At 65.0% G+C, this 44,544-nt stretch carries 48 protein-coding genes and 1 riboswitch; of the genes, 24 read left to right on the top strand and 24 right to left on the bottom strand.

The window, feature by feature from the left end:
• Positions 1–299: 299 nt before the first annotated feature.
• On the bottom strand, positions 300–521 hold the full coding sequence (locus AB4Z51_RS13765; protein ID WP_071917652.1) for a hypothetical protein: 222 nt from the start codon (positions 519–521) through the stop codon (positions 300–302).
• A 153-nt stretch (positions 522–674) separates the two neighbouring features.
• Positions 675–1,127: a hypothetical protein gene (locus tag AB4Z51_RS13760; RefSeq protein WP_085401302.1), complete on the bottom strand. Its 453-nt coding sequence runs from the start codon at positions 1,125–1,127 to the stop codon at positions 675–677.
• Positions 1,128–1,283: 156 nt separating this feature from the next.
• On the opposite strand from AB4Z51_RS13760, the gene AB4Z51_RS13755 reads away from it, so the two are divergent.
• On the top strand, positions 1,284–1,556 hold the full coding sequence (locus AB4Z51_RS13755) for a helix-turn-helix domain-containing protein (RefSeq protein WP_135216540.1): 273 nt from the start codon (positions 1,284–1,286) through the stop codon (positions 1,554–1,556).
• 8 nt (positions 1,557–1,564) lie between these two features.
• Here AB4Z51_RS13755 and AB4Z51_RS13750 read toward each other — a convergent pair whose 3' ends face one another.
• Together AB4Z51_RS13750 and AB4Z51_RS13745 are read right to left on the bottom strand one after the other, a co-directional pair.
• Positions 1,565–2,797, bottom strand: coding sequence for an aminotransferase-like domain-containing protein (locus tag AB4Z51_RS13750; RefSeq protein WP_028158083.1), 1,233 nt, complete (start codon positions 2,795–2,797; stop codon positions 1,565–1,567).
• An 88-nt stretch (positions 2,798–2,885) separates the two neighbouring features.
• The gene (locus AB4Z51_RS13745) at positions 2,886–3,413 is read right to left on the bottom strand and encodes a DUF3124 domain-containing protein (RefSeq protein WP_085401301.1); all 528 of its coding nucleotides are present in this window, start codon (positions 3,411–3,413) and stop codon (positions 2,886–2,888) included.
• Between the two features lie 67 nt (positions 3,414–3,480).
• Here AB4Z51_RS13745 and AB4Z51_RS13740 point away from each other — a divergent pair, with 67 nt between their 5' ends.
• The 4 genes from AB4Z51_RS13740 to AB4Z51_RS13725 all read left to right on the top strand — a co-directional run bounded on the left by AB4Z51_RS13740 (position 3,481) and on the right by AB4Z51_RS13725 (position 8,926).
• Positions 3,481–5,211 (top strand): cation:proton antiporter, encoded by a 1,731-nt coding sequence (locus AB4Z51_RS13740; RefSeq protein ID WP_085401300.1) that lies wholly within the window; start codon positions 3,481–3,483, stop codon positions 5,209–5,211.
• 190 nt (positions 5,212–5,401) lie between these two features.
• Entirely contained in the window at positions 5,402–6,478 is a 1,077-nt protein-coding gene (gene ribB / locus AB4Z51_RS13735; protein ID WP_028148219.1) for a 3,4-dihydroxy-2-butanone-4-phosphate synthase, read from the top strand.
• A gap of 138 nt (positions 6,479–6,616) precedes the next feature.
• Complete coding sequence (locus AB4Z51_RS13730; RefSeq protein ID WP_028148218.1) at positions 6,617–7,831, top strand: acyl-CoA dehydrogenase; 1,215 nt, start codon at positions 6,617–6,619, stop codon at positions 7,829–7,831.
• A gap of 171 nt (positions 7,832–8,002) precedes the next feature.
• On the top strand, positions 8,003–8,926 hold the full coding sequence (locus tag AB4Z51_RS13725) for an MBL fold metallo-hydrolase (protein ID WP_167768286.1): 924 nt from the start codon (positions 8,003–8,005) through the stop codon (positions 8,924–8,926).
• 53 nt (positions 8,927–8,979) lie between these two features.
• Here the strand turns inward: AB4Z51_RS13725 and AB4Z51_RS13720 are convergent, their stop codons facing one another.
• Together AB4Z51_RS13720 and AB4Z51_RS13715 are read right to left on the bottom strand one after the other, a co-directional pair.
• Positions 8,980–9,834, bottom strand: coding sequence for a DUF1499 domain-containing protein (locus AB4Z51_RS13720; protein ID WP_028148216.1), 855 nt, complete (start codon positions 9,832–9,834; stop codon positions 8,980–8,982).
• A 291-nt stretch (positions 9,835–10,125) separates the two neighbouring features.
• Positions 10,126–11,754, bottom strand: coding sequence for a fatty-acid--CoA ligase (locus AB4Z51_RS13715; RefSeq protein WP_063984935.1), 1,629 nt, complete (start codon positions 11,752–11,754; stop codon positions 10,126–10,128).
• Positions 11,755–11,818: 64 nt separating this feature from the next.
• On the opposite strand from AB4Z51_RS13715, the gene AB4Z51_RS13710 reads away from it, so the two are divergent.
• A complete protein-coding gene (locus AB4Z51_RS13710) occupies positions 11,819–12,916 on the top strand; it encodes an extensin family protein (RefSeq protein ID WP_085401297.1) in 1,098 nt (365 codons plus the stop codon).
• Positions 12,917–12,952: 36 nt separating this feature from the next.
• Here the strand turns inward: AB4Z51_RS13710 and AB4Z51_RS13705 are convergent, their stop codons facing one another.
• On the bottom strand, positions 12,953–13,639 hold the full coding sequence (locus AB4Z51_RS13705) for a L,D-transpeptidase (protein ID WP_063984933.1): 687 nt from the start codon (positions 13,637–13,639) through the stop codon (positions 12,953–12,955).
• A 337-nt stretch (positions 13,640–13,976) separates the two neighbouring features.
• Here AB4Z51_RS13705 and AB4Z51_RS13700 point away from each other — a divergent pair, with 337 nt between their 5' ends.
• Positions 13,977–14,954 (top strand): magnesium transporter CorA family protein, encoded by a 978-nt coding sequence (locus AB4Z51_RS13700; protein WP_085401296.1) that lies wholly within the window; start codon positions 13,977–13,979, stop codon positions 14,952–14,954.
• A gap of 186 nt (positions 14,955–15,140) precedes the next feature.
• Positions 15,141–15,359 carry a hypothetical protein gene (locus AB4Z51_RS13695; protein WP_085401295.1) on the top strand — a complete coding sequence of 73 codons (219 nt, stop codon included), beginning with the start codon at positions 15,141–15,143 and terminating at the stop codon, positions 15,357–15,359.
• A gap of 85 nt (positions 15,360–15,444) precedes the next feature.
• Here AB4Z51_RS13695 and AB4Z51_RS13690 read toward each other — a convergent pair whose 3' ends face one another.
• From AB4Z51_RS13690 to pdxH, 3 genes are read right to left on the bottom strand one after another with little or no spacing between them, the layout of a single operon-like run.
• Complete coding sequence (locus AB4Z51_RS13690) at positions 15,445–16,215, bottom strand: class I SAM-dependent methyltransferase (RefSeq protein WP_085401294.1); 771 nt, start codon at positions 16,213–16,215, stop codon at positions 15,445–15,447.
• A gap of 17 nt (positions 16,216–16,232) precedes the next feature.
• A complete protein-coding gene (locus tag AB4Z51_RS13685; RefSeq protein ID WP_063984930.1) occupies positions 16,233–16,985 on the bottom strand; it encodes an SDR family NAD(P)-dependent oxidoreductase in 753 nt (250 codons plus the stop codon).
• A 25-nt stretch (positions 16,986–17,010) separates the two neighbouring features.
• Positions 17,011–17,652: a pyridoxamine 5'-phosphate oxidase gene (gene pdxH, locus AB4Z51_RS13680; RefSeq protein ID WP_085401293.1), complete on the bottom strand. Its 642-nt coding sequence runs from the start codon at positions 17,650–17,652 to the stop codon at positions 17,011–17,013.
• A gap of 113 nt (positions 17,653–17,765) precedes the next feature.
• Here pdxH and AB4Z51_RS13675 point away from each other — a divergent pair, with 113 nt between their 5' ends.
• Positions 17,766–18,173: an RT0821/Lpp0805 family surface protein gene (locus AB4Z51_RS13675; RefSeq protein WP_028158074.1), complete on the top strand. Its 408-nt coding sequence runs from the start codon at positions 17,766–17,768 to the stop codon at positions 18,171–18,173.
• A 110-nt stretch (positions 18,174–18,283) separates the two neighbouring features.
• A complete protein-coding gene (locus AB4Z51_RS13670; protein ID WP_085401292.1) occupies positions 18,284–19,246 on the top strand; it encodes a DnaJ C-terminal domain-containing protein in 963 nt (320 codons plus the stop codon).
• 443 nt (positions 19,247–19,689) lie between these two features.
• On the opposite strand, the gene AB4Z51_RS13665 is transcribed toward AB4Z51_RS13670, so the two are convergent.
• Both AB4Z51_RS13665 and AB4Z51_RS13660 read right to left on the bottom strand, forming a co-directional pair.
• Positions 19,690–20,460: an anti-sigma factor family protein gene (locus AB4Z51_RS13665; RefSeq protein WP_085401291.1), complete on the bottom strand. Its 771-nt coding sequence runs from the start codon at positions 20,458–20,460 to the stop codon at positions 19,690–19,692.
• A 106-nt stretch (positions 20,461–20,566) separates the two neighbouring features.
• A complete protein-coding gene (locus tag AB4Z51_RS13660) occupies positions 20,567–21,055 on the bottom strand; it encodes a sigma-70 family RNA polymerase sigma factor (RefSeq protein ID WP_014497222.1) in 489 nt (162 codons plus the stop codon).
• Positions 21,056–21,226: 171 nt separating this feature from the next.
• Between AB4Z51_RS13660 and fabI the strand changes: the two genes are divergently transcribed.
• The 5 genes from fabI (at position 21,227) to AB4Z51_RS13635 (ending at position 25,546) form a co-directional block, all read left to right on the top strand.
• Positions 21,227–22,054 (top strand): enoyl-ACP reductase FabI, encoded by an 828-nt coding sequence (gene fabI / locus AB4Z51_RS13655; RefSeq protein WP_085401290.1) that lies wholly within the window; start codon positions 21,227–21,229, stop codon positions 22,052–22,054.
• A 14-nt stretch (positions 22,055–22,068) separates the two neighbouring features.
• A complete protein-coding gene (locus tag AB4Z51_RS13650) occupies positions 22,069–22,668 on the top strand; it encodes a histidine phosphatase family protein (protein ID WP_028148204.1) in 600 nt (199 codons plus the stop codon).
• A gap of 89 nt (positions 22,669–22,757) precedes the next feature.
• A complete protein-coding gene (gene aroC, locus AB4Z51_RS13645) occupies positions 22,758–23,846 on the top strand; it encodes a chorismate synthase (RefSeq protein ID WP_071916063.1) in 1,089 nt (362 codons plus the stop codon).
• A gap of 70 nt (positions 23,847–23,916) precedes the next feature.
• On the top strand, positions 23,917–25,107 hold the full coding sequence (locus tag AB4Z51_RS13640) for an adenylate/guanylate cyclase domain-containing protein (protein ID WP_085401289.1): 1,191 nt from the start codon (positions 23,917–23,919) through the stop codon (positions 25,105–25,107).
• Between the two features lie 40 nt (positions 25,108–25,147).
• Positions 25,148–25,546, top strand: coding sequence for a hypothetical protein (locus AB4Z51_RS13635; RefSeq protein WP_085401288.1), 399 nt, complete (start codon positions 25,148–25,150; stop codon positions 25,544–25,546).
• 54 nt (positions 25,547–25,600) lie between these two features.
• On the opposite strand, the gene clpS is transcribed toward AB4Z51_RS13635, so the two are convergent.
• From clpS to AB4Z51_RS13610, 5 genes are read right to left on the bottom strand one after another with little or no spacing between them, the layout of a single operon-like run.
• Positions 25,601–25,906, bottom strand: coding sequence for an ATP-dependent Clp protease adapter ClpS (gene clpS, locus AB4Z51_RS13630; protein ID WP_014497217.1), 306 nt, complete (start codon positions 25,904–25,906; stop codon positions 25,601–25,603).
• A gap of 41 nt (positions 25,907–25,947) precedes the next feature.
• Positions 25,948–26,289 carry a DUF190 domain-containing protein gene (locus AB4Z51_RS13625; RefSeq protein ID WP_085401287.1) on the bottom strand — a complete coding sequence of 114 codons (342 nt, stop codon included), beginning with the start codon at positions 26,287–26,289 and terminating at the stop codon, positions 25,948–25,950.
• Positions 26,290–26,291: 2 nt separating this feature from the next.
• On the bottom strand, positions 26,292–26,720 hold the full coding sequence (gene crcB / locus AB4Z51_RS13620; RefSeq protein ID WP_085401286.1) for a fluoride efflux transporter CrcB: 429 nt from the start codon (positions 26,718–26,720) through the stop codon (positions 26,292–26,294).
• A gap of 6 nt (positions 26,721–26,726) precedes the next feature.
• On the bottom strand, positions 26,727–27,161 hold the full coding sequence (gene crcB, locus AB4Z51_RS13615) for a fluoride efflux transporter CrcB (RefSeq protein ID WP_085401285.1): 435 nt from the start codon (positions 27,159–27,161) through the stop codon (positions 26,727–26,729).
• Positions 27,136–28,383 carry an MFS transporter gene (locus AB4Z51_RS13610; protein ID WP_244623381.1) on the bottom strand — a complete coding sequence of 416 codons (1,248 nt, stop codon included), beginning with the start codon at positions 28,381–28,383 and terminating at the stop codon, positions 27,136–27,138. Before AB4Z51_RS13610 ends, crcB (AB4Z51_RS13615) begins: the two co-directional genes overlap by 26 nt.
• Positions 28,384–28,436: 53 nt before the next feature.
• Positions 28,437–28,514: riboswitch (Fluoride riboswitch) on the bottom strand.
• 263 nt (positions 28,515–28,777) lie between these two features.
• On the opposite strand from AB4Z51_RS13610, the gene AB4Z51_RS13605 reads away from it, so the two are divergent.
• A complete protein-coding gene (locus tag AB4Z51_RS13605) occupies positions 28,778–29,641 on the top strand; it encodes a DUF1194 domain-containing protein (RefSeq protein ID WP_063984919.1) in 864 nt (287 codons plus the stop codon).
• 180 nt (positions 29,642–29,821) lie between these two features.
• A complete protein-coding gene (locus tag AB4Z51_RS13600) occupies positions 29,822–30,454 on the top strand; it encodes a hypothetical protein (protein ID WP_071916058.1) in 633 nt (210 codons plus the stop codon).
• Positions 30,455–30,486: 32 nt separating this feature from the next.
• On the opposite strand, the gene AB4Z51_RS13595 is transcribed toward AB4Z51_RS13600, so the two are convergent.
• On the bottom strand, positions 30,487–31,260 hold the full coding sequence (locus AB4Z51_RS13595) for an enoyl-CoA hydratase/isomerase family protein (protein WP_085401329.1): 774 nt from the start codon (positions 31,258–31,260) through the stop codon (positions 30,487–30,489).
• Positions 31,261–31,468: 208 nt separating this feature from the next.
• On the opposite strand from AB4Z51_RS13595, the gene AB4Z51_RS13590 reads away from it, so the two are divergent.
• The gene (locus AB4Z51_RS13590; RefSeq protein ID WP_085401283.1) at positions 31,469–31,852 is read left to right on the top strand and encodes a bleomycin resistance protein; all 384 of its coding nucleotides are present in this window, start codon (positions 31,469–31,471) and stop codon (positions 31,850–31,852) included.
• A gap of 30 nt (positions 31,853–31,882) precedes the next feature.
• Here AB4Z51_RS13590 and AB4Z51_RS13585 read toward each other — a convergent pair whose 3' ends face one another.
• Positions 31,883–32,941: a class I SAM-dependent methyltransferase gene (locus AB4Z51_RS13585; protein WP_085401328.1), complete on the bottom strand. Its 1,059-nt coding sequence runs from the start codon at positions 32,939–32,941 to the stop codon at positions 31,883–31,885.
• 255 nt (positions 32,942–33,196) lie between these two features.
• On the opposite strand from AB4Z51_RS13585, the gene AB4Z51_RS13580 reads away from it, so the two are divergent.
• Positions 33,197–33,799: a hypothetical protein gene (locus AB4Z51_RS13580; protein WP_085401282.1), complete on the top strand. Its 603-nt coding sequence runs from the start codon at positions 33,197–33,199 to the stop codon at positions 33,797–33,799.
• Between the two features lie 48 nt (positions 33,800–33,847).
• Here the strand turns inward: AB4Z51_RS13580 and AB4Z51_RS13575 are convergent, their stop codons facing one another.
• Entirely contained in the window at positions 33,848–34,678 is an 831-nt protein-coding gene (locus AB4Z51_RS13575; RefSeq protein ID WP_071917648.1) for a GntR family transcriptional regulator, read from the bottom strand.
• A gap of 169 nt (positions 34,679–34,847) precedes the next feature.
• Between AB4Z51_RS13575 and AB4Z51_RS13570 the strand changes: the two genes are divergently transcribed.
• The 5 genes from AB4Z51_RS13570 to AB4Z51_RS13550 are packed head-to-tail and all read left to right on the top strand — an operon-like array spanning position 34,848 to position 39,784.
• Positions 34,848–35,783: a hydroxymethylglutaryl-CoA lyase gene (locus AB4Z51_RS13570; protein WP_244623380.1), complete on the top strand. Its 936-nt coding sequence runs from the start codon at positions 34,848–34,850 to the stop codon at positions 35,781–35,783.
• Entirely contained in the window at positions 35,780–37,000 is a 1,221-nt protein-coding gene (locus AB4Z51_RS13565; protein WP_085401281.1) for a CaiB/BaiF CoA transferase family protein, read from the top strand. Before AB4Z51_RS13570 ends, AB4Z51_RS13565 begins: the two co-directional genes overlap by 4 nt.
• 38 nt (positions 37,001–37,038) lie before the next feature.
• Positions 37,039–38,085: an ABC transporter substrate-binding protein gene (locus AB4Z51_RS13560; RefSeq protein WP_085401280.1), complete on the top strand. Its 1,047-nt coding sequence runs from the start codon at positions 37,039–37,041 to the stop codon at positions 38,083–38,085.
• Positions 38,082–38,930 carry an ABC transporter ATP-binding protein gene (locus tag AB4Z51_RS13555; RefSeq protein WP_085401279.1) on the top strand — a complete coding sequence of 283 codons (849 nt, stop codon included), beginning with the start codon at positions 38,082–38,084 and terminating at the stop codon, positions 38,928–38,930. Before AB4Z51_RS13560 ends, AB4Z51_RS13555 begins: the two co-directional genes overlap by 4 nt.
• 2 nt (positions 38,931–38,932) lie before the next feature.
• The gene (locus AB4Z51_RS13550) at positions 38,933–39,784 is read left to right on the top strand and encodes an ABC transporter permease (protein ID WP_166353707.1); all 852 of its coding nucleotides are present in this window, start codon (positions 38,933–38,935) and stop codon (positions 39,782–39,784) included.
• Between the two features lie 40 nt (positions 39,785–39,824).
• On the opposite strand, the gene AB4Z51_RS13545 is transcribed toward AB4Z51_RS13550, so the two are convergent.
• From AB4Z51_RS13545 to dxs, 4 genes are read right to left on the bottom strand one after another with little or no spacing between them, the layout of a single operon-like run.
• Positions 39,825–41,072 (bottom strand): class I SAM-dependent RNA methyltransferase, encoded by a 1,248-nt coding sequence (locus AB4Z51_RS13545; protein WP_441497563.1) that lies wholly within the window; start codon positions 41,070–41,072, stop codon positions 39,825–39,827.
• The gene (locus AB4Z51_RS13540; protein ID WP_085401276.1) at positions 41,065–41,799 is read right to left on the bottom strand and encodes a TlyA family RNA methyltransferase; all 735 of its coding nucleotides are present in this window, start codon (positions 41,797–41,799) and stop codon (positions 41,065–41,067) included. The genes AB4Z51_RS13545 and AB4Z51_RS13540 overlap by 8 nt, the downstream gene beginning before the upstream one ends.
• Before the next feature lie 34 nt (positions 41,800–41,833).
• Entirely contained in the window at positions 41,834–42,388 is a 555-nt protein-coding gene (locus AB4Z51_RS13535; protein ID WP_085401275.1) for a nucleoside 2-deoxyribosyltransferase, read from the bottom strand.
• A 37-nt stretch (positions 42,389–42,425) separates the two neighbouring features.
• Positions 42,426–44,354 carry a 1-deoxy-D-xylulose-5-phosphate synthase gene (gene dxs / locus AB4Z51_RS13530; protein WP_028148183.1) on the bottom strand — a complete coding sequence of 643 codons (1,929 nt, stop codon included), beginning with the start codon at positions 44,352–44,354 and terminating at the stop codon, positions 42,426–42,428.
• Positions 44,355–44,544 lie beyond the last annotated feature (190 nt).

Raw genomic sequence — 44,544 nt, 5'->3', positions numbered from 1 at the left:
TTTGCGGCCCAGGCGACTGTTCGGGTTCAATGGACTAACGGACGGGGCACCTCTCTCACCCACGGCCTGCAACGACCTGGGGGTTTGCGGGCTCCCGTCCGTCACCGCAACGTCTACAATAGCAGACCTGCGGCGCTTCGACTTACAAGCGGTCTCCATCCGCGAGTCCAATTCTCATTGAATGCGCTGAAGCAACCCCTCATCCGGCGCTTCGCGCCACCTTCTCCCACAAGGGGAGAAGGAAGAAAGAGCGCAAAGAAATGGCCCCGCGAGGGGCCATTTCCATGATGTGTTACGCATCAATCCCAATGGTGACGGTGACCGCGCTTGACCACGACGACCCGGTCGTGATGGTGCCAGCCGCGATGCCAGCCGTGGTCGCGATGCTCGCGCATTTCGGCGCGGGCGCCGTAGCCATGATGGTAGCCGTTCTTGATCACCACCGTTTCGGCATTCGCCATCGTCGGTGCAACGATCGCGAGCGCGCCGAGAGCCGCAACCACATAACCAAGCTTCTTCAAGATGTCCTCCTCCAATGCAATGCACATGAGAACGGCGCATGTGTGCGAACGTTCCGGAGGAACTGGAAGAGAATTCTGAATGGATGTTCAGACAGAGCACGATTCGGAAAAGTGCGAAGCGGCTTTCCGAGCGATCATGCTCAAACGTGATGCTCAATCGCAGCGTTGCTGTGAAGGTGTCGGCGCGCCTGTCGCGACGTATTTGCCGTCCCTGATCGTGTACACACCGCGCTCGCTGCGATTGTAGATCGCGCGCAGGCTGCCATCCTTCGCCAGCAGCAGCCCGAATTCACGCGCCTGGTGCAGCGAGGGGAAGTAAACCATCACATTGAGCAGGCCCTCGGCTTCGACCGTGGCGGACACCACTTCGTTCTCGTCCCTGGCCTCGCCGAAATCGCGCCGGTACATCACCCGGCCGTCCTTCCTGATCTCGTAAGTCAACAGCGAGCCCTTGTCGCGGTCCGGCCGGGCCGCGCAATCGACTGCCCACGAGCCCAGCAGGCCCCATTGCTCGACCGTCGCCGCAAGCGTCTCGGCGCCGGCCGCTGGCGTGAACGCAATCCACAGCATCGCCGCCGCGATCCAGCAGCCCAGACAACGCGTCATGTCCTGAAAAACCCCGCCTCGAACAAGTCCAAGTGTAGCATCCCGCGCGCGATCGTCCACGCGAGCTGGCAATCGCGCGCGAATTTGATCCGCGTCAATGAGGCCGGTCGTATCAAGGGTAGGATGGCGCTCCCGAAGGCGAAGTTGGTGAGACCGATGCTGAATCAAGTCGTGGATTTCGCGGGCGAGGTACTGCCGGGGAGCTGTGCCGTGCCGCCTTATTCCGAGACCGCGTTCCTGGCCGAGCTGGGCGAGCGCTTGAGGTCCTCGCGCGCGCGGTGCGAGATGTCGCGCCGGGAGCTGGCCCGCCGCTCCGGGATTTCCGAGCGCTACATCGCCCAGATCGAGGCCGGCAAGGGCAACGTCTCGATCGTGCTGCTGCTGCGGCTGGCCTCCGCGATCCACGGCAGCCAGCCTCAGGTGGCCTAGAGCGAGCCTTAGGCGCGCTTCTCCACGTTGGCGCTGCGGGCCGGCACGCCGAACTCCTTGCGGCAGACCTCGGCCAGCACGGCGACGCCCTCACGGATCTGCTGATGCGAGGGGCTCGCAAAGCACAGCCTGAGCCGCGAGGAGGAATGGGGCTTGTTGGTCGACCATTCCGGCCCCGGATTGATCGAGACTCCGGCGGCGAGCGCGGCCTGATAGAGTTTCAGCGTATCGACCTGGTCGGGCAGCTTGACCCACAGGAAGATGCCGCCCTTGGGCTCCTCGAACTCGGCCGCCGTCCCGAACTGCTCGTTCAGCGCCTCCATCAGCGTATCGAGCTTGGTGCGCAGCGCCTTCGTCAGTGCCGGTACGTGGGTCGAAAAGTGCGGCTTGCAATAGGCGGCCAGCACCATCTGCTCCAGCGCGCCTGAGCCTGCATCCGTCTTCAGCGCCAGCATCCGCGACATCACATCCCAGGGCGCGACGATGAAGCCGACGCGCAGCGCCGGTGCGATCGATTTCGAGAACGAGCCGATATGGATCACGCCGCCGTTCGGGCTCATCGCGTGGATCGCCGGCGGTCGCTGTCCCGACCAGACGAGATCGGCGTAGCAATCGTCCTCGAAGATGGGCACGCCATATTCGGCCGCGAGCCGTACCAGTTCAGCGCGGCGGCTCTCCGGCATGATGCTGCCGGTGGGATTCTGCACGGTCGGGATGGTGTAAATGTACTTGGGCCGGATGCCGCGGCTCTTCAAATCGGCCAGCGTCGAGGCCAGCACATCCATACGCATGCCGTCCTTGTCGAGGGGGATGCCGACGACGTTGACCCCGAGCCGCGCCAGGCGGGTCAACGAGCCCTGATAGCTGTCCTGCTCGAAGATCACGGTATCGCCGCGTGTCAGCAGCGTTGCGTTGACGAGGTCGAGCGCCTGGAGCGAGCCGGAGACGATCAGGAGGTCGTCGACGGTGCAGTTGATGCCGGCGTCGCGCTTCAGTTTTGTCACCAGGAATTCGCGCAAGGGCAAATAGCCCTGCGGCCCGTGCGCCAGGCCGTAGGTCGCGAGCGAGCGGCCTTCCTTTTGCAAGGCGGAATTGGTCGCCTCGATCAGGCCGTCGAGCGGCAACTGCTCGGAGTCGTTGTTGCCACCGACAAAACTGTACTTGGCGAGGCCCGTCCAGCGCGCGGAAGGGGCCGGCAGCCCTGCGGGAAACAGGGGCGCGAAATCGAAGCTGGACGTCATGGGAGCGTTCCTCGTTTTGTTCTTGTTGAGCGACCGGCCTTGCGCCGGCGTGCCTTACTTCTTGCCGGCCGTCCTCGTCGGACGGCCTCTACTTCTTTGTGGCCGTCCGGGTCGGACGGCCCTGGCTGATGAAAGCGTAATGCGCATTGGCGACGCCGCCAACCATCAAGGCCTCGACCACGGGCTCGGCGATCTCGCCTGTTGCGGCCCAGTCGACAAGGAAATTGGCCCCGGTCCCCCCGCGCACATCGTCGGTCGGAATGAAGATCGAGACGGTGGCCAGAGGCTTCAGCGCCACCTGGCCCTTCAGGTAGGTCTCGACCTGCTTGCCTGCGGTGTCGAAATAGGCGATGCGTTTGACGATCAGCGGCTGGGTCTCGGAGGCGTTGTGAACGCTCAGCGTCACCGAGAAGTCGACACGTAGTTTGCCCTGGCTCATCGCAACGCTGGAATAGGCGGGCACATAGAACCCGCCGGAGACGGCGAGTTCCTCCTTCGGCAGTGTGGTGAGCGAATCGGCAAAGTTTTGTTCGATATTGACCTTGGATTGCGCGGCTGCGGGCGCGGCAGAGGCGAGGGGACATAGCAGCATTGCTGCGAAAAGCCCTGCTCGCATGTGACGAATTGCTCGCTTGCCGCGCCGCAACCTGGCCCTAGGGTGCGGCAAAACGGACCAATTTGGTATGCACGAACTCATTCGCGACATCACTCTCTGTATTCTGTTTGCCTGGATGCTGGGCCTGCTCGCCCATTTCTCCCGGCAGCCGCTGATCCTGGCCTACCTTATCGCCGGCTTCTGCATAGGTCCATTCGGTGCCGGCTGGGTCAAATCGCAGGAATCGATCAGCGTCATCTCCGAGCTCGGCCTGATCTTCATGCTGTTCATGATCGGGCTCGAGATCGACCTGAAGAAAATCGTGCGGGCGGGAAAGGTGATCCTGTTCGCGGCGGGCGGCCAGCTCATCGGCGGCTGCCTGCTCGGGGTGCTGTTCTTCGTCGGCATCGGCTTGTCGCTCGGCGGTGGGCATTTCGATGCGGTCTATCTCTGCGTCGCCTGCGCGCTGTCGAGCACCGTGATCATCGTCAAGGTGCTCTACGAGAAGCGCGAGCTCGACACGCTGCCCGGCCGCATCACGCTCGGTGTGCTGGTGCTCCAGGACATCTTCGCCATCCTGTTCCTGGCGGTGCAGCCGAGCCTCGCCAATCTCGAGGTCAGCGTCATCCTGCTGTCGATCGGCCGTGTCGCGGTGCTGGTCGCTGCCGCACTGCTGGTCAGCCGCTATGTGCTGCCGCGCCTATTCCATCAGATTGCCCGTCGCCCCGAGTTGATCCTGCTTGGCGCGCTCGCCTGGTGCTTCCTCGTCGCCGAGACCGCGGAGCGGCTCTCACTGTCGCGCGAGATGGGTGCGCTGATCGCCGGCGTCTCGCTGTCGACCTTCCCTTACGCCCTCGACGTCACCGCCAAGGTCACCACGCTCCGCGACTTCTTCATCACGCTGTTCTTTGTCGCGCTCGGCATGACCATTCCCGTGCCGGGCCTCTCCGTGATCGGGCTTGCCTTGATGATCGCGGCGTTCACGGTGGTGAGCCGCCTCGTCACCACCTTCGCCCCGCTCTACCTGATGAAGCAGGGCCTGCGCGCCAGCCTGTTGCCGGCCCTTAACCTCGCGCAGATCTCCGAGTTCTCGCTGGTGGTGATCCAGACCGGCGTCGCCGACCATCATATCGCGGCCGAAACGGCGAATGCGGCCTCCTTTGCCTTCGTGGTGCTGGCGGTGCTCTCGACCTTCGTGATGACCCGCAGCGACGAGATCACCCGCTGGGCGATCGGCCCCCTGAAGCGGATCGGCCTGCGCGACCTCGACCATGGCAACGGCCACGCCGAGGAGGGGCACGAGGGCGGCCACGGCGAGGCCCGCCGCATCGTCATCCTCGGCTTTTTCCGTGCGGCGAGCGCGCTGCTGGCCGAGATCGAACGGCAGGCGCCGGTGCTGCTCGAGCAGATCACCGTGATCGACTTCAATCCCAATGTGTACAAGACGCTGCTGTCGCGCGGCCTGCACGTGATCTATGGTGACATCAGCAGCGCCGACACGCTGCTCCATGCCGGCGTCGGCAAGTCCGAGATGATCATCCTCAGCGTGCCGGACGCCCTTCTCAAGGGCGCCAGCAACGAGAAGCTGGTCCGCCACGTCCGTACCCTCAACCCGACCGCCATGATCGTGGCCACGGCCGATCTTTTGTCGGATGTGAGCGAGCTCTACGCGGCCGGCGCCAGCTACGTCACGGTGACCCGGCTCAGCGACGCTCATGAGCTGTTTACCGTGATCGAAGCGGCCCAGGCTGGCCTGCTGGCCGACAAGCGGGCCGAGCTCGATGTCCGGCTCGGCGAGCGGCGCGAAGTGCTGCCCTGAAGGCGGCGCGGCCGCTTTCCGTCCGGGCCGTGTGCGCCTATATCCCTGGTATCTTCGGTGCAAGCCTTAGACCCGCGGGCCGGCCCGCCATCAGGCATATGCGGTTGCGTCCAGGACACTAGCGCTTGGGGCCAAGTCCGGCTAAGGCGTCCGGCGAAGCCTCCCGGCCATAACCGATAGAGATTGGGAAATGCCCGATAACGTTCAGGAAGTCTTGCAGGCCTTTGCCCGGGGTGAGCTCGTGGTCGTCACCGACGACGAGGACCGCGAGGGCGAGGGCGATCTGATCGTCGCCGCCTCGCTCTGTACCGCCGAGAAGATGGCGTTCATCATCCGCCATACCTCCGGCATCGTCTGCGCGCCGGTGACCACCGAGGACGCGCGCCGCCTCCGGCTCGATCCGATGGTGGCCCACAACGATTCCGCGCACACCACCGCATTCACGGTCTCGATCGACTACAAGCCCGACGGCGGCACCGGCATCTCGGCCGAAGAGCGCGCCTCGTGCTGCCGCGCGCTGTCCAATCCCAATGTCGGCGCCAACGATTTTGCCCGCCCGGGCCACATCTTCCCGCTGATTGCCAAGGACGGCGGCGTGCTCTTGCGCTCCGGCCATACCGAGGCCGCGGTCGACCTGTGCAAGCTCTCCGGCCTGCCGCCGGTCGGCGTCATCAGCGAACTCATGAACGACGACGGCAGCGTGATGAAGGGCGAGCAGGTCGCCCGCTTTGCGGCCCAGCACAAGCTCAAGCATGTCACCATCGCCGACATGATCGCCTACCGCCAGGTGCGCGAGAAGCTGATCGAGCGGGTCTCGACCTTCGTCACCGACAGCCCGATCGGGCCGCTTCAGGGCTATGCCTACCGCTCGCCGTTCGATTCCATCGCCCACGTCGCGTTCGTCTATAACGGCGTCGGCGACGGCAAGAACGTGCTGACGCGCTTCCACAAGCCCAACATCGTCAAGGACATCTTCACCGGCCATAAGCGCATGGCGGCAGTGCTCGAGCACTTCAAGAAGTCCGGCCGTGGCGTCTTGGTTTACCTGCGTGACGGAGCCGCCGGTGTCCCCGTTGCCCCGCTACCCGATGAGAGCGCGAGCGAGGCGGACCGCAACCGCCAGTGGCGCGAGGTCGGTGTCGGCGCGCAGATCCTGCGCGATCTCGGCGTCACCTCGATCCGCCACCTCACCTCGTCGGTGCACGACTACAAGGGCCTGTCAGGCTTCGGCATCGAGATCGTTGCCAACGAGCAGCTTGAAAGCTAGCGCTGTCATTCCGGGGGCGCGCGCTGCGCATCCCCGGGGTCCACGCAGAGCCATCCATCTGCAACGCAATTGCACTTGTTGCCGCGGCGCTTTACTTTGTCGGGCAAATTTTGACGGAACCAGACGAAAGGACGTTTCATGAGCGTGCGCCCTCAGACCAAGGACAAGCCGGCTGCGGCTTCTTTCCAATGGGACGATCCGTTCCTGCTCGACGAGCAGCTCACCGAAGACGAGCGGATGGTGCGCGACACCGCGCGCGCCTATGCTCAGGACAAGCTGCTGCCGCGCGTCACCAAGGCGTATCTCGAGGAGAAGACCGACCGCGAGATCTTCAACGAGATGGGCGAGCTCGGCCTGATCGGCATTACGCTGCCTGAGGAATATGGCTGTGCCAATGCGAGCTACGTCGCCTACGGCCTCGTCGCGCGCGAGATCGAGCGGGTCGATTCCGGCTATCGTTCGATGAACTCGGTGCAGTCCTCGCTGGTGATGTACCCGATCTACGCCTATGGCGACGAGAACCAGCGCAAGAAGTACCTGCCGAAGCTCGCCAGCGGCGAGTGGGTCGGCTGCTTCGGTCTCACCGAGCCCGACGCCGGCTCCGATCCGGCCGGCATGAAGACCCGCGCCGAGAAGGTCTCGGATGGCTATCGCCTGACCGGCAGCAAGATGTGGATCTCGAACGCGCCGATCGCCGACGTGTTCGTGGTCTGGGCCAAGTCGGCCGAGCACGACAACCAGATCCGCGGCTTCGTGCTGGAAAAGGGCATGAAGGGCCTCTCCGCGCCGAAGATCGGCGGCAAGCTGTCCCTGCGCGCCTCGATCACCGGTGAGGTCGTGATGGACGGCGTCGTGGTTCCCGAGGACGCGCTGCTGCCCAACGTGTCCGGCCTCAAGGGCCCGTTCGGCTGCCTCAACCGCGCCCGCTACGGCATCTCCTGGGGCGCGCTCGGCGCCGCCGAGGACTGCATGCACCGCGCCCGCCAGTACACGCTCGACCGCAAGCAGTTCGGCAAGCCGCTCGCCGCGACCCAGCTCGTGCAGAAGAAGCTGGCGGACATGGAAACCGAGATCGCGCTGGGCCTCCAGGGTTCGCTTCGCGTCGGCCGTCTGATGGACGAGGGCAAGTTTGCCCCCGAGATGATCTCGATCATGAAGCGCAACAATTGCGGCAAGGCCCTCGATATCGCCCGCGTCGCGCGAGACATGCACGGTGGCAACGGCATCTCGGCCGAGTACCACGTGATGCGCCACGTCCATAACCTCGAGACCGTCAACACCTACGAGGGGACTCACGACGTCCACGCCCTGATCCTGGGACGTGCGATCACGGGCATCCAGGCGTTTTTCTAGTCGCAGCGTTCTTCGGCCGCGGCTAGTTTGCTCCGCTGTCATCGCCCGCGAAGGCGGGCGATCCAGTATCCCAGAGACCTCGCCTTCGCCTCAGGCGCCGCGGCGTACTGGATACCCCGCTTTCGCGGGGTATGACGGCGAGGGTTGGGGCTGCAGTGCACAGGAAGTCCCATGTCCGACAACGACGACATCCCGTTCAACCGCAACTTTCCGCTCAGGGCCGGTGTCGTCGAGGAAGTCCGTCCCGGCGTGCGGCGCGTGCTCTGTAACAATCCGAGCCCGTTCACCTTCACCGGCACGGTCAGCTACATCGTAGGCCAAGGCAACGTCGCGATCATCGATCCCGGTCCGAACGACGAGGCGCACGCGGCGGCGCTGCTCGATGCCGTCAGGGGCGAGACGGTGAGCCATATCTTCGTCACCCACACCCATCGCGACCATTCGCCGAACACCGCGCGGATCAAGCAGGCGACCGGCGCGCCCGTCTATGCCGAGGGCCCGCACCGTGCCTCGCGCCCGCGCTTCGAGAGCGAGAAGCACAATCCGGAGTCCGGCGCCGACCGCGATTTCGCGCCCGATATCAGGATCGCCCATGGCGACGTCGTCGAGGGTGCCGGCTGGCGTCTGGAGGCCGTGGCGACGCCCGGCCACACCGCCAATCATCTCGCCTTCGCCTGGCCCGAACGGAAATTCAACTTCGTCGGCGATCACGTGATGGGCTGGTCGACGTCGATCGTGGCGCCACCCGACGGCTCGATGATCGACTACATGGAGTCGCTCGACCGCCTCGCCGCGCGCGAGGAGGATCTGTATTTCTCCGGCCACGGCCCGGAGATCCCGGACGGCCAGCGCTTCGTGCGCTTCCTGATCCGCCACCGCAAGGCGCGCGAAGCCTCGATCCTGCACCGCCTGGCCAAGGGCGAGGCCGATATCCCGACCATGGTGCGCGCGATCTATATCGGCATCGATCCCAGGCTGACGACGGCCGCCGGCTATTCGGTCCTGGCGCATCTGGAAGATCTGGTCGCGCGCGGCGTGGTGGCGACGGATGGCGATCCCGTGATCGGCGGTACGTATCGAATGGCGGGGGCCTAGCTTCTCGTCATTCCGGGCTGGATGCTGCGCATCGTCCTGGAATGACAGCGGGGCTACTTCTTCACCGTCTTCGCCGGTGCCTTCGGTGGCGCGACCGGCGTCTTCTTCACCGGTTTCAGCGCGTCGGCGTCGGCGGCGGTGTTGAGATCGTCGATGAATTTTTTGACGCGCGCGGCGTTGCTGCCGAGATCACTGTCGAAATAGCGCGACGCCGAGCGGATATCGACGCGGGAATCGTCACCATCGGGCACGACCCGGATCGAGATGTCCTCGCGGAACCCCATGATCGGCGTCCGTGCCACCGCCTCGATGCGGCCGATACGGCGCGGTGGCTGCGGCTCGCGCTCGTCGATGACGAGCCATTTGCGCTTGATGACGAGCTGGCGCGCGATCGCATAGGCCCGATCGACCGGGATCTCCAGCTCGATCGGCTCGATGTCCGGGTAGAACTGGCGCTGCTGCTCGGCCGAATAGAGGCCGGCATAGACCGCGGTGTTGGTGCCATCGCCGGTGCGCAGGTGCGCGAGCGCGTCGAAGCGCGGCGGGTCGATCGGGTTGGTGGTGATGTCGTAGATCGGCGGCAGCTTGCGGTATTGCAGGGCGAGATAAGCGGGATAAGCGAGGATCGCGCCGTTGATGAGGAAGGCGAGCAGGATGCGCCCCATGCCGCGCGAGCCGTTCTGCCAGATCGCGGCAAAGCCCGCGAGCCCAAACAGGATCGAGAGGCCGGCGATCGCGAGCCCGCCGAAGAACGTCATCAGCGCCGGTTTCATCTCCAGGAAGTCGAAGCGGACGATGATGATCGAGACCACCACCGCCACCACCGCGAACACGGCCAGATTACGCGCCCAGCTCGCGAGGCTGGACACGGGCTCCGACTGATAGGGAGCGGAAAACCTGCGGGCCATCGGGTGAAGCTCTGCCGGGGTTTTGGGCGATGTCGGCCGATTTGGCGCGACGATGGGCCGTTGAGACCACGGCCCGGGGGCAAATTCAAGGGTTCCGCATGCGCCCAGACCGTCATGCCCGGGCATAGCCGTCCGAAGGACGGCGTCGCTTCCACTCGCCTATGCCCGGGCATCCACGTTCTCCGTGCCGCGGGGCAAGGCGTGGATGGCCGGGACAGGCCCGGCCATGTCGTTATGGAGGCTTCAATGCGTCGAGCGCTCACGCCCTCCAGGGGAGGGCGGTACCGAGGGTTACGCCGCCGCGTTCGGGAAACGGTAATCCTTGAACTGGTCGCGTAGTGCGGTCTTCAGGATCTTGCCGGTCGCGGTGTGCGGAATGCCTTCGACGAAGGCGACGTCGTCGGGCATCCACCATTTGGCGATCTTGCCGTCCATGAACTTCAGGATGTCCTCGCGGCTGGCCTGCTGGCCCTGCTTGAGCTGCACGATCAGCAGCGGCCGCTCGTCCCATTTGGGATGATAGATGCCGATGACGGCGGCCTCCGCCACGGCGGGATGGCCGACCGCGAGGTTTTCGAGGTCGATCGAGGAGATCCACTCGCCGCCGGACTTGATCACGTCCTTGGAGCGGTCGGTGATCCGCATGTAGCCGGCCTCGTCGATGGTCGCGACGTCACCGGTGTCGAAGAAGCCTTCCTCGTCGAGGATGTTGCTGTCGACACGGTAATAGGCCTTGGCAACGGCGGGGCCGGAGACCTTGAGACGGCCGAAGGTCTTGCCGTCCCAGGGCAGCTCCTTGCCGGCATCGTCGGTGATCTTCATCTCCACCGCAAAGGGCGCATAGCCCTGCATCTGAAGCACGTCGAGCCGCGCCTCACCGGTCGCATTCTGGAACGGCGGCTTCAGCGCCGCGACGCTGCCGATCGGGCTCATCTCGGTCATGCCCCAGGCGTGGCGCACGTTCGAGCCCATGTCGAGGAAGGCCTTGATCATCGAGCGCGGCATCGCCGAGCCGCCGCAGATCACCATCTTCAAAGCCGGCAGCTTCAGATTGTTGGCGGCCATGTGCTGCAGCAGCATCAGCCACACCGTGGGCACGCCCGCCGTGTGCGTCACCTTCTCGGTCGAGAGCAGCTCGTAGACGGAGGCGCCGTCGAGCTTGGCGCCGGGCATGACCAGCTTGGTGCCTTGCGAGGGGGCCGAGAAGGCGATGCCCCAGCTATTGGCATGGAACAGCGGCACCACCGGCAGCATTGTCTCGGACGCGCTGGTGCCGAGCGCATCGACATTGTTCGCCATCAGCGCGTGCAGCACGTTGGAGCGATGCGAATACAGGACACCCTTCGGATCGCCCGTGGTGCCGGATGTGTAGCACATCGCGGCGGCCGTGTTCTCGTCAAAGTCCTTCCATTCGAACTTGCCGTCGGCCTCCGCGATCCAGTCCTCGTAGGCGACCACGTTCTTCAGCGTGGTCTCAGGCAGATGCGCCTTGTCGGTGAGCACGACGTAGCGTTCCACGCTTGGCAGCTTGTCGGCGATCTTCTCCAGGACCGGAACGAAGGTGAGGTCGGTCATCACGATGCGGTCCTGCGCATGGTTGATGATCCAGGCGATCTGCTCGGGGAAAAGGCGGGGATTGACGGTATGGCAGATGGCGCCGATCCCCATGATGCCGTACCAGACCTCGAGATGGCGCCAGGTGTTCCAGGCGATCGTTGCGACACGGTCGCCGAGCTTGATGCCGTCTCGCTCCAGCACCTGCGAGACCTTGAGCGCCCGCTTGTGGATTTCGCCGTAGGTGGTGCGATGGATCGGTCCCTCGACCGATCGCGTAACGACCTCCTGCTTGCCATGAATCTTGGCGGCGTGTTCGATGATCCGGTGGCAGAGCAGGGGCCAATCTTGCATCAAACCAAGCATTCAGACATTCCTCCGAGGTGGGCTGGACTTTTTATAGCTCTCAGCGCTGGGCCAAAGAATTGTCATGAGTTTTAGCCTGCCGGACTTTCGCCGCAAATGGTCTTGTCGCGGCTATATGTCCGCAGGCGCGGCAATGGTTACCGCTGCGCTCGGGCTGTCGCTTGTGCTGGCGGAGCGGGCAGAAGCGCGAAAATATGCTACGCCGCTGGATATCTTCGGTCTTGGTACACCACGGCCGCGCGCGAAGGTGCACTCCGCCAGGATACCGCTACCAAAGCCCCGCCCGGAGGAGGCCCCCCAAGCAACGGACGAGGCCGCGCCGGAGGCAGAGGGGAAGCCTTCCGCAGACAAGCCGAGCGCGACCAAGCCCGTCGAGGCCGCGCCGCCGCCCGAGAAGCAGCTCTCGGTCTGCCGGCTCGCCTTGACCGAGGAGATCGCCGTCGCGCCGTCCATTCCCGATATTCGCGGCCCCGGCGCCTGCGGCGGCGAGGATCTGGTGCGGCTGGAGGCGATCGTGCTGCCGGACAAGCGCAAGGTGGCGGTCAAGCCGGCGGCGATCCTCCGCTGCACCATGGCCTCCGCGATCGCCGATTGGGTGCGCAAGGACATGGTGCCGCTGGCGGCGAGCCTCGGCTCGACCATCAGCGATCTCGACAATTTCGACAGTTTCGAATGCCGAGGCCGTAACCGCATCGCCGGCGCGATGCTGTCCGAGCACGGCAAGGCCAACGCGCTCGACGTCCGCGCCATCAAGCTCGCCAACGGGCGGTCGATCGGCCTGACCGACCGCGGCATGCCGCGCGATGTGCGCGAGCGCGTGCTGCATTCAGTCTGCGCGCGCTTTTCCACCGTGCTCGGTCCGGGCTCGGACTGGTATCACGAGGACCACATCCATCTCGACCTGGCGCAGCGGCGCAACGACTACCGGATCTGTCAGTGGAACGTCTGGGATCCCCTGCCGCAGGTCGCCCCGTTGCTGCCGGCGGGACGGCCCGAGGAGGCGCCGCCGCGCGAGGTCGCGGCCAGGCCTGAGGCCAAGGATGGGGCCAAGGACGGAGCTGATGACGAGCCGGCGCAGAAATCCCCTGCGCCGGCGGACAAGTCGGCCGCCGATGGCACCAAAGCCGAGCCGCACAAGCCGGCAACAAAAAAGCGCCGGTAAAACCGGCGCTTTTGAATGTCCGAGAGCAGGAGGCGATCAGTAGCTGCCCGCCTGGCCCGTCTGGCTGCCGCCGAGCGCGAGGCGCGAATTGTAGGGCGAGTCGCCATGCTTCGGCTCGAGCACCACGACGATGGTGCCGACCTTGACGCGGCCATAGAGGTCGATCGCGTCTTCGTTGGTTAGGCGGATGCAGCCCGACGAGATCGAGGCGCCGATATATTCCGGCTGGTTGGTGCCGTGAATGCGGAACAGCGTGTCCTTGCCGCCGGAGTAGAGATACATCGCGCGGGAGCCCATCGGATTGTCCGGACCCGGTGCAACGTAGGTCGGCACGCCCAGTCGCGAAATCTCGCCCGGGGTCGGATGCCAGGCCGGCCACTCGGTCATGCTGCCAACCTTGGCAATGCCCGACCAGGCCATGGCTTCTTCGCCGACGGTGATGCCGTAGCGGATCGCCTTGCCGCCATCCATGACCCAGTAGAGGTAATGGTTGTCGGAATCGACCACGATCGAGCCCGGCGATTCCTTGCGGTGGTAATCGACGATGGCGCGGCGGAACGGCTCGGCGACGGGGGTGTTCTCGTACCGGACCTTGGCGAGGAGTTCCTTGTCCTTCGGCTTGAAGGCCTTGGTGTCGGTCGCTTCAAAATGTGTGGCCTGCATGCAGCCCGACAGCATCAGGCCAGCGGCCAAAATACCCAGCATAACTTTCAGCGACGACATGATTTGATTCCAATCGACAACAACTAGCTTTCGCGGGGCTTGAGACGCGCCCAAACCACGACTCCGTTGGGCCCTATTATCGTTGAAATCTGCCACAATTCCAGCGTTTCGGACCTTTTCCCGCGCTGCAAGAGCCGAGCTGTGGCTTTTTTGCCGCAAGTTTTGCGCTCCTGTGCTGGTTTTTAGGCAAAGCACGCCCGACTGTCGATTCCGTGCCACGGTTGGGCCACGGCGCCGCCACAAATGCAAACGCTCCGTTAATGTGCTTGTCATCATGAACTTGTCAGAATCGCGCTAAGGGCTGTCAGTCTGTCGCAGGCCCCTGCTGGAGTTGTGCATGTTTTCTGTGTTCGTTCCCTCCGACTCCTCCCTCAAGAAAGCGGTTGTCGAAGACCTCGCGGCGGTTCCGGAGCATGCGGTGTGGATCGACCTGGTCAACCCGACCGCGGCTGAGGACAAGGCGGTGGAGCGGCTCTCCGGTATTGCGATCCCGACCCGGGAGGACATGCAGGAGATCGAGATCTCCAGCCGGCTCTATATCGAGAACAGCGCGCGCTACATGACGGCGACGCTGATGTGCCAGTCCGACACCGACATGCCCCGGACCACGGCTGTGACTTTCATTCTCGGCGATCATCGCCTGGTGACGGTGCGCTACGACCAGCCCAAGCCGTTTGCGCTGGTCGAGGCCAAGCTGGCCCGGTCCTGCACGCCCGCGATCACCGGCGAGATGGTGCTGATGGAACTGCTGGACGCCGTGATCGACCGCTGCGCCGACATCCTAGAGCGCTGCGGCGCCGAGATCGACCAGGTCTCGCACGACATCTTCGAGCCGGAGAGCGAGCGCCACGGCCACGCCAAGCAATATTCCCAGATCCTGATCTCGATCGGCCGCAAGGGCGATCTGACCTCGAAGGTTCGCGAAAGCCTGGTGTCGATCGGCCGCGTCGTCACCTTCCTCTCCGCGGTGGTGGAGGGCGTGAAATGGTCGAAGGACATGCGCGAGCAGCTCAAGACCATGCAGCGCGACGTCGCCTCGCTGACCGACCACGCCTCCTATCTCTCCAGCAAGATCACCTTCGTGCTCGACGCCATGCTCGGCGTCGTCAATCTCGAGCAGAACAACATCATCAAGCTGTTTTCGGTCATGGCCGTTGTCCTGATGCCGCCGACGCTGATCGCCTCGATCTACGGCATGAATTTCAAGGCGATGCCGGAACTCGAATGGGTCCACGGCTATCCGATGGCGCTGGTGATGATGCTCGCCGCCGCGATCGTCCCGTACTGGCTCTTCAAGTGGAAGAAGTGGCTTTGATACCTACCGAGACCTTACGCCGTTCAACGAGACACGGTGGTTGGTGTCGCAGAATAGAGCGGGATTGAGGCCGCGCCGTGATGTGTGCCCGCCGCCCCAATTCCTCCGGTAAAATTTGAGCGGTGGGCTGAACGTTTGCGCGAAACTTGTCTGCGATAAGCAGCATGTTAGCCGCGAGGAACAGCCATGGTTGAAAAACACATAACGTCGCCCCGCAACGTCATCGATCTGGCGAATTATCGTCAGGTCCTGGCGAGCGGCAAGGCGTTGTCGATGTCGGCGCGCATGTGCCGGCACTGTGGTGCTCCGCTGCTCGACGGTGAGAACGACGACGACTGCTCGACTGCGTTCAGCACGGCCGCTCCGCGGCTGCGCGATCGGTCGCGTCGGATTCGAGTCGATTGAGGAACGGAAGGGTAAAGGCGATCCAGGTCCTGCGGCGGCGTTGTCTGGATCGCCTTGCTTCCCGCCCTTCGAGCGGGAAAATCATCTAGCGCTTCACGATCTGGGCCGTCGAGACGACGGTCTCGGCGATGGCGCCGTCGCGACTGAAGGGAGCGAGATGCTGCCCGACGTCGCGCAGCATCGCGTCGGCATTTTCGCCAAGCGCTTCCGGCGATGACGACGAGTAGGTGAGGGTGCGGCGTGTCAGGTCCTGCACACTGATTGTGTGGCTGGTCTCAACCGTGACGAGCTCGGTGGGCTGAAAGGCGCTGCCGCGAAAGAACGCCGGCAAGTCGCGATGGGTGCGCGTGCCCATGCCTGCCTCCTCCCAGAGCTTGGCCGGTGACCAGCGGCGGCGGACGTCGTTGTAGCCATCGAGCCACGGGTTGCTGCCGTCGGTGGCCGAGAACGAGGCGCAGATCAGAATTGCCCCATCGCGCGCGACCAGTCGATCGAGCCGCGCAAGCGTCGGCTCACGATCCATCCAATGCAGCGCGCGGCCGATGGTCGCGACGTCGAATGCGCCGATGTCGGGGCTAAGCGTCTCGACCTTGCCTTCGATCAGCGTGAGTGCGTGGCCTGCGCTCGCAGCCGCGCGTCGCGCCGCATCGAGCATGGCAGGTTCAGGGTCGACGCCGACGATGCGGCCGACATAGGGGCCGAAGCCGAGCGCCAGGAGTCCGGGTCCGGTGCCGAGGTCTATCAGGCTGCTCTGTTTGGTAAGACCAAGCTTATGCGCGACGCTGCGAAAGAATTCGCTCGGGTAGGGCGGCCGCAAATGCTCGTAGAGTGACGCAGTGCTCGCGAACCGGCCCATGCTTCGCCTGCCTGGCCTTACACGTGCTGGCCGCCGTTGATGTGGATCTCGGCGCCGTTGACGTAAGAGCTGGTGTCCGTGCACAGCACGTAGATGATCTTGGCGACCTCGTCGGGCGTGCCGAGCCGGTGCATCGGGATCTGCTGGTCGACGATCTTCTCGGTGCCCGGCGACAGGATCGAGGTGTCGATCTCGCCCGGCGCGATAGCGTTGACGCGGACGCCGACGCGGCCGAAATCGGAGGCCATTTCGCGCGTCAGGGATGCAAGCGCGGCTTTCGATGTGGCATAGGCGGCGCCCGCAAAGGGGTGCACGCGCGAGCCCGCGATCGAGGTGACGTTCACGACCGAGCCCCTGGCCGCCTTCAACTCCTCGATCAATCCCCGCGCGATCATGATCGGCGCAAAGAAATTGACGTGGAAGACGTGCGTCCAGGTGTCGAGGTCGGTGTCGACCGAGCCAAGCCGCGAGCCGCCCGGACCCTTCGGCGAGATCGCGGCGTTGTTGACGAGCGCATGCAGCATGCCGCCTTCGAGCCGGTTGCGGATGTCGGTGATCGCGCGCGCGGTGTCCAGGGGGTTGCCGAGGTCGACCTGGATGTGGTCCTCGGGGCCGGCGTCCCACGGACAGTCCTCGGGGAAGGGATGCCGCGAGCAGGTGATGACGCGCCAGCCCGCCGACGAGAACCGGATCACGGTGGCGTGGCCGATGCCGCGGCTCGCTCCGGTCAGGAGCAGCGTGCGGCGCGGCGCATTGGACGAATGCGGCATGGACATCTTTCAGGTCGGCCTAAGCTCAGGGATACATCCGCGTCTTGGACCATGGCTGGCCGGCCGCGTCACGGCGAAATTCGATACGGTCGTGCAGGCGGAACGGGCGGTCGTGCCAGAACTCGATACGCGAGGGCGTGATGCGCCAGCCGCTCCAGCCCGGCGGCCGCGGCACCTCGCCGATGATGTGCTTGGCCGCGACCTTTGCGATGGCCTGTTCGAAGGCGAAGCGGCTTTCCAGCGCCTCGGACTGCTTGCTCGCCCAGGCGCCGATCTGCGCCTGCTTGGGACGGGTGGCGAAGTAAGCGTCTGCCTCGGCGTCGGTCACTGGCGTCACGTTGCCGCGGATGCGGACCTGACGGCGCAGCGACTTCCAGTGAAAAAGTAACGCCGCCTTAGGATTTGCGGCGAGTTCGCGGCCCTTCTGGCTCGCGATGTGGCTGTAGAAGACGAAACCGTCGGCATCGAAGCCCTTCATCAGCACCATGCGCACGTCTGGCAGCCCGTCGGGGTCGACGGTTGCGAGCGCCATGGCGTTCGGATCGTTCGGCTCGCTCTTGATCGCCTCGTTCAGCCAGGCCTCGAACAGCGCAAACGGTTCGTCGGCGGCGGTGAAATCACCGGATGTTAAGGGTGTCTGGTGTTTCATCGAGGTCGTGTCGGTCATGTCCGGAGTCCGAATTGCGTCCCGCGGCCCAAAACGCGTTGTTGTCCGCTACCGCCCTATATAGGGCATGGGGACGCGTTGGCCTATCGGCGATCCGGCCGTCCGGCTTTGTCATGACAATGATTCTGATCGGGCTCGGCTCCGGCGGCTGCAGCTTTTCCCGCAACGACACCAGTGCCTACGCCAAGGCCGACGACAGCGACCTGACCGGCTCGATCGCGCGGCCGGCAAAGGACGCCCCGCCGACCGACACCGATCTTGCCTTCGCCCGTAACGCCGCCTCCGACGTCCTGAGCAAGGGCGACAAGGATTCCAGCCAGCACTGGGAGAATCCGGAAACCGGAGCGCGTGGCTCGGTGACGCCGATCGCGCAGTCCTACGCCGCCGAGGACGGCCGCAAGTGCCGGGACTTCCTGGCGAGCTACGTCAATGGCAGCACCGAAAGCTGGCTCCAGGGCGCCGGCTGCCAAAGCAGCCGTGGCCGTTGGGAGATTCATACGCTAAAGCCGTGGCGGAGCTAGGAATCGGCTCTGCGGCTAGTTGCAAAAATGCCACTCGCCTCCCACATGACCAGCAGATGGGGCGGGGAGCCCTTTGAACAATTCGATTTCTCTTGAAGGAGACGTGACGGATGCGCGACCCCTATGAGGTCTTGGGGGTGCCGCGGAGCGCCAACGCTGCCGCGATCAAGAGCGCCTATCGCAAGCTTGCCAAGAAGCACCATCCCGACAGCAACAAGGATGACCCCAAGGCCGCCGAGCGCTTCTCCGAGATCAATTCGGCGAACGAGATCATCGGCGACGAGGACAAGCGCAAGCAGTTCGACCGCGGCGAGATCGACGCCGACGGCAAGCCGCGCTTCCAGGGTTTTCCGGGCGGCGGCGGGCCGCGCGGCCGTGCGGGTCCCGGCGGGTTCGAAAGCTATACGTTCCGCAGTGGCGGCGCGGGCCCGGGCCAGGGCGGCGGCGCGTTCGAGGACATCCTCAACAGCATGTTCGGCGGGACGCGTGGTGCGCGGCCCGGGGCCGGCGGCGCCGGGCAGTTCGAATTCGACACCGGCGGGATCGGCCTCGATCTCGACGTCAATGTCGCGATGTCAGTCTCGCTGGAAGAATCGGTCAAGGGTGGCGAGAAGCGCGTCCGGTTGCCGACGGGCAAGGAGCTCAACGTCAAGATTCCGGCCGGCGTCACCGAGGGCCAGCAGATCCGGTTGCGGGGGCAGGGCGAGAGCGCTCAGGGCCATCCGCCGGGCGATCTCCTGATCACGATCAGCATCGCGCCGCACCCGTACTTCAAGATCGAGGGCGCCGACCTCAGGATCGACCTGCCGGTCACGCTCTACGAGGCGGTGCTCGGCGGCAAGGTCCGCGTGCCGACCCTCGGCAATGCCGTGGAACTGTCGGTCCCGAAAAACACCTCCAGCGGCCGGACCTTCCGCCTCAAGGGCAAGGGATTGCCAAAAGCCGGCGGAACCGGGGATCTCTTCGTTACCATCAGGATTATGCTACCGGACGGGAACGACGCCGAGCTTGAGGCATTGATGGAGAAGTGGCGGGACCAACACCCCTACAATCCACGTAGCGGGCTTGGCTAAGGCATGATCCGGACCCGGGGGGCCGCGTGAGCGCGAGGCGTTCATTTGGCGTTCAGCGGCTTTCCGAAAAGATCATGCGCAGAGAAAACTGCTGAAGCGTGAGCCATCGCGCTTTAGGGCGAAGTCGCAACTGAAGGGGGTTCTCCCAGAAGTCCAGAGCATCTCTCGACAGATGATGCTCGTCATATGCCTGAGGCGTGAGAGCGCCTCTCGGCCCATGTGGTTCGACGTGTCGGCTGTCCGGCGGGGCAGTCGATAATAGGTGCGGCCTCGAGAGGGGGACCAGCGCGGTACCAAAAACCCCAATCGAGGCCGCCCGCGTCGATCGGCGGATCGAACGCTACTCATTTTCTCGTGAGCATCCGGTGCGATAATGAGACGCACCCATGTCTTGATTCCAAATTTTCAATGTCGGAATCGAGGCACCGCCTTCAAGCGGTTGCTCAGGTACCGTTTTTCTCGGCTTGGTCGTAGACCGCCTGCGCGACCTTGGTCAGGCGATCGCGATCGCTGCCGCCGCTGACGACGTAGCCGACGCCGCGCTCGGCCCAGAACAGTGCGCCGTCCTTGTCGGCTTTGGCGTAGCGCATCTGAGTCGCGCCGGTCTCGGTCTTGGCGGTGTAGATCGTGTACCGCTCGCCCGAGGCGCCCTCATACATCAGGAACGACGCCGGACCGTTCGGCCCCGGCAAGAGCCGGCCGCCGACGAGCTTCAACCCGCTCGCCTCCAGGTTCGGCGCGAACACGGTCCAGCCGCAGCGCCTGGTCAGCCAGGCCTGGAGATGGTCTCGCTCGTTGCCGCCGACCTCGACCGGGTGGCGAACCTCGACGACATAGAGGCGGTGGGCGTCGAGCGCGTCCGCTGTAAAGCTCTGGAAGGTCGAGGGGGCGTTGGCGGCGCCGTGCGCCACCCAGCCGGCGGTGCCGCCGGCCACGAAGGCGACCAGCACAGCCGCCGCGGCGCCATAGAACCATTGCCGGGGACGGCGCTCCAGCCGCTCGAGCTCCAGCCGGGCCGGCACCGGCTCCTGGACGACAGAGTCGTAACGCGCGTGCAGCATCTCGGCCATGGCGCGCCAGGACTGCACGCGTCCGGCATCGTCAGGGTGTGCGGCAAGCCAGGCCTCGACGTCGGCGCGGCGCTCGGCCGGCAGCTCGCCGTCGACATAGGCGTGCAGCTCGTCTTCGGTAATGGGAATATTATGGTCGTTCATATCGATCGTCTCTGGCTCTGCGGCCCAAAATGTCTTTCGCGGTTCAACTGCGCTGCTTCCCGCTCCATGCAGGCGAAGCGACCCGCGCGATGCATCAACACTGCCATCACTTCACCCGCTTGAGCGCCGGGCGCTCACCTTCCAGCGATGCTTTAACGTGGGCTCTCGCCCGCGCCAGGCGCGACATCACGGTGCCGATCGGCACGCCCTGGATGTCGGCGACCTCGCGGTAGCTCATGCCCTCCAGCATCACCAGCAGAAGCACCGAGCGCTGCTCCTCGACCAGCGTCGCCAGCGCCTTCTCGATGTCGCGCCCTTCGGCCTCGGTCCCGCTGGCATCCGGATTGTTCTCCGTCAGCTGCGTGAATTGCGGGCGCCTTGCCAGCGAGCGCCGCCGGTTCTTGTTGAGGTTGGTCAGGATCGTATAGAGCCAGCTCCTGACATCGCCTCCGAGGAACAGGCGCTCCGAACGCAGCGCCCGCACCAGCGTATCCTGCACCAGGTCGTCGGCCGCATCCGCATCGCGCGTGAGCGCGCGGGCGTAGCGGCGCAACGCCGGGATCATGGCTTCCACACTCTGGCGAAACGCACTCATGCCGTCTTGACGTCCTGGTGTCCGGCGCGAGCGCCTCAATCATCATAACACCCGAACGGAACGGCTATTCCGGCGCTTGAAACAGCGTTAACGCCGCGTATTAGGACTGTACCGCGAAGGAGGGCTGGTGTACCTCCAGACCTCAACGAGAGCTCGACGGGACGCTCAAAAATGTCGCAGGATTCAGGTCTGATACAGGGACTGATGCAAGGCAAGCGCGGGGTGATCCTCGGCCTTGCCAACAACCGCTCGATCGCCTGGGGCATCGCCAAGGCATGCCACGCAGCCGGCGCCGAGCTTGCCTTCACCTATCAGGGCGATGCGCTCAAGAAGCGCGTCGAGCCGCTCGCCGCCGAGATCGGCGGTCTCGTGCTCGGCCATTGCGACGTCACCGATGCTGCCACCATCGACGCCGCCTTCGCAGTGCTGAAGGAGAAGTGGGGCAAGATCGACTTCCTGGTGCACGCGATCGCCTATGGCGAGCAGCTTGATGGCCGCTACGTCGACACCACGCCGGAGAATTTCTCCAAGTCGATGCTGATCTCCTGCTACTCGTTCACCGCCGTGGCGCAGCGCGCCGAGAAGCTGATGACCGATGGCGGCTCGCTCATCACGCTCAGCTATTACGGCGCCGAGAAGTGGATGCCGCACTACAACGTGATGGGCGTGGCGAAGGCTGCGCTGGAGGCCAGCGTGCGCTATCTCGCGGCCGATCTCGGCGAGAAGAACATCCGCGTCAACGCGATCTCGGCCGGCCCGATCAAGACGCTCGCGGCATCCGGCATCGGCGACTTCCGCTATATCCTGAAGTGGAACGAGAACAACGCGCCAATGCGGCGCAACGTCTCGATCGAAGACGTCGGCGGCAGCGCGCTGTATTTCCTCTCCGATCTCGCGCGCGGCGTCACCGGCGAGGTGCATCACGTCGATTCCGGCTATCACGTGCTCGGCATGAAGCGCCCGGACGCGCCGGACATCTCGTTCGGCGGCAAGGACTAGCTTATAAATCTGGAATGCCCGTGCCCACGATCTATTATCTTCGCCACGGTGAGACCGAGTGGAACGCGCTCGGGAGGCTTCAGGGCACCAAGGACGTTCCGCTGAACGCGCGTGGACGCGGTCAGGCCGTGCAGGCCGGCGGCGTGCTGGCGGATCTTTTCAAGCGCGACGGCAAGGACAAGGCGGCGTTACCCTATGTGTCGAGCCCGCTCGGGCGTGCACGCCAGACCATGGAACTCGCGCGCGGCAAGCTCGAACTGCCGCAGGCCGACTACGCGCTCGACGATCGCCTGCGCGAGATCGGCTACGGCAGCTGGGAAGGGCTGACGCTGGCCGAGAGCGAGGCGGCCGATCCGGACGTCTACGCCCGGCGCCTCGCCGACAAATGGACGGTCGGCCCCGCGGACGGGGAGACCTACGCCGATGTGCAGGTCCGCGTGCGGGCCTGGTACGACGAGCTCCGGACCGATACCGTTGCGGTCGCCCATGGCGGGACTTGCCGGGCCCTGATGGTTTCGCTCGGCCTTGAGACGCCGGCCAGCGCCGCCGAGCTCTATATCGAGCAGGGCGCCGTCTACGTCTTCCGCGACGGGCGGCTGGAGAAGTTTAGTTAGGCCGGTTCGCCGTCATCCACGGTGGCTATGGGTTTGACCCCCGGCCCCCCGCGCGTTACCACACGCCGGACCCGACCCAGCGAGCAGCGATGTCCTTCAACACTTTCGGCCACATGTTCCGCGTCACCACCTTCGGCGAGAGCCATGGGGTAGCGATCGGTTGCGTGGTCGACGGCTGTCCGCCCATGATCCCGCTCACCGAGGCCGATATCCAGCAGGATCTCGACCGCCGCCGGCCCGGCCAATCGCGCTTCACCACCCAGCGCCAGGAGCCGGACCAGGTCAAAATCCTGTCCGGCGTGATGGCGCATCCGGAGACCGGCGTGCAGGTGACGACGGGCACCCCGATCGGCCTGCTGATCGAGAACACCGATCAGCGCTCGAAGGACTATTCCGAGATCAAGGACAAGTTTCGTCCCGGCCACGCCGACTTCACCTACGAGGCCAAATACGGCCTGCGCGACTATCGCGGTGGCGGCCGCTCCTCGGCGCGCGAGACGGCAATGCGCGTCGCTGCGGGTGCGATCGCGCGAAAGGTGCTGCCCGACGTCAAGGTCCGCGGCGCGCTGGTGCAAATCGGCCCGCACAAGATCGACCGCGACAAATGGGACTGGGACGAGATTGCGAAAAATCCGTTCTTCTGTCCGGACAAGGACAAGGCCGCGTTCTTCGAGACCTATCTCGACGGCATCCGCAAGAGCGGCTCGTCGATCGGCGCGGTGATCGAGGTCGTCGCCGAAGGCGTGCCGGCAGGCCTTGGTGCCCCGATCTACGCAAAACTCGATTCTGATCTCGCGGGCGCGATGATGACCATCAACGCGGTGAAGGGCGTCGAGATCGGCGCCGGCTTTGGCGCGGCGGAGCTCACCGGCGAAGAGAACGCCGACGAGATGCGCACAGGCAATGATGGCACGCGCTTCCTCTCCAACCATGCCGGCGGCGTTCTGGGCGGCATCTCCACCGGACAGCCGGTGGTGGTGCGCTTCGCGGTGAAGCCGACCTCGTCGATCCTCCAGCCGCGCCTCACTGTCGATCGCAAGGGCGCCGACACCGAGATCTTCACCAAGGGCCGCCACGACCCCTGCGTCGGCATCCGCGCCGTGCCCGTCGGCGAGGCGATGATGGCCTGCGTGCTCGCCGATCATTTCATTCGGGATCGCGGGCAGGTCGGCCGGTAGGGCATTCGTGTCGCGGTACTAGCCCACCGCGCAGCTTGACGTCCCCACAACTTCGTCCGCAAATGCGGACATGCAAAACTCCGAGATCCAGCGCATCACCAACTGGCTGATCGACGGTGCGAGGTCGTCCGGGACTCCTTCCGAGATGATCGCCGAGGTCTGCGAGCATCTGGTCGCGGCCGGCCTGCCGCTGTCGCGGTTCGGCATCTTCATTCGCACGCTGCATCCGGAAATCTTCGGCCGCAACTTCATCTGGCGGCAGGGCCAGAAGGTCGAGATCGGCACCGTCGATTTCGAGATCCTGGAGACGCCCGAGTTCGCCCGGAGCCCGCTCCGGATCGTGTTCGAGGAGGGGCTGGAGGTCCGGGGACGGATGGACGATCCGGACAGCAAGCGGTTTCCGTTCCTCGACGACATGCGCGCCGAAGGCGTGACCGACTACCTCGCGATGCCGATGCACTATCTCGACGGCTCGATCCATGCGACGAGCTGGGTCACGCGGCAGCCCGGCGGCTTCAGCGACGACGACATCGCGGCGATCCGGACCCTCGGGGCACCGCTTGCGCGCGTCAGCGAGATCATCAGCCTGCGCCGCACCGCCGAGATGCTGCTCGACACCTATGTCGGCAACCGTGCCGGCGCGCGCATCCTCGGCGGCCAGATCCGCCGCGGCCACAACGACACCATGCAGGCCGCGATCTGGCTCTCGGATCTGCGCGGGTTCACTGCGCTGTCGGACCGGCTGCCGGCCGAGACCGTGGTCGAGATCCTCAACCAGTATTTCGACTGCCAGGTCACCGCGATCCGGGGCCATGGCGGCGAGGTGCTGAAATTCATGGGCGACGGCCTGCTCGCGGTGTTCCCGATCGACGAATATGTCGGCGATGCCGCCCATGTCTGCACCCGCGTGCTGGAGGCCGCGCGCGAATCCCGCGCCAGCGTCGAGGCGCTCGCTTTCCCGGTCGGCGACATCGTCGAGCGCTTCCGCTTCGGCGTCGCGCTGCACGTCGGCAACATCCTCTACGGCAATATCGGCGGCGGCAACCGGCTCGACTTCACCTGCATCGGCCCCGCCGTCAATCTCGCGGCAAGGCTGGAGAAGATCACGGGCCGGCTGGGGCGGACCGTCGTGGTCTCGGAAGTCTTCGCGAACGCCTGCCGCCATGACTGGCGCGAGCTCGGCGAATTTCCGATCGCGGGATTTTCCAAGGCGCAGCGCGTGTATGGGCTTGCCGAAGAGACGCCGGTGGTGATGGCCTGAAAGTCGATGCATGATCCCGCATGTGAGACGATGGGTATGCTTGGCACTCTTCCTGTTTCTGGCAGCCTGCGGGTTCGTTCAGGACGACGCGATTGACGGTCCCTATCGTCTCGTCGCCGTCGACACGGATGACGACATGACGCTTTGCCGCTCCGTCGGCACGGATGGAACTTGCGTTGGCGACGGCCTCCCGGAGCCTACGGTCTTTCAGGCCGGCGCGAACGCCCAGTACATCGTGTTCGCTCGCCATCCATGGACATCGGGAAAGCGACCGGACCGCTCCGTCACGGAGTTTTACTACATCTCGCGAAAAGCAAACGAATGGGACGTTGCGGTGCGGGTTTTCGTGAGCGGCCCCTTCACTGAATCTGAATACCTGGAGGAGAAGCGGAGGCTGCAGCTTCCGGAGTTCAGCAAGGTCTTTGCCAGGTTGAAGTAGCTTGCGACCAGATCATCACAGCAGCCTCAGGCGTGGCTCGCGAGCAGCGAAGCCCTATTCCTCGGGCTCCGTCGTGAACAGCAGCGGATAGCCCTTGGCGCGGCCGGCGTCGGTGGCGCGGGTGGCCTTGGTTTCGGCGACGTCCCTGGTGAACACGGCGACCACGCAGGCGCCCAGCTTGTGCGCGGTGATCATGACCTTGTAGGCCTGATCCTCGGTCATGCGGAACTCGGCCTTGAGGATCATCGTGACGAATTCGCGTGGCGTGAAGTCGTCGTTGATCAGGATGACCTTGTGCAGCTTGGGCCGCTCGACCTTGGTCTTCGTCCTGGTTTTAGGCTTGGTAACGGTGTCGTTCATTCCGCCTCCCGGAAACGGCGGGCTCGGTTCAGCCGCGGTGCTCAGTGTGCGGTCCTCTCACCATATTGTAGGACCTGCACCTTCTCCAAGGTGATCAGGCCGCTCGACATCATGCCATCCAGGATGGGCAGGAATGCGTTGATGCTGTCCTCGCTGTCGACGATCTCGATCAGCAGCGGCAGGTCTTCCGACAGCCGTAGGATCTTCGAGGTGTGTAGCCGGCTCGACTTGCCGAACCCCATCGGGCCGCGCAGCACGGTGGCGCCCGCGAGATGCCGCTCGCGCGCCGTCATCACGATCGCTTCGTAAAGCGGCTTGCCGTCGAAATGGTCGCTCTCGCCGATGAAGATCCGGAGCGAAACAGCCTGATTGGGGATTTGCATGGTCAGCTCCTCGTCAAGCGGTTGTAGCGGCTTGCCATCATATGGCCGAGCCACACGGAGACCAGCCAGCAGATGACGGATGCCGCGATATAGGCGAGTGCCGTGTATTTCATGCCGCCGTGGAACAGGCGGAAGGTCTCCAGGCTGAAGGCCGAGAAGGTGGTGTAGCCGCCGCAAAACCCGGTCATGACGAATTGCCGGTGCTCGGGCCGCGCCAGCATGCGGCCGTCGGGGCCGGTCAGCGTTGCGTAGAAGCCGATGATGAGCGATCCCGTGGCATTGATGAACAGCGTCGCGACGGGGAAGCCCGGGCCGGTGTCGAGCACGAGGGAGACGAAGTAGCGCGCGAGGCCGCCAAGGACGCTGCCGAAGGAAACCCAGGCATAGAGCATCGTGCTGCGCCAGCGGTCGGTGGAGGAGGGAACGGTCATCCGCCTCTAGCCTCCAAGACCGTCAGCGAGGACAAAGCCGAAACTGACGGCGGCAAGGCAAAGCCCGACCGAGAGCGCGACATTGCCGAGCGCATGCATCGGCTCGCCGTTGCGCGCCAAGGTCAGCGTTTGCAGGCTGAACGAGGATACCGTGGTGTAGCAGCCGAGGAACCCGGTCACCGCGAACAGCCAGGGATTGGGGGAGGCGAAGATCGAGCCGGGATGGGTTGCCAGCGCGCCGAAAATGCCGATCAGGAAGGCGCCGGTGATGTTGATGGTCATGGTGCCCCAGGGAAAGGTCTCGCCCAGCCGCCGCGCGATCGCGCCCGAGACGAAATAGCGCGCGCAGCCGCCGAGAACGCTGCCGATCACGATTGCGATCACTCCGCTCAACACGACGAACGCCCCTCCATCATCATTTGTCCTCCGCTGCCAGACCATTGCCGACGGCGAGCAGCCCTGCGAGCGCGACCAGCGCGAAGCCGAGCCCGGCCAAAAACGTGCCTGCCGGACCGTAGGCATCCCACAGCGCGCCGGCGATCACGCTTGCTGCCAGCAAGGCCAGTCCGGTGAACAGGTTGAAATAGCCGAATGCGGTGCCGCGCAGGCTCGGCGGCGCGGCGTCGGCGACGAGGGCCGACAGCAGGCCTTGGGTCAATCCCATGTGCAGCCCCCACAGCACGACGCCGAGCGCGAGGCCCGCGAGGCTAGGCAGCAGCGCGAGCGCGAGGTCGGCGGCCGCGAGGAAGACGAGGCCGAGCGCGAGCAGGCCGGTCCGGTTGATCCGGTCCGACAGCACGCCGGCGGGATAGGCCGACAGCGCATAGACCACGTTCATCAGCACCAGCACCGCCGGCACCCACATCGCCGAGAGACCGATGTTCTGCGCGCGCAGGATCAAGAAGGCCTCGCTGAAACGCGCGAGCGTGAACACCACGCCGACCGAGACGACGCGCCAGTACACGGATCCGAGCTGCCGCATGGCGGAGGTGTTCAGCGGATTCTTCGTAGTCTCCCGGCTTGGGTCCGGCTCCGGCTCGCTCACCGCGAATGCGATCAGGCCGAAAGACAGGAAGGCCGGCAGCACCGCCACCCAGAAGACAAGGGCAAAATTATCTGCCGTCCACCACATCAGGCCGATCGCCACGAGCGGTCCGACGAATGCGCCGATGGTGTCGAGCGACTGCCGCAGGCCGAAGCTCGCGCCGCGCAGACCCGCAGGTGCGATATCGGCGATCAGCGCATCGCGCGGTGCGCCGCGAATACCCTTGCCGACGCGGTCGATGAAGCGCGCGGCAATCAGCCAACCGACGCTGGGGGCAAGCGGGAACAGCGGTTTTGTCAGCGCGGCTAGGCCGTAGCCGAGCGCCGCGAGGAGCTTGCGCCGGCCGAGCCAGTCGGACAATGCGCCGGAGAAGATCTTCGTGATCGAGGCGGTCGCCTCCGCAATGCCCTCGATGAAGCCGACCGTCAGCGTGGAGGCCCCGAGCACAGTGACGAGATAGACCGGCAGCAGCGCGTGGATCATCTCGGAGGAGACGTCCATCAGCATCGAGACGAAGCCGAGCACCCAGATCCCCCTGGGCAGCCCCGCACGCGCAGCATTCGGTGTCGTCGTCGTCACGCCCTGACCTTCGCCTTCAGGCAACAAAAAACCCGCCATCGGCGGGTTTGTCCATGCTCCCGCCAAAGGCCGAGGCTTTTGAGATTGCCCCTCCTCGAGCAGGAGTCATCAGCCCACTACGGTCACAGGCCGACGGGCGGTTGTCGGGGGACTCCATCCCCATCTGTACATCCAACCTAGCATGGAAATCGCACCGGACAAGTGGGCGGGGAACGTCTGTCTTCGGCTCGATGCTGCTGGACGCTCCGGAATGATGGCGTGAGCGATCGCGCATGTCCCCGTGGCGCAAGCGCGGCAACACGGCGGCAGCTTTGCGTGACGTGCGCATTCCCAACTCGCGAATTCCTAACTGGAATGTGAAGCGCAAGCGATCTTCGGACTTTGCGGCAAGGCGATTGCATGTCACCATCGCGTCATACGACGGGAGACTGCGATGCGCATGCTGTTCTCGATCGGGGCTGTGCTGGTGGCCGGCGTACTCGCCGGAGGGGATGTCGCGGGCATCGCGGCACCAGGGCCCAAATTTGAACCGAGCAAGAGTTCGCCACAACGGCTAGCGGCCGATCGGGACGCGCAGACGGTCGATGTCGAGCTGGTCCTCGCGGTCGACGTCTCCTACTCCATGGACATGGATGAACTCGCGATCCAGCGCGAAGGCTATGCGCAGGCGATCCAGTCGAAGGAATTCCTCCAGGCGCTGAAGCTCGGGCCGAATGGCCGGATCGCGGTGACTTACTTCGAATGGGCCGCTTCCAGCGATCAGAAGATCATCATCCCGTGGCGGCTGGTCGACGGACCGGAGACGGCGGACGCGGTCGCCGCCGAGATCTTGAAGACGCCGATCCGGCGCGCCTCGCGCACCTCGATCTCCGGGGCGATCACGTTCGCGATGCCGTTGTTCGACGAGGATCCCTATCGCGGCTTGCGCCGCGTGATCGACATTTCCGGTGACGGCCCCAACAACAATGGCGGCCCGGTCACGGCGGCGCGCGACGCCGCGCTCGAGAAGGGCATCGTCATCAACGGCCTGCCGATCATGGTCAAGGAGCCGTCCTATTCGACCATGGATATCGACAATCTCGACTACTATTACGAGGACTGCGTCATCGGCGGTCCCGGCTCCTTCGTCATCACGATCAAGGATCGCGACAAGTTCAAGGAAGCGATCCGCACCAAGCTCCTGATGGAGGTCGCGGGCCGCATGCCGGAGCGCCCCGTGAGGCGCGTTGCCGACAAGGAGCCACGGGTCAGCTGCTTGATCGGCGAGAAGATCTGGTCGGACCGCTGGGGGCGCTGATCCGCACCACCCCGAATGAGACCTTTTGCCCTGTCCCGCCCGCGGTCGAATTTAACCACGCGTTAACTGCTGCGTGGCCCTAATCGGCCTGCTTCCGGTTGTTTCCGGATAAAGTTCTGACTTCGCCGTCCGGCGCGCGAACAGAAGCGGGTCTGTCAGACAAATCCGCCGAGCAATCCAATGGCCATCGTCACATCGAGCACCAGCCAGATTTCGCCCGCCAACGAGCGGGTGTATCACCAGAGCAGTCTGGTGGGTGACTGGAAGGGCAATTGGGCAGGCAACAACCAGGCCGTCGGCTTCAAGGTCGTGAACATCCGCGGGGCCAGGGCCCAGATCGAGTACACCCATAACGGGCACACCGAGCGCGGTATCGGCGAGGTCAATGGTGCAACGATAAGCTACGGCAACGTCACGGTCGGCACCAAGGACGGCAAGAACCTGGTGCTCCTGTTCTCCTCGGGCGTTGGCAAGCAGAGCGCGACTTTGCAGAAACAGGCGCCGGCAGGTTCCGACAGCATCCTCATGGGAAGCTGGGGCGGCTATTCCGCCGACATCGGCAAGAGCGCGAGCTTTCGCGTGCTGGCCATCAACGGCAAGGAGGCGACGGTCAGCGTCACCACCGACGGTATCACCCGCCAGGGCACCGGCTACGTCTACAGGAACGTCATCATGTTCGGGCAGTCGCAGATATCGACCGACAACGGACAAAACGGCAAGATCATCTATCAGGTCGGCTCCAAATCCTTCACTGTGCCGGTGACGAAATATCCGCCTGCGGATTCGTCGTCCTCGGTGGACAGGACGGCCTGAACGTCAGCCTCCCTGGGCGGCCGGCGGCCCCCTCACCATTTCGGCGCCCGCTTCTCCACGAACGCCCTCAAACCCTCCTGCGCTTCGTCCGACGTCGCGACATTGCAGAAATCGTCCACTGCACTTGCGATGCTGCGCCGGTAGTCGAGATCGATCTGGCGCATGAAGGCGGCGCGGCCCATCCGCAGCACGGCGGCCGACTTGCCGGCGAATTGCGCCGCGAGCTTGATCACCTCGGCGTCGAGCTCGGCATCGGCAACGACGCGGTTCACCACGCCGAGCTCGCGCGCCTCCGCGGCGGTGAAGACGCGGCCGGTGAACAGCAGCTCGAAAGCGCGATGACGTCCGACGATGCGCGGCAGATGCGCGTAGTGGATCGCGGGAATGACGCCGACGTCGATCTCGGGATAGCCGAACGTCGCGCTCTCGGTTGCCAGCACCACGTCGCAGGACACCGCCATGGTCATGCCGCCGCCGCGCGCCGCGCCTCCGACCGCGGCGATCGATGGCTTTCCGAGCCCATACTGGGCGTCGTAAAGGTCGATATAGAGCGCCTGGAGGAATTCGCGGATCTCGGCGCCGGATTTCCCCAGCAGGATGTCGAGGTCGAGGCCGGCCGAAAAGCGCTTGGCGATCGCGCTCGCCAGCACGACAACGCGTGCTTCCGGATCGTTCGCCGCGCGACGCAGGGCCGCGACCACCGCACGGATGACTTCGAGGCTCAGTGCATTGACAGGCGGGCGGCGCAGCGTGATGCGGGCGATGTTGCCTGCGCGTTCGTAGGCGACTGGATTGTCAGATGTCACCGGGTTCTCCATGCTTTCGGGAAACGTGCGGCATCGATCGCGGTGGTGGCGCGGTTATTTCGCGTCGAGCGGCGGCAGCGGCGGGACGCTGTCGTTCGGCGCTTCCGCCTTGTTCGGCGACAGCTTACGGTGCGGCTTGGGCCGTGCAAGACCTCCAGCGCGCATGTTAGACTGCGTGCATGAGATTGCTTGCCGGATGGAGGGACCAATGACCGACGAACACCCGATGATGGCCGGCTCCGCCACCGTCTTCGTCGTGTCCGACATCACAGCCAGCCTCGCCTATTACCGCGATGTGCTCGGCTTCGAGGTCACCTTCGAATACGGTCAGCCTCCGTCCTACGCCTGCCTCTGCCGCGACGAGGTCGGCCTGCATCTGCTTGCGGCGGGGGTAACGAAGCGGTTGCCCGGGCACGGCGGCATCTGCATCTTCGTCAGGGACGTCGATCAGGTCTATGCCGAACTATCGGGACGCGGTGCCAGGCTGCTCAACCGGCCGGAGGACCGCGACTATCGTATGCGCGATTTCGACGTCGTCGACGCCGACGGCAATCAGCTCACGTTCGGTATGGGAACGGACGACGCGGCCTGACATCGCCGGCCGCGCGCGTCCGCCGTTGCATCAGATCCGGGCCTCCAGGATCAGGTTGAAGGGTGTTTCGGCGGCGCGGCGGAAGCGCGACAGGCCGCCTTCGCTGGCGACCTTGCGCAGCCTTGCCTCGCCGGCTTGAGCGCCGAGCGCGAGGCCGACCTCCTGATCGAGCGAGGCCGGCGTGCAGATCATGGTCGATGCCGCATAGTAGACCCGCCCGACAGGATTGAGATTGTCTTCGAGGCGGTCGCCTGCGAACGGCTCGACCAGCATGCAGGTGCCGTCCTTGGCCATGGTCTCGCGCACGTGGCTGATGGCGCCGACGGGATCGCCCATGTCGTGCAGGCAATCGAAGAAGCAGACGAGATCGTAGCCCTCGGCCGGATAGGTCTTCGCCGAGTGAACCGCGAAGCTGACACGATCGCCCAGCTTCGCCTCAGTGGCCGCCTTTCGTGCGGCCGCGATCGAGCCCTCGTGATAGTCGAAGCCGTAGAAGCGGGAGTTCGGGAAGGCCTCCGCCATCAGCCGGGTCGAGACGCCGTGCCCGCAGCCGACATCGGCGACCTTGGCGCCGCGCTTCAGCTTGTCTACGACGCCTTCGAGCGCGGGCAGCCACTCCTGCACCAGATGATGCATGTAGCCGGTGCGGAAGAACCGGGCGGTGCCGCAGAACAGGCACTCGCTGCGACGATTCCAGCCGACGCCCTTGCCGGACTTGAATGCGTCCGTAATTTTCGGCTCGTCGAGGAACGCCGCGGCAATGACATTGCCGACCGCGCCGAGGAAGACCGGGCTGTCCTCATCGGCGAGCGCCAACGCCTGCTCCGGCAGCATCGAGAACTTGCCGGAAGTGGAGTCGTATTCGACGTAACCAGAAGCCGCCTGGCTCGCCAGCCACTCGCGGACGTAGCGTTCGTTCGTTCCGGTGGCGCTTGCGAGTTCGGCAGAGTTCATGGGTCCCTTGGCGGCGAGGGCGCGGTAGAGGCCGAGCTTGTCGCCCAGCAGGACCAGCGATGCGTTCATCGCCGCACCGACCTCGGTGATCATCTTGCCCATAAAGGCATTCAACCTGTCGGAATCGACCTCCATGACAGCCTCCATGTTGTGTCTGGCATTTTCAAAGGTCTGCGCAATTGCGTCTTGCCGGACTGCCCCGGCCGATCAGGATCGAGGCGACGGCTCGCGTTCGCGCGTCCTCTATGTGGGTCAATCCGTCGCGCAGGAGGTTCAACACGTCGGGATAACGTAATTTTGGAACTCGATGGCGCGACCACCGGCATCGCGTCACTGGTATTCGCGTGGTCCCCGGCGTATAATTTCCGCACTTTTTTGACGGTCACCTGAATGTTCAGCCTTGCACGTTCCTGCGGTCTCGCAACTCTCTTCGTGGTGCTCTGCCTCGGCGGAGCGCCGGCTCATGCGCAAGTCGCGCCGCTGCAATATTGGATCCCGGGCGGGCCTTTCGGCTTTGGCGGCAGCGCCGGCCAGAGCTCCGATGGCTACGGCAATTTTCCGAGCTTCAAGGGTGGCGATGCCAACGCGGGCTATGATTTTCGTCCCGGTTTCTTCGTCGGAAGCGAACGCGGCAACCTAGGCCTGGGCGGACTCAGCCAGCCTGCGCCGGCCGGCAATTTCAGCGCGCTCTCCTACGATGGCACGCAGTTCGGTTACAACTACAAGACCGCGGGCGGCATGCCCGTCACGTTCTTTGCCGGGTTCGACACGCTGAAATACAATGGCGGCATCGGCAGCTCGCTCGCCCCGCTCACCTCCGGCGCCTCGCCCGGCTACGGCGCTTTCGCGGGTGTCGAGTTCAAGCCGACCCCCAACCTCAGCCTGTCGTTCGGCGCCGGTTTCACCCAGCAGCAATCGGGACGCATGGACAGCGACATCAATTCGTCAATGCTGCCCGGCGAGTCACCGGCGTTGGGCGGCTTGCGGCGTTGAGCGCTCACACGTCCGTTTCGCCGCCCGCTTGACCGCGGCCGCGTTGGCCTACGACAAGCCGGCCACCAGCGGGCGTTGCAGGTGCTTCGCCATCAGCTCTGCCGCCTCGGCGTAACGCCGCGTTTCCAGAACCTCGAGCAGGCGCAAATGCTCGCGCACGTGCCGCCGCATACCGTCGCGGTCGGCGAAGCTGCGATAGGCGAACAGGCGTCTGATTGAATTCACGCGCCGGAGCGATTCAAGAAAGAAGGGATTGCCGGCGCCGCGAATGATCTCCTCATGGAATTCGCAACCGGAAAGAAAGACCTCGCCGATCGTCATCTTCTCGAGCTCGCCTTCGAACACGCGCAGCTGGCGCTCGCGCAAGCGTGCAATCACCTCCTGCGGCAGCGCAAAGCCGGGCTGGGCGATTGCCGCAGGTTCGATCACCGCGCGAAACGCCATGGCCTTGGCGTGAGCTTCGGGGTTCGAGACCGTCTCCGCGAAGCGCCAGCCATAGCCCGGCAGGCGTGCAATCCAGCCCTCGGCAGCGATCCGGTCAAGCAGCCGCTGCAACTCGGCCCGGCTGAGGCCATAGCGGCGCATCAGCTCCGCCTCGGTGACGTCAGCCGGCAGTCGGCTTGCGAGCACGTCGCCTGCGATGGACGTATAAACCTGTTCGCTGCGCCTGACCGCCGCGAGGGCTGGCTGGGCTGCGCCGCTGGTCGGATGCTTGGCCAGCACGAACCCGCGATGTGGCTCGCCGCGCGCGAGCCCTGCCGCTTCCAGAGCCTTGAGGCCGAGCCGGATCGGCGCGCGTGAAAGATCGAGCGCATCGGCAAGCCGCTGTTCGATCAAGCGATCGCCAGCCTTCATGCCTTCGCGTCGGGCGAGCGCCATGATCAGCCCGGCGAGGTGCTCAGCGCGCTCGGAACCGCCTTTGCTTGAAGCGGGCGGTCGGGAATTGTCGGAGGCGGTCATTGCAGTGCACGCGGATTTTGAGCTTGACAGATTGTCCCACGGATTGTTCTTTTACGCAATAATATACAATCGAACCAGGGAGAGCCTGATGGCGCATGCGCCGGATGTCCTGATTTGCGAGGTCGGCCCCCGCGATGGACTGCAAAACCTGGACGTGTTCGTTCCCACCGAAGCCAAATGCGCGCTGATTGATACGATCGCCGCCGCCGGCATGCGCGAGATCGACGCGGGATCCTTCGTGCCGCCGAAGGTCGTGCCGCAATTCGCCGATGTCGATGCGGTGATGGCGCACGCGCTCGCGCACAGGACCGCGACCATCGGTGCACTTGTGCCGAACGTGAAGGGCGCCGAGCGCGCCATCGCCGCCGGTGTCGACGCCGTCTACTTCGTCATCTCCGCCAGCGAGACGCACAACCGCGCCAATGTGCGCCGCTCGATCGAAGAGCAGCTCGACGGGTTTCGCGCGGTCCGCGCCGCGATCGACGCCTCTCCGGCGGGCCGGCGGCCGCACCTGATGGGCGCGATCGCCACCTCCTTCGGCTGCTCGCTGGAGGGCGAGGTGAGCGAAGCGGCGGTGTGCCGGGTCGCGCGCGCCTTTGCCGAGGCCGGTGCCGACGAGATCGGGCTCGCCGACACCGTCGGCTACGCCACCCCGAAACTGGTCAGGCAGATCGTCGAAGCCGTCAGGCGTGAAGTCGGATTGCAGATGACGCTGCGGCTGCATCTGCACGACACGCTCGGTGCTGGCCTCGCCAATGCCGTCGCCGGCCTCGACGCCGGGATCCGGCGTTTCGACGCCGCGGTATCAGGACTTGGCGGCTGTCCGTTCGCGCCTGGTGCCCGTGGCAACATCGTCACCGAGGATCTCGTGTTCATGCTGGAACGCATGGGACTTTCGACCGGCATCGACCTCGATCGCCTGATGCAGACGCGCGAGATTCTGGCCCGCCATATCCCGGCAAAACATCTGACCGGGCACCTGCACGAGGCCGGAATTCCCAAGGTGCTGCGGAGGGCGGCATGACGGCGGCGGCGCCCGAGGCGGCAACGGAGCTCCGTCCGCTCGCCGGCCTTCGGGTCATCGAGTTCAGCCAGATGGTGATGGGGCCGAGCTGCGGCTTGATCCTCGCCGATCTCGGCGCCGACGTGATCAAGGTCGAGCCGCCCAAGGGCGACCGCACCCGCTACTTCAAGGGACCGGCTGCCGGCTTCTTCGCCACCTACAGCCGCAACAAGCGCAGCATCGCGCTGGATACGTCGACCGCGGAAGGCCAGACCATCGCGCGGCGGCTGATCGAGAGCAGCGACGTCCTGATCGAGAATTTCCGACCCGGCCTGCTGAAGCGGATCGGTCTCGACTACGAGTCGGTTGCCGCTTTTGCGCCACGCCTGATCTACTGCTCGCTCAAAGGCTATTTGCCCGGCCCCTACGAGAATCGCCTCGCGCTCGACGAGGTCGTGCAGATGATGGGCGGCCTTGCCTACATGACGGGCCTGCCGGACCGGCCGATGCGCGCCGGCGCCTCGGTCAACGACATCATGGGTGGCATGTTCGGCGTGATCGCGATCCAGGCTGCGCTGGCCGAGCGGCAGCGCACCGGCCGCGGTCGCTACATCCAGAGCGCGCTCTACGAGAACAACGTGTTCCTGATGGCGCAGGCCATGATGTGCGAGGTGGTCAGCGGCCAGCCCTCGATCCCCTATTCGATCAAGGACAGCCCCTGGCCGGTCTACGATCTCTTCGACACCAGGGACGGCTCGAAGCTGTTCGTCACCATCGTCGGTGAAGAGCAGTGGGAGGCGTTCTGCCGCGCCTTCGATCGCGAATCCTGGCTTGCCGATCCGCGCTTTGCGACGAGCAACGACCGCGTCGACCATCGCGGCTGGCTGATTCCGGAGATCGCGAAGATCTTCAAGCAATGGGACAAGGCCGATCTCGCGGCGCGCCTCGAGCAGCTCGATCTGCCCTACGCGCCGGTGAACAAGCCCGGCGATCTCTTCGACGACCCGCATCTGAACCAGTCGGGCGGGCTGACCAACATTCACCTGCCTGACGGCGGCGAGGCAAAAACGCCGCTGTTGCCGATCTCCATGGACGGCCGCCGGCTGCCCAACCGCTACGATCCGCCGCAGATCGGCGAGCAGACGCGCGAGATCCTGGGTGAGATCGGCGTTTCGTCGAGCGAAATCGAAACGCTGCGAAAGGCAGGAACCATTCGGATCGCGCCTGGGCCGTCCTGACGAACGGATCGATCAAACAAGAATCAACGGAGGAGCACATGAACATCACCAGGCGCCAGGCGCTGATCGCGGGCTCCACATTGGCCGGCGCGTCGATGCTGCCCGGGCAGCTCCGCGCCGAGACCAAGCAGGTATCGCTCGCCTTCGGGCCGGTGTCGCCGGTCTACGCCATCGGCATGATTGCCGAGCTGAAGGGTTACTTCAGGGACGAAGGTCTCGACTCCAAGCTCGTCACCGGTAACGCCGGCACGTTCGGCCGTCAGACGCTGGCGGCGGGACAAGCCGTGTTCGCGCATGGCGATGCCAGCCACCCGCTCCAGCTCAGTGCGCGCGGCAAGCCCTGCAAGATCCTGCTCGCGACGGAGATGGTGTGCTCCTACGCCAACATCGTGGTCCGGCAGGACCTTTACGACGGCGGTATCAATTCGGTCGAGAAGCTCGCGGAGCACAAACGGCCTGACGGCGCCAAGCCGATCGTCGCGGCCACCGCGATCGGGTCGGGCACCTGGGTGTTCGGCACCTATGTGTTCGAAACGCGCGGGCTCGGCGACAGGGTGAACTGGGTCGCCGGCGGCGGGCCCAACACGATGTTTCCGTCGCTGCAGACCAAGCAGTTCGACGCAATCATGGCGCCGCCAAGCTGGATCGTCGAGGTCGAGAAGAAGGGCTTTGGCAGGACGATCTACGACACCTCCAAGCCCGGCGTATTCGAGAAGGATTTCGGCGGAACGCTGCCCGTGCTGGTGATCTACACGCTCCAGGACACGATCGAGCAGGACAAGGCGACGGTGCAGGCCTATGTGAATGCGATCCACCGCGCGATGGCTTTCGTGAAGGCGACGCCGCTCGCGGACGTGCAGGCACTGGTCACGCCGAAATATTTCTCGGGCATCGACCCCGATGCGGTCAGCGCCGAGCTCGGCTTCGACAAATCGACCTGGGCCTATGACGGCGTCATCGACAAGTCCTCGTTCGAACGCGGAGCCAAGCCCTGGTACCGCAAGGGAACGGATATTCCCGAGACGAAATACGAGGATGTCGTCGACATGAGCTTCCTCCAGGCGGCCAGAGCGAAATACAAATGATCGCCGCGCCAAGCCCGGGATTCGCGCTCGCGCGAGACGAGGTTGAGAGAGCGGAGACGCGAACCCGCATCGCGGTGCGAGGTCTCGCCAAGCGCTTCAACGCGTCGGGCCGCGAGTTCGTGGCGGTCGATGACGTTTCCTTCGAGGTCAAGCAGGGCGAGTTCGTCGCGCTGCTCGGTCCGTCCGGCTGCGGCAAGAGCACCATTCTCAACATGGTCGCGGGGCTATTGCCGCGCTCAGGCGGACGCATCCTGATCGATGAGGACATGGTTGAGACCGGTAAGGTCAACCCCAGGGTCGGCTATGTCTTCCAGCGCGACACACTGTTTCCCTGGCGAACCGTGGAGCAGAACATCGGCTATGGGCTGGAGATCGCGGGGCTGCGAAGGACCGAGCGCGCCGGGCGCGTCGCTTCGGCCGTCGAGAAGGCCGGGCTCTCCAGCTTTGCACAAAGCTTCCCCAGCACGCTGTCCGGCGGCATGCGCCAGCGCGTCGCCTTGATGCGCACGCTGATCATGGAGCCCGAGATCCTGCTGATGGACGAGCCGTTCGGCGCGCTCGACACCCACACCAAGCTCGAGATGCACAAGACGCTGCTGGAGATATGGGAACGCGAGCGGCAGACCGTGCTGTTCGTGACCCACGATCTCGGCGAGGCCTTGACCTTGGCGAGCCGCATCATCCTGCTCTCGGCGCGGCCCGGGAGGCTCAAGGAAGATTTCGACGTCGCGATCCCGCGGCCGCGCGATCCCGTGGACGTCCGCGAGACCGCCGAATTCGGCCGCCTCTACTCTCACATCTGGCATTCCCTCGGCGAAGAATTCCGCCGCACCAGGGCCGAATGATCATGTCCAACAGCCGTAGCGCCGTCCTGTTCTGGCAAGTGGCCATTCTCGTGGTGGTTCTCGTCGTCTGGCAGTGGGGCTTCGAATGGAGCAAGGCGCTGTTGCCGAAGGCCTATGTGCCGAAAATCCTCGATCCGTATTTCGTCGCCAAGCCGTCGTTGATCTGGCAGAGCTTCCTGCGGCTCGGCTGCTTTGCCGATCCCGCCGGCTTCGCCGCCTGCATCAACGGCAACGACAACAATCTGTGGCTCGCCACGCTCGTCACGCTGAAGAACACCTGGTGGGGTTTTCTTTTCGGGTCCGCGAGCGGAATCGCGGCCGGCCTGGTCCTCGGCCGTTCGGACTTCCTGGCCCGCGTGTTCGGGCCCTATGTCGTGGCGCTCAACTCGATACCGCGCATCGCGCTGGTACCGCTCGTCATCCTGATCTTCGGCCTCGGCGATCTCTCCAAGATCGCCACTGCCTGGCTCGTCGTGTTCTTCGTGGTGTTCTTCAACACCTTCGAGGGAACGCGTGCGGTCGACCGCGACCAGATCGCCGCTGCCCGTCTGCTCGGCGCCAGCGAATTCATCGTGCTGCGCACGGTCGTGATCCCTTCCGCACTGGCCTGGGTGTTCGCGTCGCTGTTGCCGGCGGTGTCTTTTGCGCTGATCGGCGTCATCGTTGGTGAGTTCATCGGCGCCGAGCGCGGGCTCGGCAAGCTCATCATCGAAGCCGAGGCGCGCGCCAATGCCAGCGAGATGATGGTCGCCATCTTCGTCATGATGTTCGTCGGAATCCTGTTGGCGATCGCGGTGCGCTCGCTGCAGTCCTACTTGCTGCGATGGCAGCCGCAATTCGAACCGTCGGCATAGCAGTCTGGAAGGGTTCGGACGGTGAGCGGCAGGTAGCGCGTCAGCGCGTGAACCGCGCCACCAATTCCACATGCGGCGTGTGGCGGAACTGATCGACCGGGACAACGGTCTCGATCCTGTAGCCGCCGTCGATGAGGAGCCGGGCGTCGCGAGTGAAGGTTGCGGCGTTGCACGACACCGCGATCACGACGGGTACCTTGCTCGCAGCGAGTTTCAGCGCCTGCGCCTGCGCGCCCTGGCGCGGCGGGTCGAACACCACGGCGTCGAAGTCGCGCAGCTCCGGCGGCACCAGCGGGCGGCGGAACAGGTCGCGCGGTTCGGCCTTGATCGGTTTCAGCCCTGGTGTGCGCGCAGYCTTCACGAGCGCGGCGACGGCGCCGGCGTCGTTGTCATAGGCGGTGACGCGCGCCTTCTCGGCGAGCCTCAAGGCAAACGGGCCGACGCCGCAGAAGAGGTCGAGAACCTCCTTGGCCTTGCCGACACGCTCGGCGACGAGCGACGCCAGCGTCTCCTCGCCCGCGACCGTTGCCTGCAGGAACGAGCCCGGCGGCAGCGTCACCTCGGCGCGGCCCATCCGTACCGTCGGCGGCAAGCGTTGCAGCACCAGTTCGCCGTGCCGCGTCAGCCGCGCCAGCCGATGCAGCTCCGCAACGCGCGAGAGCGCCGTGACCAGCGCCGTCGGCAGCGGGCCGGAGCCGCGCACGTCGACATCGAGGCCGTTGGCGGTCGCGGTGACCTGGATGTCCAGCGGCTTCGTCGCCGCCATTCTGGACATCAGGGATTCGGCAAGCGCCCAGGCGGCATCGAGCGCACCCTCGAGCCCGGGATCGAGGATCGGGCAGCGATGGATCGGGATGACGTCGTGCGAGCTCGCCGCCGAGAAGCCGACCTTGAGGACGTCATGCGTGCCGAACCGGCCGTGCAGCGTGACGCGCCGGCGCCCCGCGCCATGGGCATCGACCAGCGGCGCCACCTCGCAATCGATGCCGGCCTGCGCCAGCGTCTCGACCACGATGCCGCGCTTCCACGCGTGATAGGGCTCAGCCGCCCAGTGCTGGATGGCGCAGCCGCCGCAGACGCCGAAATGCGGACAGAACGGCTCGATGCGATCGGGGCTGGCGACATCGACCGCGAGCAGCTTGCGGCGGTCGGGATGGCTGCCGGCGACGTGGTCGACCTCGACGGTCTCGCCGCCAAGCGTGTAGGGCACATAGACGGCATCGCCCGCTGCGAGCGAGACGCCGTCGCCGCGATGGCCGACGTGATCGATCCTCACGCGCTCAACCACGGCGCGCGCCCAGGAAGAATTCGATATTGCCGTCACCGCCGGTGATCTGGGAGGGGAACACCTCGATGTCGGTGCAACCGAGCGAAGCGGCAAAGACCGCGATGTCGTCGCAGATCTCCTGATGCACGGCGGCGTCGCGGATGATGCCCTTCTTGTTGTGCTTCCTGTCAGCCTCGAATTGCGGCTTGATCAGTGCCAGTAGGCTCATCGGCGCGGCTGCCAGTGACAGCGCCACGGGCAGCACCGTCTTGAGCGAGATGAAGCTGACGTCGATGACGACGACGTCGGGCCGCGCCGGCAGCCGTTTGCCGTCATAGCTGCGGATGTCGGTCTCCTCCATCGACACGATTTTGGGATGGTCGCGCAGCGAGGGATGCAGCTGGCTGGTGCCGACATCGATGGCGAACACCAGGCTGGCGCCGTTCGCCAGCAGCACCTCGGTGAAACCGCCGGTGGAGGCGCCGACATCGAGGCAGACATGGTCCTCGATCTCGATGGGGTAGCGCTCCAGCGCGCCGGCCAGCTTGACGCCGCCGCGCGACACATAAGGATGCGCAGGCTCGGCCACGATCACCGCGTCCTCGGCGATCGTCTCCGAGGGTTTGGCGACCTGCTTGTCGTCGGCGGTGACGAGCCCGGCCTCGATCGCCGCGCGCGCCCGCGCCCGGCTCTCGAACAGGCCGCGCTCGACCAGCAGAACATCCGCACGCTTGCGGGCAGGGGACATCGGATCTCCGGAGGCGACTGAAGCGTCGAAGCGTCTATGTAGCGATCAATCGCGCGGCCGCCATCCGGACGCAAGCCTCGAACGCGGCCAGATCGTGCCAGACGTCGATCGGCATCTGCGCCGGCGTCACCAGCGGGCAGCCGTGCAGCTCCAGCGCATGGATCATCATGAGGTTGTCGACGAGGCCAAAATCCTCGACCGTCAGCCCCTGTGCATCGACCAGCCGTCCGTCCTCGGAGGTCACGTCCATGAAGCGGCCGACGCGGTCGGCATAGACGGCGCCGTCGTTGGAATAGGCCAGGCAAAACTTGCGGCGGCCGGCCATGTAGCCGAGCTCATAGACGGTGCCGGGGTCGGCGCCGGCACCGCGGAACGGGGTGAGGTTGGCGATGATGGCATCGGCTTCGTCCATCATCGCCTCGTTGCCGCAAAAGATCTGCCGCGAGGCGTCGGGCGAGGTGAGATCGATGGCGTTGTCGAGGGGATAGAGGCCGGTGAGCCCGTGCGCCGCGCAGATCGCAGCCTTTTGCCGGCCGATCTCAACCGCATCCGGCAGGAACACGTCGGGCCCTGCCAGATAGATTTTCATGAAGGTCGCGCTGGTTCGCGAAGGTCGAAGCTCGCCGTCAGGCGAGCTTGACCGTCTCGGTCTTGACGTCCTTGCCCAGCGCCTCGAACACCTTGGCGACGATGCCCTTGGCGTCGAGACCGGCACGGCCGTACATCGCGGCCGGCGTGTCGTGGTCCTGGAACACGTCGGGCAGCACCATCGAGCGGAACTTGACCATGCCGCCGTCGAGCGCGCCCTGATCGGTCAGGTACTGCGCGACATGCGAGCCGAAGCCGCCGACCGAGCCTTCCTCGATCGTGATCAGGATCTCGTGGTCGCGGGCGAGCTTGAGAACCAGCTCGGTGTCGAGCGGCTTCATGAAGCGCGCATCGGCGATCGAGGTGGAGAGGCCGTGGGCGGCGAGTTCGTCGGCCGCCTTCTCGCATTCGGCGAGGCGCGTACCGAAGGAGAGCAAGGCGATCTTGCTGCCTTGGCGAATCATGCGGCCCTTGCCGACCTCGAGCGGAACGCCGACTTCGGGCATCTCGATGCCGCGGCCTTCGCCGCGCGGATAGCGCAGCGAGCTCGGACGGTCGTCGATCGCGACCTGGGTCGCCACCATGTGCACGAGCTCGGCTTCGTCGGCTGCGGCCATGATCACCATGTTCGGCAGGCAGCCGAGATAGGCGTTGTCGAACGAGCCAGCATGCGTCGCGCCGTCGGCGCCGACGAGGCCGGCGCGGTCGATGGCGAAGCGGACGGGCAGGTTCTGGATCGCGACGTCATGCACGATCTGGTCGTAGCCGCGCTGCAGGAAGGTCGAGTAGATCGCGCAGAACGGCTTGTAGCCCTCGCTCGCAAGACCGGCGGCGAACGTCACCGCGTGCTGCTCGGCGATGCCGACGTCGAAGGTGCGGTCGGGGAAGGCCTTGTTGAAGATGTCGACGCCGGTGCCCGACGGCATCGCCGCGGTGATGGCGACGATCTTGTCGTCCTTCTGCGCTTCCTTGACGAGGCTCTGGCCGAACACGTTCTGGTAGGCCGGCGCATTCGGCTTGGCCTTGGCCTGGGTGCCGGTCGCGACGTCGAACTTGACGACCGCGTGATACTTGTCGGCGGAAGCTTCCGCCGGGCCGTAGCCCTTGCCCTTCTGGGTCACGACGTGGACCAAGATCGGGCCGGTCTCCATGTCGCGCACGTTCTTCAGCACGGGCAGCAGATGGTCGAGGTTATGACCGTCGATCGGGCCGACGTAATAGAAGCCGAGCTCCTCGAACAGCGTGCCGCCGTCCATCATGAAGCCGCGCGAATATTCCTCGACGCGGTTGGCGCGGTTGGCGATGATCTTGGGCAGGCGCTTGTTGATCTGCTTGGCCGCATCGCGCAGCGTGCGATAGGTCTTGCCGGAGTAGAGGCGCGACAGATAGGCGCTCATGGCGCCGACCGGCGGCGCGATCGACATGTCGTTGTCGTTGAGGATCACGATCAGGCGCGAGTTCATGGCGCCGGCGTTGTTCATGGCTTCATAGGCCATGCCGGCTGACATCGCGCCGTCACCGATGACGGCGATAACGTTGTTCTTGCCGCCGGAAAGGTCGCGCGCGACCGCCATGCCGAGGCCGGCGGAAATCGAGGTCGAGGAATGCGCCGCGCCGAACGGATCGTAATCGCTCTCGCTGCGCTTGGTGAAGCCGGACAGGCCGCCGCCGGTGCGCAGCGTGCGGATGCGGTCGCGCCGGCCGGTGAGGATCTTGTGCGGATAGGCCTGATGGCCGACGTCCCAGATCAGCCGGTCGCGCGGCGTGTCGAAGACATAATGGATCGCGGTGGTGAGCTCGACCACGCCGAGGCCGGCGCCGAAGTGACCGCCGGTCACCGAGACGGCATCGATGGTCTCTTGCCGCAGCTCGTCGGCGACCTGGCGAACCTGCTCGATCTTGAGCTTGCGCAGGTCATCCGGCGTATGGATGGTGTCGAGAAGCGGCGTTTTACTGTATGCGTTCACGGCGATTTCCAATTTGTCAGCGCCGGAAGATCGTTCCGGTGCGCGATGGGTTTGCACAATATCGGCGCAGCGCGAGTCCTTAAACCGTCGGAGCCACCTGCATGGGGCAGGGCCCCGTCTTCAAGCTTAGGTGAGCCTAGGTGCGCTCCGGTTCAGTCCCTGTGATCCCTGTCACTTAGATCGGCTTCGT

The organism is Bradyrhizobium sp. 2TAF36, from assembly GCF_052114925.1.
GTDB classification, from domain to species: domain Bacteria; phylum Pseudomonadota; class Alphaproteobacteria; order Rhizobiales; family Xanthobacteraceae; genus Bradyrhizobium; species Bradyrhizobium barranii.
This window is presented reverse-complemented; position numbering and strand designations above follow the sequence as displayed.

Excerpts from the sequence above, each read along its gene's own strand:
- AB4Z51_RS13760 (WP_085401302.1), bottom strand. The coding sequence starts at position 1,127 with ATGACGCGTTGTCTGGGCTGCTGGATCGCGGCGGCGATGCTGTGGATT.
- AB4Z51_RS13755 (WP_135216540.1), top strand. The coding sequence starts at position 1,284 with ATGCTGAATCAAGTCGTGGATTTCGCGGGCGAGGTACTGCCGGGGAGC.
- AB4Z51_RS13750 (WP_028158083.1), bottom strand. The coding sequence starts at position 2,797 with ATGACGTCCAGCTTCGATTTCGCGCCCCTGTTTCCCGCAGGGCTGCCG.
- AB4Z51_RS13745 (WP_085401301.1), bottom strand. The coding sequence starts at position 3,413 with ATGCGAGCAGGGCTTTTCGCAGCAATGCTGCTATGTCCCCTCGCCTCT.
- AB4Z51_RS13740 (WP_085401300.1), top strand. The coding sequence starts at position 3,481 with ATGCACGAACTCATTCGCGACATCACTCTCTGTATTCTGTTTGCCTGG.
- ribB (WP_028148219.1), top strand. The coding sequence starts at position 5,402 with ATGCCCGATAACGTTCAGGAAGTCTTGCAGGCCTTTGCCCGGGGTGAG.
- AB4Z51_RS13730 (WP_028148218.1), top strand. The coding sequence starts at position 6,617 with ATGAGCGTGCGCCCTCAGACCAAGGACAAGCCGGCTGCGGCTTCTTTC.
- AB4Z51_RS13725 (WP_167768286.1), top strand. The coding sequence starts at position 8,003 with ATGTCCGACAACGACGACATCCCGTTCAACCGCAACTTTCCGCTCAGG.
- AB4Z51_RS13720 (WP_028148216.1), bottom strand. The coding sequence starts at position 9,834 with ATGGCCCGCAGGTTTTCCGCTCCCTATCAGTCGGAGCCCGTGTCCAGC.
- AB4Z51_RS13715 (WP_063984935.1), bottom strand. The coding sequence starts at position 11,754 with ATGCTTGGTTTGATGCAAGATTGGCCCCTGCTCTGCCACCGGATCATC.
- AB4Z51_RS13710 (WP_085401297.1), top strand. The coding sequence starts at position 11,819 with ATGAGTTTTAGCCTGCCGGACTTTCGCCGCAAATGGTCTTGTCGCGGC.
- AB4Z51_RS13705 (WP_063984933.1), bottom strand. The coding sequence starts at position 13,639 with ATGTCGTCGCTGAAAGTTATGCTGGGTATTTTGGCCGCTGGCCTGATG.
- AB4Z51_RS13700 (WP_085401296.1), top strand. The coding sequence starts at position 13,977 with ATGTTTTCTGTGTTCGTTCCCTCCGACTCCTCCCTCAAGAAAGCGGTT.
- AB4Z51_RS13695 (WP_085401295.1), top strand. The coding sequence starts at position 15,141 with ATGGTTGAAAAACACATAACGTCGCCCCGCAACGTCATCGATCTGGCG.
- AB4Z51_RS13690 (WP_085401294.1), bottom strand. The coding sequence starts at position 16,215 with ATGGGCCGGTTCGCGAGCACTGCGTCACTCTACGAGCATTTGCGGCCG.
- AB4Z51_RS13685 (WP_063984930.1), bottom strand. The coding sequence starts at position 16,985 with ATGCCGCATTCGTCCAATGCGCCGCGCCGCACGCTGCTCCTGACCGGA.
- pdxH (WP_085401293.1), bottom strand. The coding sequence starts at position 17,652 with ATGACCGACACGACCTCGATGAAACACCAGACACCCTTAACATCCGGT.
- AB4Z51_RS13675 (WP_028158074.1), top strand. The coding sequence starts at position 17,766 with ATGACAATGATTCTGATCGGGCTCGGCTCCGGCGGCTGCAGCTTTTCC.
- AB4Z51_RS13670 (WP_085401292.1), top strand. The coding sequence starts at position 18,284 with ATGCGCGACCCCTATGAGGTCTTGGGGGTGCCGCGGAGCGCCAACGCT.
- AB4Z51_RS13665 (WP_085401291.1), bottom strand. The coding sequence starts at position 20,460 with ATGAACGACCATAATATTCCCATTACCGAAGACGAGCTGCACGCCTAT.
- AB4Z51_RS13660 (WP_014497222.1), bottom strand. The coding sequence starts at position 21,055 with ATGAGTGCGTTTCGCCAGAGTGTGGAAGCCATGATCCCGGCGTTGCGC.
- fabI (WP_085401290.1), top strand. The coding sequence starts at position 21,227 with ATGTCGCAGGATTCAGGTCTGATACAGGGACTGATGCAAGGCAAGCGC.
- AB4Z51_RS13650 (WP_028148204.1), top strand. The coding sequence starts at position 22,069 with ATGCCCGTGCCCACGATCTATTATCTTCGCCACGGTGAGACCGAGTGG.
- aroC (WP_071916063.1), top strand. The coding sequence starts at position 22,758 with ATGTCCTTCAACACTTTCGGCCACATGTTCCGCGTCACCACCTTCGGC.
- AB4Z51_RS13640 (WP_085401289.1), top strand. The coding sequence starts at position 23,917 with ATGCAAAACTCCGAGATCCAGCGCATCACCAACTGGCTGATCGACGGT.
- clpS (WP_014497217.1), bottom strand. The coding sequence starts at position 25,906 with ATGAACGACACCGTTACCAAGCCTAAAACCAGGACGAAGACCAAGGTC.
- AB4Z51_RS13625 (WP_085401287.1), bottom strand. The coding sequence starts at position 26,289 with ATGCAAATCCCCAATCAGGCTGTTTCGCTCCGGATCTTCATCGGCGAG.
- crcB (WP_085401286.1), bottom strand. The coding sequence starts at position 26,720 with ATGACCGTTCCCTCCTCCACCGACCGCTGGCGCAGCACGATGCTCTAT.
- crcB (WP_085401285.1), bottom strand. The coding sequence starts at position 27,161 with ATGGTCTGGCAGCGGAGGACAAATGATGATGGAGGGGCGTTCGTCGTG.
- AB4Z51_RS13610 (WP_244623381.1), bottom strand. The coding sequence starts at position 28,383 with ATGGCGGGTTTTTTGTTGCCTGAAGGCGAAGGTCAGGGCGTGACGACG.
- AB4Z51_RS13605 (WP_063984919.1), top strand. The coding sequence starts at position 28,778 with ATGCGCATGCTGTTCTCGATCGGGGCTGTGCTGGTGGCCGGCGTACTC.
- AB4Z51_RS13600 (WP_071916058.1), top strand. The coding sequence starts at position 29,822 with ATGGCCATCGTCACATCGAGCACCAGCCAGATTTCGCCCGCCAACGAG.
- AB4Z51_RS13590 (WP_085401283.1), top strand. The coding sequence starts at position 31,469 with ATGACCGACGAACACCCGATGATGGCCGGCTCCGCCACCGTCTTCGTC.
- AB4Z51_RS13585 (WP_085401328.1), bottom strand. The coding sequence starts at position 32,941 with ATGGAGGTCGATTCCGACAGGTTGAATGCCTTTATGGGCAAGATGATC.
- AB4Z51_RS13580 (WP_085401282.1), top strand. The coding sequence starts at position 33,197 with ATGTTCAGCCTTGCACGTTCCTGCGGTCTCGCAACTCTCTTCGTGGTG.
- AB4Z51_RS13575 (WP_071917648.1), bottom strand. The coding sequence starts at position 34,678 with ATGGCGCTCGCCCGACGCGAAGGCATGAAGGCTGGCGATCGCTTGATC.
- AB4Z51_RS13570 (WP_244623380.1), top strand. The coding sequence starts at position 34,848 with ATGGCGCATGCGCCGGATGTCCTGATTTGCGAGGTCGGCCCCCGCGAT.
- AB4Z51_RS13565 (WP_085401281.1), top strand. The coding sequence starts at position 35,780 with ATGACGGCGGCGGCGCCCGAGGCGGCAACGGAGCTCCGTCCGCTCGCC.
- AB4Z51_RS13560 (WP_085401280.1), top strand. The coding sequence starts at position 37,039 with ATGAACATCACCAGGCGCCAGGCGCTGATCGCGGGCTCCACATTGGCC.
- AB4Z51_RS13555 (WP_085401279.1), top strand. The coding sequence starts at position 38,082 with ATGATCGCCGCGCCAAGCCCGGGATTCGCGCTCGCGCGAGACGAGGTT.
- AB4Z51_RS13550 (WP_166353707.1), top strand. The coding sequence starts at position 38,933 with ATGTCCAACAGCCGTAGCGCCGTCCTGTTCTGGCAAGTGGCCATTCTC.
- AB4Z51_RS13540 (WP_085401276.1), bottom strand. The coding sequence starts at position 41,799 with ATGTCCCCTGCCCGCAAGCGTGCGGATGTTCTGCTGGTCGAGCGCGGC.
- AB4Z51_RS13535 (WP_085401275.1), bottom strand. The coding sequence starts at position 42,388 with ATGAAAATCTATCTGGCAGGGCCCGACGTGTTCCTGCCGGATGCGGTT.